The organism is Alteromonas sp. 4NH20-0104 (assembly GCF_057547795.1).
On sequence record NZ_BAAJLP010000010.1, the window covers coordinates 57,672 to 114,564 of the forward strand.

General features: G+C 49.9%; 59 protein-coding genes and 1 pseudogene (2 of these 60 only partly in view). 23 read left to right on the top strand and 37 right to left on the bottom strand.

Translation table 11 applies throughout. From position 1 onward, the window contains the following. Window positions 1-1,446, bottom strand: the 5' portion of a protein-coding gene (locus AC27IB_RS09205; protein WP_487120443.1) for a phosphoethanolamine transferase. The gene continues 237 nt to the left of window position 1, outside the view; only the first 1,446 of its 1,683 coding nucleotides appear in the window; the start codon lies at window positions 1,444-1,446; the stop codon falls past the left edge of the window. A gap of 17 nt (window positions 1,447-1,463) precedes the next feature. Further along, window positions 1,464-3,119, bottom strand: a complete 1,656-nt coding sequence (locus tag AC27IB_RS09210; RefSeq protein WP_487120445.1) for a BamA/TamA family outer membrane protein — start codon at window positions 3,117-3,119, stop codon at window positions 1,464-1,466. Window positions 3,120-3,186: 67 nt separating this feature from the next. Between AC27IB_RS09210 and AC27IB_RS09215 the strand changes: the two genes are divergently transcribed. Then, window positions 3,187-3,498: a hypothetical protein gene (locus tag AC27IB_RS09215; protein WP_487120447.1), complete on the top strand. Its 312-nt coding sequence runs from the start codon at window positions 3,187-3,189 to the stop codon at window positions 3,496-3,498. 137 nt (window positions 3,499-3,635) lie between these two features. Here AC27IB_RS09215 and AC27IB_RS09220 read toward each other — a convergent pair whose 3' ends face one another. The 4 genes from AC27IB_RS09220 to AC27IB_RS09235 form a co-directional block, all read right to left on the bottom strand. Beyond that, window positions 3,636-3,887 carry a hypothetical protein gene (locus AC27IB_RS09220; RefSeq protein WP_296048136.1) on the bottom strand — a complete coding sequence of 84 codons (252 nt, stop codon included), beginning with the start codon at window positions 3,885-3,887 and terminating at the stop codon, window positions 3,636-3,638. Window positions 3,888-4,038: 151 nt separating this feature from the next. Further along, window positions 4,039-4,992 carry a DUF4097 family beta strand repeat-containing protein gene (locus tag AC27IB_RS09225; protein ID WP_296048139.1) on the bottom strand — a complete coding sequence of 318 codons (954 nt, stop codon included), beginning with the start codon at window positions 4,990-4,992 and terminating at the stop codon, window positions 4,039-4,041. Window positions 4,993-5,044: 52 nt separating this feature from the next. Continuing rightward, on the bottom strand, window positions 5,045-5,530 hold the full coding sequence (locus tag AC27IB_RS09230; protein ID WP_296048143.1) for a hypothetical protein: 486 nt from the start codon (window positions 5,528-5,530) through the stop codon (window positions 5,045-5,047). Further along, window positions 5,523-6,098 carry an RNA polymerase sigma factor gene (locus AC27IB_RS09235; RefSeq protein WP_296048145.1) on the bottom strand — a complete coding sequence of 192 codons (576 nt, stop codon included), beginning with the start codon at window positions 6,096-6,098 and terminating at the stop codon, window positions 5,523-5,525. The genes AC27IB_RS09230 and AC27IB_RS09235 overlap by 8 nt, the downstream gene beginning before the upstream one ends. A gap of 192 nt (window positions 6,099-6,290) precedes the next feature. Between AC27IB_RS09235 and AC27IB_RS09240 the strand changes: the two genes are divergently transcribed. The 4 genes from AC27IB_RS09240 to AC27IB_RS09255 all read left to right on the top strand — a co-directional run bounded on the left by AC27IB_RS09240 (window position 6,291) and on the right by AC27IB_RS09255 (window position 8,732). Continuing rightward, entirely contained in the window at window positions 6,291-6,929 is a 639-nt protein-coding gene (locus tag AC27IB_RS09240; protein ID WP_296048149.1) for an MOSC domain-containing protein, read from the top strand. 7 nt (window positions 6,930-6,936) lie between these two features. Then, window positions 6,937-7,341, top strand: coding sequence for a gamma-glutamylcyclotransferase family protein (locus tag AC27IB_RS09245; protein WP_296048150.1), 405 nt, complete (start codon window positions 6,937-6,939; stop codon window positions 7,339-7,341). A gap of 113 nt (window positions 7,342-7,454) precedes the next feature. Beyond that, on the top strand, window positions 7,455-7,994 hold the full coding sequence (locus tag AC27IB_RS09250) for a glycoside hydrolase family 108 protein (protein ID WP_296048152.1): 540 nt from the start codon (window positions 7,455-7,457) through the stop codon (window positions 7,992-7,994). Window positions 7,995-8,006: 12 nt separating this feature from the next. Continuing rightward, window positions 8,007-8,732, top strand: coding sequence for a 3TM-type holin (locus AC27IB_RS09255; protein ID WP_296048156.1), 726 nt, complete (start codon window positions 8,007-8,009; stop codon window positions 8,730-8,732). Between the two features lie 65 nt (window positions 8,733-8,797). Here AC27IB_RS09255 and rplI read toward each other — a convergent pair whose 3' ends face one another. From rplI to rpsF, 3 genes are read right to left on the bottom strand one after another with little or no spacing between them, the layout of a single operon-like run. Continuing rightward, entirely contained in the window at window positions 8,798-9,250 is a 453-nt protein-coding gene (gene rplI / locus AC27IB_RS09260) for a 50S ribosomal protein L9 (protein WP_296048160.1), read from the bottom strand. 27 nt (window positions 9,251-9,277) lie between these two features. Continuing rightward, window positions 9,278-9,505 carry a 30S ribosomal protein S18 gene (gene rpsR, locus AC27IB_RS09265; RefSeq protein ID WP_070178620.1) on the bottom strand — a complete coding sequence of 76 codons (228 nt, stop codon included), beginning with the start codon at window positions 9,503-9,505 and terminating at the stop codon, window positions 9,278-9,280. Between the two features lie 12 nt (window positions 9,506-9,517). Further along, window positions 9,518-9,913: a 30S ribosomal protein S6 gene (gene rpsF, locus AC27IB_RS09270; RefSeq protein WP_296048167.1), complete on the bottom strand. Its 396-nt coding sequence runs from the start codon at window positions 9,911-9,913 to the stop codon at window positions 9,518-9,520. Between the two features lie 201 nt (window positions 9,914-10,114). Here rpsF and AC27IB_RS09275 point away from each other — a divergent pair, with 201 nt between their 5' ends. Beyond that, window positions 10,115-10,834 carry an NAD(P)H-binding protein gene (locus tag AC27IB_RS09275; protein WP_487120453.1) on the top strand — a complete coding sequence of 240 codons (720 nt, stop codon included), beginning with the start codon at window positions 10,115-10,117 and terminating at the stop codon, window positions 10,832-10,834. 5 nt (window positions 10,835-10,839) lie between these two features. Here AC27IB_RS09275 and AC27IB_RS09280 read toward each other — a convergent pair whose 3' ends face one another. The 10 genes from AC27IB_RS09280 to AC27IB_RS09325 form a co-directional block, all read right to left on the bottom strand. Beyond that, window positions 10,840-15,168: a hypothetical protein gene (locus tag AC27IB_RS09280; RefSeq protein ID WP_487120455.1), complete on the bottom strand. Its 4,329-nt coding sequence runs from the start codon at window positions 15,166-15,168 to the stop codon at window positions 10,840-10,842. Window positions 15,169-15,324: 156 nt separating this feature from the next. After that, window positions 15,325-15,972, bottom strand: a complete 648-nt coding sequence (locus tag AC27IB_RS09285) for a LysE family translocator (protein WP_296049686.1) — start codon at window positions 15,970-15,972, stop codon at window positions 15,325-15,327. A 33-nt stretch (window positions 15,973-16,005) separates the two neighbouring features. Beyond that, entirely contained in the window at window positions 16,006-16,881 is an 876-nt protein-coding gene (locus tag AC27IB_RS09290) for a DMT family transporter (protein ID WP_487120457.1), read from the bottom strand. A gap of 74 nt (window positions 16,882-16,955) precedes the next feature. After that, window positions 16,956-17,714, bottom strand: a complete 759-nt coding sequence (locus tag AC27IB_RS09295) for a 3-keto-disaccharide hydrolase (RefSeq protein ID WP_296049695.1) — start codon at window positions 17,712-17,714, stop codon at window positions 16,956-16,958. 42 nt (window positions 17,715-17,756) lie between these two features. Next, the gene (locus AC27IB_RS09300; RefSeq protein ID WP_296049698.1) at window positions 17,757-18,374 is read right to left on the bottom strand and encodes a gluconate 2-dehydrogenase subunit 3 family protein; all 618 of its coding nucleotides are present in this window, start codon (window positions 18,372-18,374) and stop codon (window positions 17,757-17,759) included. Window position 18,375: 1 nt separating this feature from the next. After that, window positions 18,376-20,061, bottom strand: a complete 1,686-nt coding sequence (locus tag AC27IB_RS09305) for a GMC oxidoreductase (protein ID WP_296049701.1) — start codon at window positions 20,059-20,061, stop codon at window positions 18,376-18,378. A gap of 54 nt (window positions 20,062-20,115) precedes the next feature. After that, the gene (locus tag AC27IB_RS09310; protein ID WP_296049704.1) at window positions 20,116-21,036 is read right to left on the bottom strand and encodes a hydroxypyruvate isomerase family protein; all 921 of its coding nucleotides are present in this window, start codon (window positions 21,034-21,036) and stop codon (window positions 20,116-20,118) included. Continuing rightward, complete coding sequence (locus AC27IB_RS09315) at window positions 21,029-22,252, bottom strand: nucleoside permease (RefSeq protein ID WP_487120460.1); 1,224 nt, start codon at window positions 22,250-22,252, stop codon at window positions 21,029-21,031. Before AC27IB_RS09315 ends, AC27IB_RS09310 begins: the two co-directional genes overlap by 8 nt. A gap of 58 nt (window positions 22,253-22,310) precedes the next feature. Continuing rightward, a complete protein-coding gene (locus AC27IB_RS09320) occupies window positions 22,311-23,369 on the bottom strand; it encodes a sugar phosphate isomerase/epimerase family protein (protein WP_279320652.1) in 1,059 nt (352 codons plus the stop codon). 38 nt (window positions 23,370-23,407) lie between these two features. After that, window positions 23,408-24,538, bottom strand: a complete 1,131-nt coding sequence (locus AC27IB_RS09325) for a Gfo/Idh/MocA family protein (RefSeq protein ID WP_487120541.1) — start codon at window positions 24,536-24,538, stop codon at window positions 23,408-23,410. Between the two features lie 305 nt (window positions 24,539-24,843). Between AC27IB_RS09325 and AC27IB_RS09330 the strand changes: the two genes are divergently transcribed. Both AC27IB_RS09330 and AC27IB_RS09335 read left to right on the top strand, forming a co-directional pair. Next, window positions 24,844-25,863, top strand: a complete 1,020-nt coding sequence (locus AC27IB_RS09330; protein ID WP_296049711.1) for a LacI family DNA-binding transcriptional regulator — start codon at window positions 24,844-24,846, stop codon at window positions 25,861-25,863. 26 nt (window positions 25,864-25,889) lie between these two features. Beyond that, the gene (locus tag AC27IB_RS09335; protein WP_296049713.1) at window positions 25,890-26,801 is read left to right on the top strand and encodes a sugar phosphate isomerase/epimerase family protein; all 912 of its coding nucleotides are present in this window, start codon (window positions 25,890-25,892) and stop codon (window positions 26,799-26,801) included. 468 nt (window positions 26,802-27,269) lie between these two features. On the opposite strand, the gene acnA is transcribed toward AC27IB_RS09335, so the two are convergent. Then, on the bottom strand, window positions 27,270-29,981 hold the full coding sequence (acnA, locus tag AC27IB_RS09340; RefSeq protein ID WP_296049718.1) for an aconitate hydratase AcnA: 2,712 nt from the start codon (window positions 29,979-29,981) through the stop codon (window positions 27,270-27,272). Window positions 29,982-30,321: 340 nt separating this feature from the next. Here acnA and AC27IB_RS09345 point away from each other — a divergent pair, with 340 nt between their 5' ends. Then, window positions 30,322-30,780, top strand: coding sequence for a cupin domain-containing protein (locus tag AC27IB_RS09345; protein WP_487120463.1), 459 nt, complete (start codon window positions 30,322-30,324; stop codon window positions 30,778-30,780). A 12-nt stretch (window positions 30,781-30,792) separates the two neighbouring features. On the opposite strand, the gene AC27IB_RS09350 is transcribed toward AC27IB_RS09345, so the two are convergent. Further along, entirely contained in the window at window positions 30,793-31,206 is a 414-nt protein-coding gene (locus AC27IB_RS09350) for an STAS domain-containing protein (protein ID WP_296049722.1), read from the bottom strand. A gap of 143 nt (window positions 31,207-31,349) precedes the next feature. Here AC27IB_RS09350 and AC27IB_RS09355 point away from each other — a divergent pair. Both AC27IB_RS09355 and AC27IB_RS09360 read left to right on the top strand, forming a co-directional pair. Continuing rightward, window positions 31,350-31,529 (top strand): annotated as a pseudogene (locus tag AC27IB_RS09355) (ATP-binding protein); the annotation flags it as partial. A 78-nt stretch (window positions 31,530-31,607) separates the two neighbouring features. After that, the gene (locus AC27IB_RS09360; RefSeq protein ID WP_296049723.1) at window positions 31,608-31,979 is read left to right on the top strand and encodes a response regulator; all 372 of its coding nucleotides are present in this window, start codon (window positions 31,608-31,610) and stop codon (window positions 31,977-31,979) included. Between the two features lie 256 nt (window positions 31,980-32,235). On the opposite strand, the gene AC27IB_RS09365 is transcribed toward AC27IB_RS09360, so the two are convergent. The 4 genes from AC27IB_RS09365 to AC27IB_RS09380 all read right to left on the bottom strand — a co-directional run bounded on the left by AC27IB_RS09365 (window position 32,236) and on the right by AC27IB_RS09380 (window position 35,761). After that, complete coding sequence (locus tag AC27IB_RS09365; protein ID WP_123323908.1) at window positions 32,236-32,427, bottom strand: helix-turn-helix transcriptional regulator; 192 nt, start codon at window positions 32,425-32,427, stop codon at window positions 32,236-32,238. Beyond that, the gene (locus AC27IB_RS09370) at window positions 32,424-32,840 is read right to left on the bottom strand and encodes a hypothetical protein (RefSeq protein ID WP_487120466.1); all 417 of its coding nucleotides are present in this window, start codon (window positions 32,838-32,840) and stop codon (window positions 32,424-32,426) included. The genes AC27IB_RS09365 and AC27IB_RS09370 overlap by 4 nt, the downstream gene beginning before the upstream one ends. Window positions 32,841-32,955: 115 nt before the next feature. Next, a complete protein-coding gene (locus AC27IB_RS09375) occupies window positions 32,956-34,095 on the bottom strand; it encodes an EAL domain-containing protein (protein WP_487120468.1) in 1,140 nt (379 codons plus the stop codon). 106 nt (window positions 34,096-34,201) lie between these two features. Beyond that, a complete protein-coding gene (locus AC27IB_RS09380; RefSeq protein ID WP_487120470.1) occupies window positions 34,202-35,761 on the bottom strand; it encodes a methyl-accepting chemotaxis protein in 1,560 nt (519 codons plus the stop codon). A 266-nt stretch (window positions 35,762-36,027) separates the two neighbouring features. Between AC27IB_RS09380 and AC27IB_RS09385 the strand changes: the two genes are divergently transcribed. Further along, entirely contained in the window at window positions 36,028-37,140 is a 1,113-nt protein-coding gene (locus tag AC27IB_RS09385) for an MBL fold metallo-hydrolase (RefSeq protein WP_487120472.1), read from the top strand. Window positions 37,141-37,329: 189 nt separating this feature from the next. Here AC27IB_RS09385 and AC27IB_RS09390 read toward each other — a convergent pair whose 3' ends face one another. Then, complete coding sequence (locus tag AC27IB_RS09390; protein WP_487120474.1) at window positions 37,330-37,767, bottom strand: anthrone oxygenase family protein; 438 nt, start codon at window positions 37,765-37,767, stop codon at window positions 37,330-37,332. Window positions 37,768-38,055: 288 nt separating this feature from the next. Between AC27IB_RS09390 and AC27IB_RS09395 the strand changes: the two genes are divergently transcribed. The 7 genes from AC27IB_RS09395 (at window position 38,056) to AC27IB_RS09425 (ending at window position 43,896) form a co-directional block, all read left to right on the top strand. After that, complete coding sequence (locus AC27IB_RS09395; RefSeq protein ID WP_487120476.1) at window positions 38,056-39,018, top strand: AraC family transcriptional regulator; 963 nt, start codon at window positions 38,056-38,058, stop codon at window positions 39,016-39,018. Between the two features lie 270 nt (window positions 39,019-39,288). Then, window positions 39,289-39,837: a carboxymuconolactone decarboxylase family protein gene (locus AC27IB_RS09400; protein ID WP_487120478.1), complete on the top strand. Its 549-nt coding sequence runs from the start codon at window positions 39,289-39,291 to the stop codon at window positions 39,835-39,837. Window positions 39,838-39,855: 18 nt separating this feature from the next. Beyond that, window positions 39,856-40,335, top strand: a complete 480-nt coding sequence (locus tag AC27IB_RS09405) for a nuclear transport factor 2 family protein (protein ID WP_487120480.1) — start codon at window positions 39,856-39,858, stop codon at window positions 40,333-40,335. Between the two features lie 205 nt (window positions 40,336-40,540). After that, on the top strand, window positions 40,541-41,386 hold the full coding sequence (locus AC27IB_RS09410; RefSeq protein WP_487120482.1) for a helix-turn-helix domain-containing protein: 846 nt from the start codon (window positions 40,541-40,543) through the stop codon (window positions 41,384-41,386). 25 nt (window positions 41,387-41,411) lie between these two features. Next, window positions 41,412-42,287 (top strand): AraC family transcriptional regulator, encoded by an 876-nt coding sequence (locus tag AC27IB_RS09415; protein WP_487120484.1) that lies wholly within the window; start codon window positions 41,412-41,414, stop codon window positions 42,285-42,287. A 108-nt stretch (window positions 42,288-42,395) separates the two neighbouring features. Then, window positions 42,396-42,875 (top strand): DoxX family protein, encoded by a 480-nt coding sequence (locus AC27IB_RS09420; RefSeq protein WP_487120486.1) that lies wholly within the window; start codon window positions 42,396-42,398, stop codon window positions 42,873-42,875. A gap of 10 nt (window positions 42,876-42,885) precedes the next feature. Then, a complete protein-coding gene (locus tag AC27IB_RS09425) occupies window positions 42,886-43,896 on the top strand; it encodes a hypothetical protein (protein WP_487120488.1) in 1,011 nt (336 codons plus the stop codon). A 130-nt stretch (window positions 43,897-44,026) separates the two neighbouring features. Here AC27IB_RS09425 and AC27IB_RS09430 read toward each other — a convergent pair whose 3' ends face one another. The 9 genes from AC27IB_RS09430 to AC27IB_RS09470 form a co-directional block, all read right to left on the bottom strand. Then, a complete protein-coding gene (locus tag AC27IB_RS09430) occupies window positions 44,027-44,623 on the bottom strand; it encodes a TetR/AcrR family transcriptional regulator (protein WP_487120490.1) in 597 nt (198 codons plus the stop codon). A 62-nt stretch (window positions 44,624-44,685) separates the two neighbouring features. Continuing rightward, window positions 44,686-44,877 (bottom strand): nitrate/nitrite transporter NrtS, encoded by a 192-nt coding sequence (gene nrtS / locus AC27IB_RS09435; protein WP_487120492.1) that lies wholly within the window; start codon window positions 44,875-44,877, stop codon window positions 44,686-44,688. Between the two features lie 17 nt (window positions 44,878-44,894). After that, entirely contained in the window at window positions 44,895-45,386 is a 492-nt protein-coding gene (locus AC27IB_RS09440; protein WP_487120494.1) for a TlpA family protein disulfide reductase, read from the bottom strand. Between the two features lie 80 nt (window positions 45,387-45,466). Continuing rightward, entirely contained in the window at window positions 45,467-46,018 is a 552-nt protein-coding gene (locus AC27IB_RS09445) for an acyloxyacyl hydrolase (protein WP_487120496.1), read from the bottom strand. Between the two features lie 201 nt (window positions 46,019-46,219). Beyond that, entirely contained in the window at window positions 46,220-46,972 is a 753-nt protein-coding gene (locus AC27IB_RS09450; protein ID WP_487120498.1) for an HvfC/BufC family peptide modification chaperone, read from the bottom strand. Next, window positions 46,969-47,868 carry an MbnB/TglH/ChrH family RiPP precursor modification enzyme gene (locus AC27IB_RS09455; RefSeq protein ID WP_487120500.1) on the bottom strand — a complete coding sequence of 300 codons (900 nt, stop codon included), beginning with the start codon at window positions 47,866-47,868 and terminating at the stop codon, window positions 46,969-46,971. The genes AC27IB_RS09450 and AC27IB_RS09455 overlap by 4 nt, the downstream gene beginning before the upstream one ends. A 17-nt stretch (window positions 47,869-47,885) precedes the next feature. Continuing rightward, window positions 47,886-48,176: a BufA1 family periplasmic bufferin-type metallophore gene (locus tag AC27IB_RS09460; RefSeq protein WP_123323891.1), complete on the bottom strand. Its 291-nt coding sequence runs from the start codon at window positions 48,174-48,176 to the stop codon at window positions 47,886-47,888. A 13-nt stretch (window positions 48,177-48,189) separates the two neighbouring features. Continuing rightward, the gene (locus tag AC27IB_RS09465; protein ID WP_487120502.1) at window positions 48,190-48,516 is read right to left on the bottom strand and encodes a thioredoxin family protein; all 327 of its coding nucleotides are present in this window, start codon (window positions 48,514-48,516) and stop codon (window positions 48,190-48,192) included. A 5-nt stretch (window positions 48,517-48,521) separates the two neighbouring features. Then, window positions 48,522-48,998: a YHS domain-containing (seleno)protein gene (locus tag AC27IB_RS09470; protein WP_296049552.1), complete on the bottom strand. Its 477-nt coding sequence runs from the start codon at window positions 48,996-48,998 to the stop codon at window positions 48,522-48,524. Between the two features lie 209 nt (window positions 48,999-49,207). Here AC27IB_RS09470 and AC27IB_RS09475 point away from each other — a divergent pair, with 209 nt between their 5' ends. Then, entirely contained in the window at window positions 49,208-49,381 is a 174-nt protein-coding gene (locus tag AC27IB_RS09475) for a DUF6435 family protein (protein WP_105932932.1), read from the top strand. Between the two features lie 90 nt (window positions 49,382-49,471). Here the strand turns inward: AC27IB_RS09475 and AC27IB_RS09480 are convergent, their stop codons facing one another. Beyond that, window positions 49,472-50,695: a dipeptidase gene (locus AC27IB_RS09480; RefSeq protein ID WP_487120505.1), complete on the bottom strand. Its 1,224-nt coding sequence runs from the start codon at window positions 50,693-50,695 to the stop codon at window positions 49,472-49,474. Beyond that, on the bottom strand, window positions 50,695-53,037 hold the full coding sequence (locus AC27IB_RS09485; protein ID WP_487120507.1) for a TonB-dependent receptor: 2,343 nt from the start codon (window positions 53,035-53,037) through the stop codon (window positions 50,695-50,697). The genes AC27IB_RS09480 and AC27IB_RS09485 overlap by 1 nt, the downstream gene beginning before the upstream one ends. A gap of 375 nt (window positions 53,038-53,412) precedes the next feature. On the opposite strand from AC27IB_RS09485, the gene AC27IB_RS09490 reads away from it, so the two are divergent. The 3 genes from AC27IB_RS09490 to AC27IB_RS09500 all read left to right on the top strand — a co-directional run. Next, window positions 53,413-53,844: a hypothetical protein gene (locus tag AC27IB_RS09490; RefSeq protein WP_296049557.1), complete on the top strand. Its 432-nt coding sequence runs from the start codon at window positions 53,413-53,415 to the stop codon at window positions 53,842-53,844. Between the two features lie 15 nt (window positions 53,845-53,859). Next, window positions 53,860-55,035 (top strand): pyridoxal phosphate-dependent aminotransferase, encoded by a 1,176-nt coding sequence (locus tag AC27IB_RS09495; RefSeq protein WP_487120509.1) that lies wholly within the window; start codon window positions 53,860-53,862, stop codon window positions 55,033-55,035. Between the two features lie 88 nt (window positions 55,036-55,123). Further along, a protein-coding gene (locus AC27IB_RS09500; RefSeq protein ID WP_487120511.1) for a DUF885 domain-containing protein crosses the window boundary here: on the top strand, window positions 55,124-56,893 show its 5' portion. It continues 99 nt past the right edge of the window; 1,770 of the gene's 1,869 nt are visible here — the first part of the coding sequence; it begins with the start codon at window positions 55,124-55,126; its stop codon lies off the right edge, out of view.

Genomic DNA, 56,893 nt, shown 5'->3' on the forward strand with positions numbered 1-56,893 from the left:
TTGTGACTCAGGCGCTATAGCATAAGGGAAGCCATGCAGGTACAGCCCCGACTCGCCAAGCGACTCTCCGTGATCTGAAACGTAAAGCATTTGCGTGTTGTCGATACCGCTGTGCTTTAGCGTCTCAATAATTTCACCCAGCACATAATCGGTATAGGCAATGGTATTGTCGTAAGTATTAATCAGCGCTTCATTGGTGCAATTCTGGATATCACTTTGCTGGCAATCCGGCGTAAAACGTCGAAAATTTTTGGGGTAACGCTGGTAGTAAGTCGGGCCATGGGAACCAATCATGTGCAGCACGAGCAACTTATTGCGGCGGGTTGATTGCGCAATGTATTGTTTCACTGCGGTCACCAGCACACTGTCGAAACAGGTACTTTGCTGACACTCCCCCGCTCCACCATTTGGCTCTATGGTAAAGCTCGGCACCCGCTTACATACCCCTTTGCAGCTGGAATTATTGTCAATCCATGTTACTTCAACGCCGGCTCGCTGAATAATATCCAGCGCGTTATCCTGATGGTCGGCGGTGAAGTGATCATATTCCTCTCGGTTTAATCGTGAAAACATACACGGTACTGACACGGCGGTTGCCGTACCGCAGGAAGTCACCGCAGAAAAATACAGCACGTGTTCACGGTCTAGATTTGGCGTGGTTTCCCGGGGATACCCCTGCAACTGGAAGTGATCGGCTCTGGCCGTTTCACCCACCACCATGACGGTTAACGTGCTGGAGCCTGCTACATAGCTATTAAGTCGCGGTGCCGGATCGAGGATATGAAACGGCGTTGGCTTAGTAAAATAGGTATCGCGAACATACTTATAGGTGGAGTCATACGCCGCAACCGGAGTGATGTATTTAGTGAGCTCTTTATGATTGCGAAAAAACGACGCGTAGTCCTTATAAAACACGGCAGCAATCACAATAACCCCCAGCATGCCTACCGCGTTAACGGATAGCAGGGATACCAGTCGCTGTTTAAAAGTGTCTGAAAATCGCATCCTGCTCATCAATACTACTGGCAATATCACCGCCAACGCAGCATATACCACTACGGTAACATTAAGATAACTCAGAGCTTCCAGGGAGTTCGTCTCAAAAATATTCCTCAACATTTCCTTGTCGAACACAATGCCAAACGAGGCGGTGGCATAACTCACCAGCGCAGCAAACATAAAGTTAATCATTACTGCCAGCCTGACGCCCACCAGTAATGAAAAGAGTGATGTCAGCAGCGTGTAAACAATAATCATAAACAGCGGAACGCTGGCGGCAAAAATGAAACTGTGTGTCGAATCGATATTGACCCCGGCAAAAAACAGACCAAGAAAAGTGCGATTGAACACCAGAACGCTCACCACGCTGGTAAGCAACAACAAGTGAATACCCCGGCACGAAAAGCGGGGAAAACGGGGAATCACAGAGAAAAAACTGCTAAACATAGTAATACACTATCCGACTAAAAAGACTGTTTAACTTGCAGGCGCCATTGCCAGCTATCAACGTTGTCGCCCTTATTAAGCGGTAACGCCATATCCAGATGAATAACGTTGCGGTGACTGGAGCGATTGGAATAAAACCTGGCACCGATACCGGTACTGGCCAGCGTGCTCTGATATTCGTTATCCGCACTACTGTCACCTGACCAGGTTTTACCGGCATCAAAAAATGCCACCATGCCCATATCCAGCACGCGGTAAATATTAATTTTGGGGTAATAGCGTAGTTCTACCGATGTCATTGCCCGGTTATCACCATGCTGATATTGCAGCGGATAACCCCGTACCCCGCTCTCACCACCAAGGGTAACCGGCAGGTCATAAAACGGATGCCGGGTTATCGACACCAACCCTGAGGTATAAAACGCGAACTTGCTGCTCAAGCGGTTGAAGTATTCGCCATGGATACTTGCACTAAAATAATCGTCTTCCAGCACGCCAAGCGTGGCAGATAAATCAGCGCCCAACAGCAACAGACTGCTATCCCACAGGTATCCCCGGGACACGGAGCTATTAAGATGAATACCCATTGAACTGCCCGGGGAATAGGTTTCGTAACCCACTTTTACCTTTGCCGACCACCCCAGGTTGATATCTTCATTCTGGTTAGTCAGATAAATCTCCTGCAGCACCTTAAAATCATTTTGCAGATATTCGTATTCCACCCAGGGATACACAAAACGACGCTCCACCGGAATGGCCTGACTAAACCAGGTCTCAATACCGTCCTCTGGTTCGGCAAATTCATCCAACTGATCGGTAGCGCCGAAAGTCAGCCTATGCAAATCGTCGCCTTCTCGTTCTAAAAGAAATCCGTAAGCCAGATCGTACTGATGACCTTCATGTTCAAACACATTACGGGTGCCGCCATTCTGGAAAATTTCATCCACGCGTTTGAACGACAAATAATTAGCCAGGAAGCGATTTTCGGTAGAGAGCTGATAAAATGGCTTATCAAACTGAAATTGCACAATGCTGCCGTCGTCGTTGTCTTCAACATCCAGCAAGACGTTGCTATGCGGTATAAATGAGATGGGGGCACGCGTAACAAAACGATAGCCAGAGCGTTGTTCATCACTTTTGTATTCAACACTGGCGTGTATGCCGCGGCCAAAGAGATTATCTTCCTTAAATCCCACTTCAAAACGATTTTTGCCGCCTTTACGACCAAAGCTGACAGACGGTAACAACGACCAGTTATCCCAGGTTTCCACCTGAATACGCGCCATGTCATCAATGTTGCAGGTATCTATGTAAGAAACACGCGCATCGCGAATATACATTTCCCGGCGAATGATCCGCTCCGCCTCGGCCAGTTGTTCCGGTGTAATTTCTTCACCTTCTCTGAACGGCAGCCGATCGGCAATCACATCTGATTGGGTGGTAATATGCAGCCTGTTGGCTAAACGATGAATAAAGCCGGTGTCTTCTTTCGACTCGTCAAAAATATCCTGACTGTTAATAACAATTTCACCCACCTTTTGTGGATGTTCGTGAAGACTTTCCGGACTGCAGCCAGTTTGAGCGGTGGATTCTTCTGCGGCAGCATAATGATTAACCAGGCTAACAATAATGCAGGCTGCACACATCCGCTTGTGGTATTTGAAGCTTCGCATAAACCTTACCGCACAATTCGGCAACCAATGTCAGTTGCGCTGAGAATAAGGGTATTTATGCCACGCCTTGCTTAAGACAAGCTTAACGATAAAGCGAATTAGCTTTGGCGCAGCATTACTGGTTGATTGGGTTAATCAACGGCATGCCTGTGGTAGTCAGCAACGCAATCACGAGCCTGGCATGCCCTCAAAGCGTACTTTGATGAAACAACCACTGAGTATTAAAATTGTCGCCGCCAGTTTATTCCTTCCCTGCGTTTACACCATGGCAGGTAGCGAACAGCTTCGAGCCAGGCACTTAAACACCCCCACTGGCGTTCTGCCTACCGGCTCATTAAATGCCATCACCGACCTCACGGTCGTGAAAGTGGGTCATTGAAGCTACTTAAGAGGCTATGTATACCAGTTTACTGATGGCTGAAGAGGTGGCGGGGTTCACGGTAAAGCACCAGCTTTGCCTATTGAGAAACTCAAAAAGTGACAGGGCCGCTAAACCTATACAGGTTTTGTGGGCCTTCATTTCATATGTACTTTACCGCCTATCATCTTATAGGCGGGCACGCCCCGCATGATAGTTTCGCGGGCAAATTCCTGCCCACAGCCGGGGCAGTGGCAAGGGGTAGTGGTGTGATCTTCCACTATCCGCTCTTTAAAGCACTTAACCAAAGCCCCCTTGCCGCCTTTGCGGTATTTATATAATGGCGCTTTACATTGTATACAGGATATCTGGACGGTTTTTACCGGGCCTTTTTTATTCGGTTTTGCCATGAAGTTGTGCAGTGGTTAACAGGACCGGTAGGGTAACAAAGAATGCCGTGGAGATCGCGTGGGACCATTTCTTTCCGTCCTACCGGCCAAAAGAAATCCCGGATGATTTCTGACGAAATCTCCGGGATGAATAAGTGACGCCGTCACTCATTCAGTCACTAACTGTAACCCGGCCGTTTACCGTGGAAACTCTTACCCGGCTGCTACCACTGCCTTCAGTGAAATCAATCCACTGACCGGGACCATATTTCGCCTTGCTTACTTTGACATTATTGATGTTATTAACAATGCTGCCACCGGCGTGAGCTTCCAGTTCAAAGCGGGCTGACACATCACCGCTGAAATTCAATGTAATACTGCCGCCGACGGTGTCGACCTCCACGTCAGCATTATCTGCCAGACTCATCGACACCCGCGCATCACCGTTTACCGAAGTCATCTCCAGATCATCCACTTCTACCAGCTCAAGTGATGAATCGCCATTCACGGTTTCCACGCTCACTTCCCGGCTGTTGCTTTGCAAGTCAATTTTACCGTTAACACTCACCACCTCGAGTGACTCGGCGCTATCATGCTCCACTTCAATATCACCATTAACCGCTTCAACGGTCAGCATGCCGGTAATCCCTTTGAGCTCTATGTCACCATTAACAGATTCAACATTAACCTTACCGCCCAGGTTACGGCCCTCAATATCGCCGTTAACAACTTCAATTGAGGTACCGCCCTGCGGCCCTTCAATCTTCACATTGGCATTAACCGTTTCATAGGCAAAGCGGCTGCCTACCGGTACATATACGGTTAGATTATCCTTAGCTTCGTCTTTATCTTCCCAGCGATAGTGATTATTTTTAACCTCTACATCAATAACCACTGAGTTACCGCGTTTTTCGAAGGTAAACTCCTCCGTCAGTTCACCCAGGGTACCGGTGATTCTGACCTGATTTTTATCCCAGGTTTTAATGTCGGCCTTGCCATACACGTGTTCCATTTCCACAAAGGGCTTGCTGTCGGTATCCAGCACCCGGTCAATTTTTTCCTGCGCAAAAGCATTTGCAGAAAGCAGTACGCCTGCTACTGCTGCGCCCCAACATAGTCTCTGCATAAAAAGCCTCTTTGTAAAATGTCTAGTCGTTAAAGTTTGCATAATTCACCTATTAGATTTGTTGCCATTTGGGCGCGTGCACTCGCTCAATCAGGTCAATCTGTTGTTGATAAACGCTTTGCAGCATTCGCAAAAGCGCCATGTTATTCGGATCGTTTTTCAATGCGGCTTTTATTGCATCGGCCGCAGACTCAAGCTCAGTCAACTGCCCCTGCCAGTTGTCTGTAACCGCTTTTTGCTCACTGAAGGCCACCAGCAACGACGCTTTCTGCGATTCAAACTGCTTACTCATTTGGGCCACTACGGTCGGATTAGTAGAACCTACCGGCGCCTGACTGCTACTCATAAACAGCCAGACCAACACTGCAGGTACAATAAAACCAGCAGCCACCGCCAGCGGCCAGCGCGAACGAGCAGGTTTAGCCCCGGCCTCGTTGGTAATAGCCAGTTCTATGCCTTGCCATAAATCCCGTGATGGCTTTATATCATCGGGCAGCGTGTCGAGTTGTTGCTTTAAATTGTCCGGTTGATTATTCACTGCCTTCTCCCAACCATTCCTCTAATAATGTTCTGGCCCGGTGATACTGGGCTTTGCTGGTACCGGTAGCCATATTCAGCATGCGGCCAATTTCCTCGTGGCGATACCCTTCCACAGCATGTAGGACGAACACCCAACGCGCCCTTTCCGGTAATTTAACGATACATTTATCGAGTTGCGTTAAATCCGTTGCCGGTTCTGCCAGTAACTGTTGCTCGGTTTCCGGCTCCATCGAAAACATGCGTTTTAGCCACCCACGCTGCTTACGCAAGTAACTAATGGTGATATTGGCAGTGACGCTGTGTAACCAGGTGGCAAACTGACTTTTCCCCGAAAAGTTGCCCAGCTTCTGCCACACCTGAACAAACACTTCCTGAGTGGCATCCTCTGCCATCGCCGCATCGCCGGTTAATCGATAACTCAATGCGTACACCTTCCCTACAAAACGGTCGTACAGTTGCCGGTAAGCAACCATATCGCCCTGCTGTGCCGCTTCAATTTGCTGTTGCAGCTGATGTTGGGTAAATGCCGCTTCGGCATTCACTACCTTTCCCTGTTCTACCGTCATACTGAGTGTGTCTGCTTACATTTAATTTGTGTTGTCAAAAGCTTTGTCGCCGGGTGGTGGTCAAAGGTTTAAATGACCTGAGTAAATTTCTCATTATTTTTTTAATCTCCGGTTTGCTTGCTGAAGTTCTGGTGACATTTTCGCTATACTGACCTATGCCCCCTTTTAACCTGCCAGTAGCAAGGAAATACAATGAAAGTAGCCGCTTTATATGCCGGAAAACCTGCACCGCTTGGACCCAGAAAAGCCCTTTCTGCCATCTGTAAACAGCCGGCTTATTTTCTTACCGTTCACCAGGACAGAACCGACGAAGACACCCAGGCCAATAAACGCTTGCATGGTGGCCCGGAAAAAGTGCTTCATCAATACAGTCTCGCAGGTTACGAGCTGATAAAGCAACACTATCCCGCTCTCGCTGAACTTGCCATGGCCGGTACCATTGGTGAAAACATCACGGTTGAGGGGATGACCGATGAGAACGTGATGATTGGTGACGTGTATGCCTTTGGCGAGGTGGTCGTTCAGGTAGCAGCCCCCCGAGCCCCCTGCAATAAAATAAACCACCGTTTCAATACGCCAAATCTCGATCGTTTTACTGGCAATCATGGCATTACCGGCTGGTATTACCGGGTATTAAAAACCGGTATTATTCATACCGGCGACAGCGTTAGCCTTGAAAGCCGTCCATCACAAAGCGTTAGCGTGGGCGACTTAATGCGCGCGGTTTATAATCCTGAGCACTTCGCGAAGGCTGCTCAGTACGTGGACCTGGAAGTGCTCGATGAAGAATGGCGCGGCAAATGTGAAAAAGCCATAACTAAAGCCGGATAACCTACCAATGCGTTTTGCTGGTAAAGAGGCCGTTTTCTGTTACGGCACTTTACTACTGCCGCAATACCAGCAGCGCCTGTTTGGTGCACGACTGCCGTGCGTCCATGCGGTCTTACCAGGTTGGCGCCTGCGTATGGGCTTCGATGGCTATCGGTTTATCCAACCATCACCGCACAAAAGCGTGCACGGCAAGTTAATCAGGTTAACACCTCAGCAGCTGAAAAAAGCCGACGAATGGGAGGATACTCCCTACTACCGGCGAGAACAGGTGGTCTTCCGCAACCGCCACCAAGCCATGACAGTGTGGGTCTATTCCCGCCGCAATGGCAAAGGCCGCCCCTGCCCACCGCACTTGTTAACCACACATTCTAATGCCCGATTGGTACTGCGCAGACATCGGCACCTGTTTTAAAGTCCCGGTTAGCCCACACCAAACTGCACATTAATTAACCATAAAAGTGGCAAATCAGCTGATTTATGTGTTTAATTATTAACCACAACGCAGTATTTAGGGGCGGAGGTAACATGGATGTAGAAACAATGATCGACGAAATTCTGGTAAAGGAAGGCGGTTATGTAAACCATCCCGCCGATCGGGGCGGACCCACCAACTATGGCATAACCCAAAAGACCCTTTCCCGCTACCTCGAGGTGGCAGTGACTGCCGATATGGTGAAAGCCCTGGATGTTGATACCGCAAGGGATATCTATGAACTTAATTATTACCGCATCCCGCGCATCGATAAGTTACCGCCACCACTACAGCCATTTTTATTCGACAGTGCCGTCAATCATGGTCCGCGCCGGGCGATTAAATTTCTGCAGGAAGTTTGTAATGATGCAGGCTACGGTCCGCTGGTTGTAGATGGTCTCATGGGCCCAAAAAGTAAAGCGCAGGCTCACGCGTGTTTGCAGGAGCTTGGCGACTGGATGATTGTTGCGTTAGTGGAAGAGCGGCAAATGTTTTATGCCGACATTGTCACCAACGATGCCAGCCAGAATGTGTTTCTTAAGGGCTGGCTGGCCAGAGCCAGAAGCTTCTTACCCGATTACCGTGTGGCATAAGGCAGACCCCCTATGAGCAAACTTTTTGAAAATCCTATCTCGGCGATTACCGATTCCGTTTCAAAAGGCGTGGAAACGGTAGCCGGCGTTTTTACCACCAATAAAGAAAAAGAGGCACAGCGCTCGGCTGATGAACAGATGGCGTTATTAAAAACCTATCAGGCAGAGTTTAACGCCCGTCAAAACCGGACCTGGGCCGACTCACTTGCCGACGCATTCAACCGCCTTATCCGGCCAATGATAGTGTCGCTGATCCTGTTTATTTTTGTGATTGCTTATATTTCCCCCACTCACCTTGCCGAGATTACGCTGGCACTGAGTTCTATTCCGGATGGTTACTGGACCCTGCTGAGCGTGATCATCGCCTTCTACTTTGGTGGCAGAATGCAGCTTAAAAGTCAGCAGTTTAAATTTAGCGAAACCCAGGCCCAGGCGGTGAAAGCACTCATTGAAACCAAAGCGGAATTCAGAAAGCTGGAGATGAACAACGATGAGCCCGATAAAGTGTTTGGCGATAGCGTGGCCAAACAGTCAGATTTTGATACCTCCCGGGCTAATCAGGTAAACCCCGTGGTCGAGGCCGCACTCATTCATGTTAAGGAAGACGGCGCGGCGGAAGCAGAAAACAACCAAAGCACCGTGGCTTTGAAAGCTAAAATTGCCGAGATGCAGCAGGAAGATGAACAACAGGTAATATCGCGGCGCCGGTTTGGCCCCCGAAAACTGGGACGACGCTAGCAGCGGGGTATTGCAGACATAAAAAAACCGCGCCGGAGCGCGGTTTTCTTTAAATCACTTAGCGCTTACGCCTGAGCGATGATAACTACTTTAGCAGTAGCCATTACGTCAGAGTGTAATTGCAGGTCGATGTCGTACTCGCCAGTTTCACGCAGGGTACCGGTAGGCAGTTTAACTTCTGCTTTCGCTACTTCTACGCCGGCTGCAGTAATCGCATCAGCGATATCCTGAGTACCAACAGAACCGAACAGTTTGCCTTCTTCACCCGCTGGTGCAGCAATAGTTACTTCGCCCAGCTCAGTAACTTTGTCGGCACGCGCTTGTGCAGCAGCCAGCTGTTCAGCGATTTTCGCTTCCAGCTCTGCGCGGCGCGCTTCAAATTTTTCAACGTTTGCTTTCGTTGCAGGAACCGCTTTACCTTGTGGGAAAAGGAAGTTACGTGCAAAACCAGCTTTAACAGTGACAGTGTCACCCAGACCGCCTAAGTTGGCGATTTTATCCAGTAGAATGATTTCCATCGATGCTACCCCTTATTCTTCGCCAAATTACTTATGAGAGTCAGTGTACGGAAGCAGTGCAAGAAAACGTGCACGCTTAATAGCACTAGACAGTTGGCGCTGGTATTTAGCGCTGGTGCCGGTAATACGGCTAGGTACAATTTTACCGCTTTCAGTTACGTAGTTCTTTAACGTAGCGATATCTTTGTAATCAATTTCAACAACACCTTCTGCAGAGAAACGGCAGAATTTACGACGTCTGAAAAAACGAGCCATGATTAATTCTCCTTATTCTTCGCTTGATGCAGCTGCAGGTTTTTCTGCACGCTCACCACGTGGGGCAGAATCTTCACGACGCTCGCGACGCTCTTCCTTCATCATAGGAGAAGCTTCAGTTACCGCACCTTTGGTACGCATAACCATGTTACGCAGGATAACATCGTTGAAACGGAAAGCAGTTTCCAGTTCAGCAACAGCTTCAGCAGTAGCTTCAGCGTTGATAAGAACATAATGTGCTTTGTGCAGTTTTTCGATTGGGTAAGCCAGTTGACGACGGCCCCAATCTTCCAAGCGATGGATTTGTCCGCCATCTGCTTTCAGGATTGTGGTATAACGCTCGATCATACCAGGAACTTGTTCACTCTGATCAGGGTGAACCATAAAAACGATTTCGTAATGACGCATTTAAACGCTCCTTACGGTTGTAGCCTCGCGCAGTACAGCCTTCTGCATGGAGACAAGGAACTTAATTTGGGTGGCTGTAAGGGCGCGCATTATATAGAGCTTCTCATCACTGCACAAGCTTTATTCAACGACTATCTTTGCCTTGAACAATTCTCTGTCAGAATTGCCTGTTAATCCTAATTCACACTCAGGCGGTAGAAATTGCTCAGGACTATCCCCACTACTTATTCTGTGGCATTAATTTCCAACCAAGGAGGTATTATTAGTCGCGTATTTTTTATTGGTGCAACCGGTGGTGTTGGCCATCGACTTCTTCCCCAGCTAGTCGAACAGGGGCATCAGGTAACGGCGTTACACCGAAAGCCTGAACAGGCCGATTCGCTCAGGCAACAAGGCGCCACTCCCATTGAAGGCGATATGATGACGCTTTCCAGGGACGACTACATAGCGCTTCTGAAGGATCAGGAAATCATAGTCTTCTCAGCGGGCGCAGCGGGCAGCGGCAAAGACCGCACCAGCAAAATCGACGGCGACACCCCGGCATTGTTAGCTGAACTTGTTGAAGAGCTGGGCATTCAGCGTTTCTACCTGGTCTCAGCATTCCCTGAAGCCGGCCGCACTAAAGGTTTGGGAGAAGGCTTTGAGCATTACATGCAGGTGAAAAAAGCAGCCGATGCCCGCCTGGTAAAATCATCGCTGGATTGGATAATCCTGCGCCCGGGCACGCTGCTCGATGAAGAGGCTGATGATAAAGTGAGTCTCGACTATTCGCTCACCTATGGCTCAGTTAAACGCGGTAATGTGGCAAATACACTGGCAGCGCTTATTGCCAAACCCACTATACGCCGCCAGATCATCGAGCTTACCGACGGCGATGAACACCTGAACGACGCAGTTCAACGTCTGCTCACCACATCCTGACCGATTCATTCAATATCAGAAGTTACTCCGCCTTTAAGCAATGAGAGGTTCTTGAGTAATAATGGTATAAGGCCTAATGCGGCAGTTGCCACGCTTAACAACGTATTCAGGGAGCTGCCGCTGGAATAAACAAAGATCACCAGCAGTACCAGCAACAGTGCAAAGACAGGAATACGCAATACGCTCCAGGCGCCGCTGTTGGCGTTGTCTAACCAGTAACCTATTACTGCTTCATTTTCAGCACTTAAAATAAATTGCCTGAAGCTATCATTAATGATGCTCCAGCCCTTATCCCTAAACAGATATCCCCGTCTTACCAGACGCTCAATAATAACCGCATTGGCAGGATTAATACTGGCACCGTTAGCCAGCTTCCATAAAATAAGCTTCTCCTGGCGAGTACACTCCTCCCATTTTCGTCGGTACAGGGCGCCGGCATGTTCAAGCATAAATTCAACGACCTGTTCCGGCTCCCAAAAATCTACCCGCTGATTACTCAGTGTCTGGCTGCAGTCATCGCCGGCAATGATTCTGAAACGCTCCGTTTGCTGGTCCAGACAATCTTTCAGGGGGTTGATTTCAGGCCATGCCTGGCATTCAAACTCAACCAGTAAGTTCACATCGAAAGGATTACTCAGGCGCCGTTTTTGCACCGGTGACCACGCGTAGCGTTTTGTCAGTTCAGAGAAAAGTTTACTCCAGCCAGCCTTTTCATCGCTTAACAACGCTTTTTCAGTTTCCTCATTGTCATAGGCTGAGGGATTTAGTAACCGGTACAACGGAGCCGTTTCGGCCACAATCACCAAGGTTACGCCGCGCTGATTATGCAAAGTGTAGAGAAAGCCCAGTGATTGCTTACGTAATGTCTCATCGCCACTCACTTGTTCAACCGCCGAAATTGCCACAACAAGTGGCTGACGCATTGCAGAATTAACGGCTTGTTCGACTTCCGCCAAAAAATAGTGGCCATTATCGCTACCGCTAAGGCACTCCGGTAAGCGGAATACGCGCCTTTGAAAGAGCGCATCAGTTTGTTGGTTCAGTGCTTTTTCTGCCTGCAAACGGGTGGCGTTGAGTACCAGATAAGACGGCGTTTGTGAACCCTCCTGGCCGGCAGTGATCGAAGGAAACGTTTCGGCAAACTTCGCCTGAGCCGAACAGCCGGGCAATATCCTGAACTGGTCCTGCAAGTGCTCTCCCATCAGGCGCTGCACGAGCAATTGTCTGGCCGCCAGATAAATGCCAAATGGCACCGCCAAAAACATAATCAGCGCAATTAACGGCCCACTGCCTTCTCGCACCGCGGCAAGCATAAGCAGATCGGCCCGGTAGCCCAAATCGGTCCCATGCAACGCTGCCGTTACACTAGAAAGATCCTGTTTGGCGGCAAAGGTTAAATGACTGACAAACTCGGTTTGACTGGGCGTAATACTGAACATCTGGTTAAAAAAGCTATCCGGCCTGGAGGGCATATCGTCAGGATCGCGGTTTATCAGCACCCATTTATTACAAAACAGCTCGCAATCAGCCACAGAAGACGTTTGTATTAGGTCAGGATAAAAACTACTGGTGAGTTCCGCCAGACGATATCCTGCCGCCATTGAACACGGAAACACAGAAGCCGATGGCGAACACGGCCTGGCATTAAGGAAACTTAAATAGTCCTCGTAGCCAAACTGATGAGTCAGCATACTTTGTTTAATATGACTAGCTTCAAAACTCGCCTGGCGCTGCAGCAAATAATCATGGGCGGTATAAGCAACTAACGACGCGGGAACCACCGCGGCTAAATACAGCAAGCCACTCAGGTACCACAGATAACCTGTTGTATAGCGGCGCTTCTCGACCGATCGGCTATCGCGACGGCGACAACGGATGAGGTCCTGCGGCTTACCCCACACCCGAAAGGCTTCCACTGCGGCGGCAATTAAAACCAGTCCAGCTAAGGCAAATACCTGATTAACCGGTATTAGCTCTCGCTGAACACCAGACTGATTAAGCATATCAACAATAAACAGTAATGCCGTGATGGCAACAAAGCCAGTTATCGGGCGTTTCCATAAAGCATAATGTGTGGTGTTCACCCGAAACATACGGGTTAAAAATATCGCCACCAATGTGCAACTACCAGCCCACATAACCATGCGGCTGGTAAAGGGCAGAATAACCCCGGTCTGGTACTGAATACCCAGCCCGGTAGCAAACAGAATCAGCGCATAGGTTTTATAGCGCTTGATATGCTTTTCATCAAAATAGGCCAACTCCTGCCAGAAGCGCTGAACAATGCCGTAACGCAACACTATAAATGCCGGAATAACAACCAGCAGAAATAAGAAGACCGCCAGAAACACCAGGATCATATTATTGGTTTGCAGCGCCTCGGGGTTAAAAAAAACGGCCAGTCGCCAGGGAATACTATTAACCGTGGCGGCTTCAGTACCGGTTGCTGTCATTGCGCCAATCAGAACCGTGTGAGGACTACCCTTATAATCGAGCTGCATTAACGTGGGTGAGCGTATTTGATTATGTTCGGCCGCCACCAGCAGTTCCGGATTACGGTTCGTCTCAGTGAAAAAGTTTTCAATCAGGCTCAGCGAATCATCACTGTGAAACAACACGTTGCCGTCTTCGTCTATCACTGCAAACCCAAAATTATTAGGCATCACCCGGTCAACCAGACTACCCAACCGGGTGCCGGCAATAATTAACTTTGGCTCAGCATTGGCACTTTGCTGGAGCGGCTTTTGGAAGCCTTTTTTCTGATAGCTCGAAAAAGTCTGGGCCAGCCGGAACTGACTGTACGCTTCCACACTGTATGGCGCCGGTTCATCATCAAATTTACCTGCTGCAAACGGGATCGACAACATGGCATTTTTACGGCCGTCTTCAATGTTAAACACCCGCTGGATGAAAAACCGCGACATCCTGCCATCGTCTGAGTGAGACAACTGCCAGAACTGACCAGCCAGACCGGCTTTCACATAGTTTCGCCTAGCCAGGTTGATGGTTTGCTCGAAGACCAGATGCTCCGAGCTATACAGCACAGGATAGTCGGTACTCACCGTGCCATTTGCATCGATTACCGCCACCGTTTCTACAATTCGCTTGTGTGCCAGAGCGCCTGGTGAGGGATGACTCTCAGCAGTCAAGGGGCCCTCACAAATTTGATTGTCATACACACCAGACTCGCCATTGGCGGGGCGATGACGTGTACACTTGTCATCGGTAGCCTGTTCCACAATGTCTAGCACAGTGCTCACTTCTTCCACAAAGTCATGACTGATTTCGCGATGCATCAAATGCAGTTGCCGGGCTTTTACCTCCGCAAAATAATTAAAAAACAACTCCTGAATTAACCCTATAGTGACAATACCAATGGCTATCGTCATACCGAGTATTATCTGGCTTTTGTCGCCCCTGGCGATGGCATGGGTAGTACTGATATAGCGCAGTTTAATAAGGGGAGTGATGGCGATTAAAAATAGCAGGCCTAAAATCAGCCACATGAGCAGCGTGGGAGACAACTTTAGTTTCTGTTGATTGATCGCGCTTTTTTCTATCACCCCAACCAGATACAGCTCCTGCCCTGCCACCGTTAAGGCGGTTTCCATTACCGGGTGCACGTACACTCTGAAGTCGATATCGCTCACCTGGGTATCTATAAAATTCGTCCCTTCAATCACCATATTAGCCGGGGTTGCCTCAGCTGTAGCTGACTGTGTGGATGGGTGTAAATGGGTAATGCGTTTGATCAGCAGTTCGGTTTCGTCACTTAACTGCGATGCATGATTAACCACTGATAGCACATTGCCATTTCCATCAACCAGAGCGACTGTCTGAAAGCGTGCGACCCGCTGGCCTAAAGAATCACTGACTTTACCCGACAAATGAAGTTTAAAATAAGCGCTCTTAGTGTTCGGGGCCTCACAGGCTTTGTAACTAATAAAATTGGCCTGGTCGAATGGCTCAAACGACAGTGCATAGGAGGATGACGGCGGTGCGGAAACCGTGACTTTTTCTTCCACCTGAATGGCGGCCAGGTCGTCTGAAACAGAGAGTTTTTCGATGGCTGTTTTCAACACATCCTGGTTAACATCACACTGTTGCTGGTCATTGTCATCGGCAAGGATATACTGAGACGTGACTTTAACCTTGTCGAAACTACGGTGGAGCGTGCCTTCTATTTGTTTGAGTTCGCGAAACAGCAACGTGTTGAGGGTATCCTCGTTACTATCCATTTTGAAATAATAAATGACGCCGGAAATGATAGTGCCGAGCGCCAGCACCAGCGCGATAAACAGTAGCTTGGAAAGGTTGCGTTTGAATGGCGTCATAAGCGTCCGGCTTATATAACGTTACACCCAATCGCTAGCGAACAGCAGTAACCATCAAACGTTATAATTTAGTTATGTTGATTGTACATTATTTAGCCAGAGCATAGCGCCGGCGGCGTTTATGATCAACCAAAACGATTCGATTAGCCAGCGTTATCAGGCACTGGCCAGTCCCAGTTTCACGGCAAAGTACACAAACAGGCCGCCCGCCGCCTTATTTAACCAGAAGCTTAAGCGGCCAACGCCCGACAGACGCTTACGGAGCCACACCGTTCCAATAACCAGGAGCAAACACCAGGACGTCCCGGTCAGCGTAAATATGCCGCCCAGAGCCAGAAACATACCGGTTTTATCGGCCACCTCTGCAGGAATAAACTGTGGTACGAAAGCCAGAAAAAAAAGCGCCACCTTGGGGTTTAACACATTGGTTAAAAAACCACCGGCAAATATTCGCTGCAAACTGGCGGTACGAGGTAACTCCAGGTTTTGTTCTGCCTCAGCGCCGTCTTGCTGTGGTCGTTTTGCCATTAGCATAGAAAAGCCAAGGTATAACAGGTAAGCGCACCCCGCCACCTTAATCACCGTAAATGCCCAGGCCGAAGTGGCCAGCAAAGCACTAAGCCCCAGCGCTGCTGCCACAATATGCACGCTGACACCCGACATGATCCCCAGCAAGGCCACCACCCCGGCGCGAGCGCCCTGAGTAGCGCTGCGAGCAATGATGTATAACGAATCCGGCCCGGGCAGAATGTTTAGTAACAGGCAGGCGAAGATAAACGGGATAACATTGATAACGTCAAACATGATGTACTCTGGCCTAACAGTAATAAGAATATGCTACTCCAGCCACACCAACATGGCAATCCCGGCAACCGCCAGCGCAGACCAGACCGAAACATTACGGCTTAGTCTGTCGCCAAGCATCCAGCCAATGCCCAGAGAAAGTAACACACTGGCTGCCAGCAGGGTTTGGGCAATGGCCGCTTTGGTATAACTGAACGCCAGCATTTGTAAGGTCAGCGCCATAAAGGTGCCGATAAACACTGCGAGTGTAAACAGTCGCCAGGTTATGCCCTTATCAGTGGTTGTAGGCAACCAGCGCTGTCTGGTAAACACCATCAGCAAACAAATAATCAGCAGGCCGCCCAGCAGCCGGATAAGACTGGCGTTAAAGGCATCAATCTCAAAGGAAGTCAGCACATCGCGACTAATGACAGCCCCGACGGCCTGGCAAAGCGCTGCCAGCGCAGCATAAACATAACCGGTTGGCGAAAATAAGGTTAACGCCGCGCGCTTGTGGGTTTTCACAATTACGTCCACGCAGATGATCACCAGCGCCACCGCCAGCCACTGCTGCCAGCTCAGCCATTCGTCAATCCATGCCATGGCCAGTAACGCGGTTAATACCGGTGCCAGTGTTTCTGCAATCAGGATAGATTGAGCGTCACCGATTTTATTAAGCGCCTGAAAGAAAAAAGTATCGCCCAGGCCAATACCAATAACGCCGCTTAGCAACAACCAGCCCCAAACTGCACCCGATGCTTCTACGGGAGGTAAAAACACCACCGACACAGCCAGAAGCAATCCGGCAGACAGCATCCCTTTCCAAAAATTGAGCGCCAGGGGGGTAAACGACTTTCCCAGCATCTGAAATAACCGGGCAGACACCGCCCAGCAGAGCGCCGCAGCCAACGCGGCGAATTCGCCAATCATAATCAGTTCCAATAAATTACCGCAAAAAAATACCCGGCAGAGCCGGGTATTTTATTTAATGCTAGTTTGACAGCTTAGAGTTCGCGCAGCCATATGTTCCTGAAACTCACCAGGTTATCGTGATCCTGTAACTGGATAGGCGCACAACCATGGGCTTTATATTTGGGAGCGCCAATCCATTCAGTCGTGCCCTGAATTTCCACATGGTTTTGTACTACTACACCATTATGAATAACCGTGACATAGCCGGGCGACTGAAGCGCTTCACCGTCGAACTTTGGTGCGGTAAAGATTATGTCGTACTCCTGCCATTCACCTGGTGGACGGGTGGCATTGGCCAGTGGAATGGTTTGCTTGTAGACCGATGCAGCCTGTCCGTTCGGATAGGTTTTATTCTGGTAAGAATCGAGCACCTGAATTTCATAGCGTTCCTGGAAAAAAACACCGCTGTTATTGCGTAACTGTCCTTCCATCCCCGCTTCAGGTTTTGGCGCTCGCCATTCTACGTGTAATTGCACATCACAGAACGACTGCTTGGTTCGGATGTTCCCCTGACCAGGCTTCACGGTGACGGTATCGCCGCCAAGGGTCCAGGCAGCCTCGCCGCCTTTCACTGACTCCCAGGCTGACAGGTCGGTACCGTCAAATAATACCACGGCATCCGATGGGGCCTTACCCACCGGCGTCTCAACCACTTCCGGTACGGGCTCCCAAACTTCCGTCTTCTGTGCCTGTTGCCACGGCTCCAGTTTTTCTTCCTGGGCAGCACAGGCAGCCAACGCTGGCGATAACAGCGCCAGACCAGCAACGGTTGCTATACTTTTCTTACGCATAAGTTGTGTCCTCTTGTTTGGCAAAATATCGACGGCCTTCAATTAGGTCGCCCAGGCTCTGTCACCTTTTTCGTATGGCATATCGCCATCGTATTTGCCCGGAATCCCCACATAACGCAGCACCTTGGTGGCACCTACTTCAGATGTAAAGAAAGTAAACAGGGTGAGCTGCTTAAACATAGTGAAGTAGTGCGGTAACGGATCGGTATCGTCCGCATCTCGACTGTTAGCACGCTGATTTACCGCGCCCCACAAATTACGCTCGGCATTATATTCTTTGGCCTGAGCGTCGAGGTCGTTTAATAATTCAAAACGCTGCGCATTGCTCAGGGTCAGGAACGGCATATCAAAACGCTCATCACTGACCAGGTTCAATTTACGCAGGCCGTCTTTGAACGCCTGTTGCTGAACCGGCGTATAGCAGTCTGCTACCAGCACCGCCATCATTTGTGCACACTGGGCATCTTTGGCGCCCGGGGTGTCAGTTCGTGGCATAATGGTTTCCGCCACTTCGCTCATCAGGCTGATATCATCTTTACTCAGGCCCACTTTTGCCGGGTCGGTGGCAGGCACTTTTAACCCCCAGGCCATCGCATTACCGCCAACAAAGGCAGCACCGGTAGAGGCCGCAATCATTTTAAGAAGGTCGCGTCTGTCCATCTTAGATGTTCCCCTTTTTCAATTCTTCAACAGCAAAGTTAGCAGCCCTGGCGGTTAATGCCATGTAAGTCAACGATGGGTTAACACAGGACGCCGAAGTCATCGCAGCACCGTCGGTGACAAATACGTTGGGCGCATCCCACACCTGATTGTGAGCGTTCAGCACTGAAGACTTAGGATCGCGGCCCATGCGCGCACCACCCATTTCGTGAATCCCCATACCCGGCGCATAATCTGCGTCGTAGCCCTGAACATTCTTGAGGCCCATTTTTTCAAACATCTCCACCGCGTCATTCATCATGTCTTTACGCATGGCATATTCGTTTTCTTTGATCTCAACGTCCATTTCCAGCACGGGTAAGCCCCACTTGTCTTTTTGTGCTTTGTTGAGGTAAACCTTATTGTCGTGGTTTGGCAACATTTCACCAAAGGCCGTCATACCAATCGACCAGCCACCCGGCTCGCTCAGGGTATTTTTCAGATCGGCGCCAATGCCCATTTCAGCCACGTTGCGGTTCCAGCCCTGACGGCTGGCAGCGCCCTGATAACCAAAGCCACGCAGATAATCACGTTTATCATCGCCCCAGTTCCGGAAACGCGGAATATAGAAACCAGACGGCCGACGTCCGTAATAATACTTATCGTCAAAACCTTCAATATCGGCCGACGCCCCTACGCGGAAGTGGTGATCCATAATGTTATGGCCCAGCTCACCGCTGCTGCTGCCCAGACCGCCGTCCCATACATCGGTGGCTGAGTTCATCAGCATCCACACCGAGTTCAGCGCTGACGCATTGAGGAACACAATCTTACTCTTGAATTCATAAGTCTGGTTATTCTCAGAGTCGAGAATTTCAACGCCCGTTGCACGCTTTTTGTCTTTGTCGTAGAGCACACGGGTCACGATAGAGAACGGACGTACAGTGAGGTTGCCGGTAGCCATCGCCACTGGTAGCGTTGATGACTGCGTAGAGAAATAGCCACCAAACGGACAACCCAGCCAGCACTTATTGCGGTACTGACAGTTTACCCGGTTCTGCTCAGGCTTGGGTTCAGTCATGTTGGCACTGCGGCCATTAATAATATGACGGGTACCTTTAAACGCTTTCTGCAATCGTTTGGCGAGATCTTTTTCTACTACGTTTAATGGAATTGGCGGCTGGTACTGGCCATCTGGCAACACATCCAAACCATCCCGGCTTCCACTGATACCCGCAAAACGCTCAACATAATCGTACCAAGACGCCATATCGCTGTAGCGAATCGGCCAGTCAACCCCAACGCCTTCTTTGGCATTGGCCATAAAATCAGCTTCGTTAAGACGATAACTCTGACGACCCCACAGCAGTGAGCGTCCGCCCACGTGATAGCCGCGATACCAGTCAAAGCGTTTCTTTTCGACATAAGGAGATGTCTGGTGACTTTCCCACATTCCATAGGTGGACTCATTGAGTGGGTAATCGCGCTTAATAACCGGCTCAAGCTCTTTCATTTCCTGCGTAGCCAGATCACGGTGCGGGTAATTCCACGCCTCATTGTGGGCGTTCACATAGTCTTTAATATGTTCAATATTACGACCGCGCTCCAGCATCAGAACCTTAAGCCCTTTTTCAGCCAGCTCTTTCGCTGCCCAACCGCCGCTGATACCTGAACCAACTACGATTGCATCATAGACATTATCTGCCATTACTTCTCCCCTTAAATCGTGTAGTGTCTCTAACCGCTCTTATGTGTTGCCCAATCACACATCACAAATCAGAATAGCTTCGCGCAGCGATTCAATCTGACCCTGAATGGTTTTTGGGGTTGGTATAAATTCCTGAGCCACATATCCGCTAAAGCCTGTCGCATTAATTGCTTTGATAATCGCCGGATAAAAAAGCTCCTGAGTATCGTTTATTTCATGCCTGCCGGGTACGCCGGCAGTGTGATAGTGACCAAAGTACTCGTGGTTATCCTGAATCGTGCGGATAATGTCACCTTCACTAATTTGCATATGATAAATATCATAAAGCAGCTTAAAATTAGCTGAACCGAGCTGCTGGCAGAGGGCAATCCCCCAGGCCGAATTATCGGCAAAGTAATCCGGGTGATCTACCTTGCTGTTAAACAGCTCCATTTGCAGGATAACGCCACGCTTTTCTGCGTGTCCGATAACGCGTTTAAGACCGTTTACGGCATGCTTCAGGCCCTCTTCAGGACTTACGCCGCGTTTGTTACCACTAAAGCAAATCAGGTTACGGTAGCCGGCATCAGCGACTAAATCGATATGCTTCAAGTAGCGCTCTGTCAGCTCGTCATGGAACTTCGGATCGGCCCAACCGTCTTCGAGGTTGAGTTCGGCACCGTTACACATAGAGCTGTCGATGCCGTACTTTTTGAGCGTTGTCCAATCCGCAGGCCCAATCAGGTCGATGGCACTAAAGCCAATGGCTTTCGCCGCAATACACAGCTCTTCAATAGTTAATTCGCCGTAAGTCCAGCGGGCCACGGAATGATGAATATTCCCTTTCAGCTTTAACCCTGCAATGTCTTCTGGCAAAGTCGCCAGCGCGGACGAACTGAGACTGGCGCCGGTTACCCCGAGCACCAGCTTTTTAAGCAGGTCGCGACGCGCGATGAGCGCGTCCGACAAAGCAGAATTCATTGGCTTATCAGGCATCAGCCTTAACCTCTTCCTTTTTGAAGATTAACAGGAACAGCACCAGCACTACTGCCGCGAACGCCGCAGGGAACAGCCAGATTTGTTGCCACGCGTGGCCTGCGTCTCCGGCATAGTTATCGGTAATTTGACCGGCTACCCAGAATCCCACCAGCATCCCTACACCGTAGGTTGCCAGGGTAATGAGCCCCTGAGCGGCACTTTTTACTTTGTCGCCGGCTTTGGCATTAGTGTAGATTTGGCCTGACACAAAGAAGAAGTCATAACAGATACCGTGCAGGGCAATACCAATAATCAGCATGAACAATCCAGACTCTGCATCGCCAAAGGCAAAAAATGCATAACGTAATACCCAGGCAGCCATGCCCAGTAACAACGTCATTTTGATGCCAAAGCGGTTGAGGAATACCGGCAGCGCCAGCATAAACAGGACTTCTGACACCTGGCCCAGCGTCATTTTTCCGGTGGCATTCTCAACTCCAATCTCAGTCAGGAACGGATTCGCATTCTGATAGTAGAAAGCCAGTGGGATACAAATAAGCACACTTGAGGCAAAGAACACAAAGAAGTTACGATCTTTAAGCATTGCCAGCGCGTCGAGGCCCAGTAACTGACCCAGGCTGGACGCTTCTGAACCTTTAGCAGCCGGTGGTGTGGCTGGCAGCGTAAAGCTGTAAATACCCAGTGCCAGCGAGGCAATTGCACACAGCATAAAGGTGTTACGCAGCATGCCGTCAGCAATACCTTGCTGCGAATCCCACGAGAACACGTAGCTGATAACCAGACCAGCAACAATCCAGCCGATGGTGCCCCACACCCGAATTTTACCAAACTCTTTAGACGGGTCTGACATTTGCCCGAACGATACCGAGTTAACCAGTGCCAGCGTTGGCATGTATGCAATCATGTAACCCAGTACATAAGGGTAAAACCCGGCAAAGTCGGTAGACATATACATCATGTACATTAGTGCAGCGCCCGCCAGGTGCAGAATGCCCAGAATACGCTCGGCATTAAAGAACCGGTCAGCAATCAGACCAATGATGAACGGTGCAATGATCGCGCCCCATGACTGGGTTGAGAACGCCATACCGATTTCACTGCCCGACGCACCGAGCGTGCCGCCGAGAAAGGTTCCCAGCGTTACAAACCAACCACCCCAGATAAAAAACTGGAGAAACATCATAATACTCAGACGTATTGTTATTGTGTTCATAGGCTCCTCGCCAAATGTCTGTACTGACCGTACTTTTTGTACCAGTTACGTGTTGTTATTAATCTTTTAAACCCAGGATCCGGCGGTTACGTTCTTCGCTCGCCTCAGCGCCGGCAAAATCATCAAACGCATGCTTGGTGGGTTCAATGATATGGCTGGCAATAAACGGCGCGCCCTCGGCGGCGCCCTGCGCGGAGTCTTTCAGGCAGCATTCCCATTCCAGCACTGCCCAGCCATCAAACCCGTACTGGGTCAGCTTGCTGAAGATAGATTTGAAATCAACCTGGCCATCGCCCAGTGAACGGAAACGTCCGGGACGTTCCTTCCAGTCCTCATAGCCGCCGTACACGCCGGAACGACCGGTAGGGTTAAACTCAGCATCCTTAACGTGGAACATTTTGATGCGATCGTGATAACGGTCGATAAAGTCCAGGTAATCCAGTTGCTGCAGCACAAAGTGGCTGGGGTCAAACAGAATGTTGGCACGCGGATGGTTATCCACGGCTTTCAGGAAACGCTCAAAGGTTGCGCCGTCGTGCAGGTCTTCACCCGGGTGAATTTCGTAGCACACATCCACACCCGCTTCGTCAAATGCATCCAGAATTGGCTTCCAGCGTTTAGCCAGTTCAGCAAAGCCTTGCTCTACCAGACCGGCCGGGCGCTGTGGCCATGGATAAACAAGGTGCCACAGCAACGCACCGGAAAAGGTTGCATGAGCTTTCAGTCCCAACCGTTCGCTTGCCTTAGCGGCAAACTTTAATTGCTCAATCGCCCATTCCGTGCGTTCCTGCGGTTTACCATGGAGGTGTTTGGGTGCAAAGTTATCAAACAGCTCATCGTAAGCCGGATGCACCGCCACCAGTTGACCTTGCAGATGCGTTGAAAGTTCGGTGATTTCAATGCCAGCATCGCGACAAATGCCCATCACTTCATCACAGTAGTCCTGACTTTTAGCCGCCAGTTCTAAATTAAAAATATCGTCGTTGCCGGTCGGCATCTGAATGCCTTTATAGCCATTCTCAGCCGCCCACTTAACAATGGTATCCAGTTTATTAAATGGCGCTTTATCACTGACAAACTGGGCTAAAAAGATAGCCGGGCCTTTAATCGCAGACATAGTTTACTCTCCTGCTTAATACGTTAATTAGGTGCGTGTTATTCAGCGTCGAAAAAATCGGTCCACTTGGCATCACTGGCCGTACTCGCCAGCATGGTTTCGATGAACGCGTTACCGCGTAAACCGTCTTCCAGACCTGGCACACCATCGGCTTTACCGGTTTGACCACTACGTACCGCTTTAGCAAACAAGGTATACAGATTCCCCATGGCTTCCAGGTATCCTTCCGGATGACCACCAGGAATACGACAGCGTTCGTTAGCTTCTTCACAAAGGCCAGGCATTCCGCCACCTGCGCGCAGGGTCACCATCGGACCGCTCAGCGAGCGCACAAGCAGTGAATTGGGATTCATCTGCATCCATTCCAGGCCGCCTTTTTCACCGTAAACACGGATTTTCAGGCCGTTTTCTTCACCTGCACACACCTGGCTTGCCATCAGCACACCAGATGCGCCGTTTTCAAAGCGCAGCAGTGCCGCACCATCATCATCCAGACGGCGTCCTTCCACGTGAGTATGCATGTCGGCGCACAGTTTGGTTACCTTGTCGCCAGACACAAATTCAGCCATGTTCAGCGCATGGGTACCAATATCGCCCATACAGCCACTGCCGCCGGATTTGCTCGGATCGGTACGCCAGCCAGCCTGTTTGTTATCCTGTAGTTCGATACCTTCGCTTAACCAGCCCTGCGGATACTCCACAAAGACTTTGCGGATTTTCCCCAGCTCACCGTTAGCCACCATATGCCGCGCCTGCCATACCATGGGGTAACCAATATAGGTATGCGCCAGACCAAGTAATACCGGCTTTTCCTGTAACACTGACTTGAGTGTTTTGGCTTCGTCCAGGGAAATCGCCAGTGGCTTTTCGCAGAACACATGAATGCCTGCCTCGAGTGCAGCCTTGGTAACTTCCACGTGTAAGTGGTTAGGCGTCACGACTGCCAGTACCTGCACGCGCTGTTCTTCTGGCAGCTTCGACTCTTGTTCAATAAGCGCCTGCCAGCTGTCATAAGCACGGTCCGCCGAAATACTCAGCGATTCAGCTGTTTCAAGGTTATTTTCCGGGTTGCGACTAAACGCGCCACACACCAGTTCGTAATGTCCATCCAGCCCGGCTGCATGACGGTGCACCGCGCCAATAAAGGCACCCTGGCCGCCGCCGACCATGCCTAAACGAATTTTCTCAGTTTTTGCCACGTTCAAACCTCGATTTGCAGTTTTCGTCCAAAACGCACTTGTGTACTTTTTGTTAATGATGTAAAAATGTAACGGATTACATCGGAGTATAACAAGATTATTCACCAGATCTAGTCCAAATTTATGACAAATATGTTAATAAAATGGAGTGGTTTTTGGTTAATGCGCGGAAAACACGCATTTTTAGCTACCTGAAAACAGAAACTTTGTTAACATAAAAAAACAATAAATGTTATCGGTTACATTATTCACTGTGGTTATGTGGGGGCGATTAGTTGTCGAATATAAGAGAAGTTGCTGACCTAGCAGGCGTTTCGGTGGCCACGGTGTCACGAACGTTACAGCAACCAGAATTGGTATCGCCAAAAACCCGGGCCAAAGTGACCCGCGCCATTGAGCAGCTTAACTATAAACCCAATCTGATGGCGGTGAAGTTTCGCTCTGGCAAAACCCACAATATTGTAGTTCTGGTGCCTACCGTGGCTAACGTGTTTTTCGCCAGGGTGATCCGTGGCATGCAGGAAGCCGCTGCTGCTGAGGGGTATTCTTTACTGCTGGTTAATACCATGGGTGATAGTGCTACCGAACAAAATTACGCCCGGATGATCCATACATCACAAGCTGATGGCGTGGTACAACTTCGGGCCTTTAACCCCTTCAGTGATAATGACGCAGATGATCAGGGCTTATTGCCTATGGTTAACGCCTGTGAAATTCTCGATACGCCACAGTGCCCCACAGTCTCACTGGACAACCGTCTGGCCGCCGCCGCAATGACCGAACACCTGGTTGAACTCGGCCATCAGCATATCGCTATGATCAAAGGCCCGGCGTCCAGCCCGTTAACCCGTGAGCGGATGCTGGGCTTTAAAGATGCCTTACAGGCAGCCGGACTCAAATACTGCGAAGAGCTGATGTTCGACGGCGACTTTACGCTGCAATCCGGGTACGATGCAGCCGACCGCATCCTTAGCCAGTCACACCCGGTAAGCGCCATTTTTTGCGAAAACGATGAAATGGCGCTGGGCGCTATCAGTCGCCTGAAAGCCGCTGGTTTACGCATTGCTGAAGACATTTCAGTGTCCGGCTTCGACAATATCGCCTTTGCAAAATTCAGCGATCCACCATTAACCACTATCGCTCAGCCGGCAGAGGAATTTGGTGAGACCGCCATTAACCTGCTCATTGATGTTTTAAAGGGCAAAGCCAAACGTGCAGTAAAAGTCATTCTGCCGTACCAGTTAATTATCCGAAACAGCACAGGGCCAGCCCCGGCGCAACCGGTAAGGCTGTGAATATGCCAATAAAAGGGAGAAAACCTATGTCGCAACACCGTAAAAACAGCCCAATCATTACCACCGCCTCTGCCAGCAAGCTGAGTCGTCGCCGTTTTATGCAAATGTCGGCCACCGGCGTTGGTGCACTCTTTGGTGCCGCAGCCTGTGGGGGAGCATCCACGGTGACCACTGCCGCCAAAGTCAATCGCGTTGGCCTGCAACTGTACACGCTGCGCAGCATGATGGAAAAAAGCGTAACTGACACCTTAAAACTGGTTGCCAGCGTAGGCTACAAAGAGCTGGAGTTTGCCGGTTTCTACGACAACGACCCTAAAGACGTTAAAGCGTTAATGGACGAACTGGGTTTAACCGCGCCGTCCTCTCACGTATTACTTAAATTTATGTCTACCGACGCTGACGTTGAAAAACAGATCGAAATCGCTAAAACCATGGGCCACAAATACGTGGTAGTGCCGTATATCTTCCCTGAAGATCGCAGCACAGATATAGCCGGTTATCAGCGACTCGCTGAACGCCTCAACAAACTCGGCGAAACCTTTAAAGCCAATGGTATTCAGCTGGCCTACCACAACCATGATTTCGAATTCGAAAACATGAATGGTCAGGTCCCTTATGATGTTCTGCTCGATGAATGTGATGCCGACCTGCTTGCCATGGAGCTGGACTTATACTGGACCGTAAAAGCCGGCCTGAACCCGGTAGACTATTTTAAACGCAATCCGGGCCGCTTCAAATTATGGCATGTGAAAGACATGGACGCCCAGGGCGAATTTGCTGACGTGGGTAAAGGCACCATCAACTTTGACGACATTTTTGCTAACGGCGAACTCTCGGGCATTGAACATAAATTTGTTGAGCGCGACAAAACCGATGATATGGTCGAAACCATCAAGCAAGGTTACCTCACTGTCAGTCGCCTGAACGGTAAGTACTAAACTTTACAACAAATGTAAATAATCCACCTTCTGAAGAAGGTGGCTTTGCGCTAACCCCCTAAAAGGGGGGCTCTATTTAAATCGAAGAAAGAACAAAAATTGTGCCCTTCTTCAGTGTTGTCATTGTCACTGGCATACATAACAAACTGGAAGAATCATCATGGATGAGGATTCAGTCGATGCGACACATGGATGTGCCGTCATTGACGGTCTAGTTTGTTCTGCCAAGGGACGATGACGTTTTTCACTGATAAGGGCTGCGGGGAGTCCAGAGTGGTTCACGGTCACCGGGTCGCACAACACCCTCTGGTCGCGGTCGGCGACTCCGACAACAATCTATATACATCATTATTTGCTGACTAATATATATGGGCCAAGCCCTACCACGAATGATAACTACCTACTGAAGTAGGTGGTTTAGGAGTGAAAACCAAAAAGGGGCCTCGGCCCCTTTTTGGTGCCTGCCGATCAGGCTTTAAGATACTCACGGATCACGTAATGAAGGATCCCGCCATGTTCGTAATAGGTAAACTCATTGGCGGTATCAATCCGTACGGTTAAATCAACCGTTAACGTGCTGCCATCAACCTTTTTAATTGTCATCTGGGTCGTTTTCTGACCACGCTCCACCGGTTCAATAGAGAATTGCTCATTCCCCTCGATACCCAGCGATTCAGCGCTGTCTCCCTCGCTGAACTGTAGCGGTAGAATTCCCATACCAATCAGGTTAGAGCGGTGAATTCGCTCAAAGCTCTCGGCAATCACGGCTTTCACGCCCATAAGTGATGGTCCCTTGGCTGCCCAGTCACGACTGGATCCCGTGCCGTATTCCTTACCGCCAATCACAATGGCCGGAACTTTCTCTTCCTTGTAGCGCATGGCTGCATGGTAAATCGACATGGCATCACCACTTGGGAAGTGCGTGGTGGCACTACCGCTGGTACCTGGCGCTAACTGGTTTTTCAGGCGTACGTTGGCAAAGGTACCGCGCATCATTACTTCATGGTTACCCCGGCGTGAGCCATAGGAGTTAAAGTGCTCCGGCGTTACCCCCAGCTCCTGTAAGTATTCGCCAGCCGGACTCTCCGGTGCAATGGCACCCGCCGGAGATATGTGGTCGGTAGTGATTGAATCACCTACTTTCACCAGGCAACGGGCACTGTTGATAGCACCAATAGGGTCCGGCGTGGTCGACATAGTTTCGAAAAATGGCGGATGTTCGATATAGGTAGAGTCCGGCCAGTCATAAACCGAAGTATCCGAGACTTCCAGTTCATTCCACACACCACTGCCTTTAAACACATCGGCATATTTGGCTTTAAACAGCTCGCCGGACACATTGTCTTTAATGTATTGCTGAATCTCTTCCTGTGTGGGCCACAGGTCCTTAAGGTATACGTCACTGCCCTGCGCGTCTTTACCCAAAGGACTATTAGCAATATCCATTTTCATGTTACCTGCCAGTGCATAAGCAACCACCAGTGGTGGCGAGGCAAGATAATTGGCGGCCACATCCGGATGGATACGCCCCTCAAAGTTGCGGTTACCGGAAAGTACTGAGGTCACCGACAGTTTGGCTTTGCGAATAGCGGTTTCGATCGCATCAGGTAATGGCCCTGAGTTACCGATACAGGTAGTACAACCATAGCCAACCAGATTAAAGCCCAGCTGTTCCAGATAAGGCATCAGGCCCGCGTCTTCCAGATACTGAGTAACCACCTGCGAACCAGGTGCCAGTGAGGTTTTCACCCACGGTTTACGGGTAAGACCAAGTTCGGCAGCCTTTTTAGCCACCAGACCGGCGGCAATTAACACGGAAGGGTTGGATGTATTGGTACAACTGGTAATGGCAGCAATCACTACTGCGCCATCTTCCAGATTAAACGCTTCATCCTTGAGTTTCACATATGAAGCGTGATCTTCGTCTACGACTGGCGCGTCGCCACCTTCGGCAACAAAATCAGCTTCCTCGGTGACATCAGCAACGTCTATTTGTTGCGCCAGCCAGTCGTTGTAGGCGGCAGCCGCATTATCAAGAGCAATTCGATCCTGAGGACGTTTTGGCCCGGCAACTGACGGCACTATTTCGCCCAGATCCAGTTCAAGGGTTTCATGATACTCAGCATCTTTGCTGTTATCGTCGTGCCACAGACTGGTTTGCCGCGCGTAATGCTCAACCAACTCAATTTGCTGCTCGTCACGACCCGTCAGGCGCAAGTAATCAAGAGCCACGTCATCAAGTGGGAAAATGCCACAGGTTGCACCGTATTCCGGCGCCATATTAGCGATGGTTGCCCGATCAGCGGTAGTCAGCGAGCTGAGTCCCGGGCCATAGAATTCTACAAACTTGCCGACCACTCCGTGCTTACGTAGTTGCTCGGTAATAGTCAGCACCATATCGGTAGCCGTTACACCGGCCGGCAATTCACCGGTTAACCGGAAGCCCACCACCCGAGGTAATAGCATGGTCACCGGCTGGCCTAACATTGCGGCTTCCGCTTCTATTCCTCCAACGCCCCAGCCGAGGACGCCAAGGCCATTAATCATGGTGGTGTGCGAATCGGTTCCCACCAGCGTATCGGGATAGACCAGGGTTTCATCCCCTTGCTCTTTGGCGAATACGCAACGCGCCAGGTACTCAAGGTTAACCTGATGCACAATCCCGCGGCCCGGTGGCACCACCTTAAAATTATCGAAGGACGATTGTCCCCATTTTAAAAACTGATAACGCTCCTTGTTACGCTCTACCTCGATGGCGGTATTTTTACTAAGCGCGTCTTCTTCAGCGAAATGATCCACCATGACCGAGTGGTCGATTACCAGCTCAACCGGGTTAAGCGGGTTTATAGCCTGAGCGTCACCGCCAAGGCGATTGATAGCGTCACGCATGGCAGCCAAATCGACAATGGCCGGTACACCGGTAAAGTCCTGCAAAATCACCCGCGCGGGCACGAAGGAAATCTCGTGATCGCTGGCATCGCTGGTGTCCCACCGGGCGATGGTTTCAATATCGGCATCACTGACAAAGTCAGTGTGCTCATGTCTTAGCAGGTTTTCGAGTAAAATTTTAATGCAAAAAGGCAGTCTGGCCAGGTCGTACTGATTGGAAAGCTTGTCAAAACTGATCGCAGAATATGTGTGATCGTTCACCTTGAGCGGCGAATAGGTTTGATATTTCATTTTTTACGCTTCCTTTTTAATTGCTGTGTTTACTAACCTCTAACCGTTCATGCATTTTCCCAACCATAAAAAAACCTGTTTATTTTCATAAAATTACAACTATTACGGGACCACTTCTGAACGACCTTATGAAATATATACGTACCCGGGTGTGTAATAAGTTCAGAGCTATATTTTATGCTATATTCCATTGCAATTAATTAACAATTATTTAATAAAAGAGATGCACATTCTGTTTCCCTTATGTATGCTTTACCCTTAAACATGCCGCTACGGCTTGTATTTAAGACTTTTCTGCCAGAAACGGGATTTTTGGTCACAGTCTCCAGTGGAGTAATAAATGCACCCTATCGTTAATAAACTCGGTCTGGAACCTCATCCGGAGGGCGGCTATTATCGTCAGATTTATCGCTCTGCAGCAGAAGTCAGTTCGCCCAAGCACGGACTGCCGCGCCCCGCAGTTACCCATATTTATTTTCTGTTATTGAAAGGGCAGGTCAGCCGTTTCCATAAAGTATTGCATGATGAAATATGGAATCACTATGACGGTGCTCCGCTGACCCTGTATCAGCTACATCAGCAACAATTACATGAAAAACGCATCGGCGGTCAGGATGATGATCTGGCCACTGTGGTACCAGGCGGTCATTACCAGGCTGCCGTCTCTACCGGAGACTACTCTTTGGTTGGTTGTTCGGTGGCTCCCGGGTTCGACTTTGCCGATTTCAGCTTTATTGATGAGCCATGTTTACGGCAATGGATAGAACTGGCACACCCGCATCTCAGTAAATTTATCTAGCCGAGCCAGCCGCTAGTTAATCATGAACATCTGATGCAAATTCGCCGTTTTGAGTAAACGCAGAGCATGAGCGTCGGCGCCTATAATTTGTATCACGGTATGATTTTGAACCAGTTGTTTTTGCAACCCCACCAGCGCGCCAAGACCGGATGAATCAAGAAACTCAACCTGAGAAAAATCAATTTTCAGGGTCGTATTTTGCAGTAAGCCCAGGGATAATTTCTGTATAGCAGAAAAGACAGACAACGCGTTAAGGCCAGTCCATACCGGCGGTAATATTAGCGTGTCCGGGGCAACTATCTTACCGGTAAAACAAAATCGGCAAGACGATGATGCTTTAGTAACGTCGGCATGACGCAAATAGCAGCCCCCACAGTGTTGAGCGCTATTAATTTCTCGCTGCGGATTGTCAGTTATTTTGTCCATAGTGCTCACATTGCCTTCCATTTCACCCACTAAAACAACTCATCATTAACCCATTACATAACTTTCCTTATTTCTTAAAAGGTAGTCAAAATTAGAAAATCTGCGCAAAGTTTTCTATTCTTGTAGCGGAGCCTGTTGATTGGATTGATCATTTTTATTGGCACTACAGGGACTTTAAGCCTGGCTCTTTATCAAACGTAACCACCACCCGGCAATATGGAGGATCTGGCCTTGGCCTAAGTATTGTTCAACAGCTCATTACCTTGATGGGAGGAGACATACAGGTAGAAAGCCAACCAGAAGCGGGCAGCTGCTTTACGGTAATACTCCCCCGCTCAGCTTGTTCAGTTGGGCTATCAGATGCACCGAAAACCGAAGGTTCAGTGACACAGGCGCCGGATTTGAGCCGCTTAAAAGTCCTTATTGCTGAAGACAATGAAATTAACCAGCTGGTCGTGGATGCGTTTATGCAGGAATGCCATACGCAGGCGATGTTTGTGGATAACGGGGCCAAATTAGTGGATGCCGTAAAAACCGCCCATTTTGACCTCGTTTTGTGCGACATCAGGATGCCGGTAATGGGCGGCATAGAAGCTTGCGCAAAAATACGCGAGTTCAACACCGCCGTCCCCATTCTGGCCTTTACTGCCAATGTCATGCAGGACGATGTGCGCGCCTACCGCGAAGCCGGCTTTACCGATGTCATCAGCAAGCCGGTGGAACGTCAGAAGCTGTTTGAGCAACTGGCCGCGTACTCGCAACCGGGCACCTGAAGTGAAACCCGACTAAGGAGCGAGTGACAGGCGCACTACATAGCATCACTAACACCTTGCTGAACGTTTGTCATTAAGCAGACGGGCCAGGATTGGATAGGTACCGATTAGGCTCATAAACACCGCTGTTGAGTTCTCATCGCCTCTCATAAGCCAACTACTCAACAACATTACGGCAGCAAATATCAGTGCGATAGTTATATGATTTTTTGTATTACAGGTTAGGTTGTACATAATTTTCTCCGCTTGCTAAGGGTTACTCGTCCTGAAATATTTCTTCGATGGTTAAGCCAAATAATCGTGATGCTTTAAACGCAAGCGGCAGACTCGGGTCAAATTTGCCTTTCTCGATAGCGTTGATCGTTTGTCGCGATACATCCAGACGCTCGGCTAAATCTGCCTGGGTCCAGTCACGTTCTGCTCTGAGTACTTTTAATCGATTTTTCATTGATACTTCTTCACTCCCTTAACCATGGCAACCAGATAGGTCAGCGCAATGAACACGGCAAGGTGTGAAATTTCCGCATGGAACGGCAATACTCCAGTCTGACTCAGCGCTGAATAAGCAAACCCTCCTACCAAACCGGCACCTAACGCCAGGGCCATGGCTTCCAACTGAACCTTCTGCTCCAGCTCATCCAGCCCGGCAAGCAGTTTTTTGTTGGCCATCATCATTGCGATACCCGCAATAATATTGAGCCCGACCATTGCGGTGGTCACCAGAGCTGATCCCCCCCATAAGTAGCGGTGGCCAAAATACACCAGAGCTAACGACAACAGCCATACCAGTGTATAACCGGCCAGTCGGCGGTGATTAAGCTGATTGCGCTGCCGGCGGCTAAGTTCCTGAGAGTCACTCATATCAATTAAACCTTCCATAAAGTAAAACAAACTTTACTTAATGTAGTTTAAAAAAAGACAAATGTAAACAACACTTGTCTTTTATTGTTCAAATGCACTCCGCGCTCAGTACGAGCTATGAGAGTTGATGTGCTTTCTTTGCCTCTTCAATAGGCCGGGTTGACTGATAAATCGCCTCACGCTCTTCGCTGCTGATGCGGTCACTGTAGCGTTTTGGTTTAGCGAAGTAATACCCTTGCAGGTAGTCTGCTCCCAGCTCGGTGAGCATTTCCGCCTCAGCCTCAGTTTCTATCCCTTCAGCGATTACTTCGGTGCGATTTTTACGGGCTATCTGAATCAGGTGCTTAACAATGTTTTGTTTATAAGCGTTTTCGTCGATGCCGCTGATTAGCTCCATATCAATTTTCACGTAGTCTGGTCTCAACTGCTCCAGCAGATTTAAACCAGACCAGCCTGAGCCAATATCATCGAGCGCCACACCAAATCCTGAGCTGCGGTAAAACGACAGGATCCCCTTTAAGTGGTTCATGTCATTTGCGCGGTGGGTTTCTACAATTTCAAACACCACATCAGCGGGCTTTAGGCCAAGCTCGCTGATGGCAGACGCGGTGGCACGCAAGCAATACGCCGGATCGTAAATACTTGAGGGGTTAAAATTAATGAACACCTTGCCCTTCAGTCTGGCCCGTGAGAAATACTCAACCGCAGAACGTCTGGCAGTAAGATCCAGCGCAAATAACAGGTTACTTTGCTCGGCCAGCGAGAACGCAAAGCCAGGCGGTATTAAGGAATCGTTAGCATCAAAGATACGGAACAGTGACTCATGGGCAAAGATCGACGGGTCTGCCACATTGCTGCCGGCCCTGACAATAGGTTGAAACCAGCTTTCATAAGTATGCTTGTCCATGGCTTCGGTCAGCCATTGGGCCTGATAGCGGCGGGTAAGCACCTCAGCCGTCGTCATTCTGCTTATCTCTTCAATGGAAAGCTGTGACGGCTGGGCAGAAGTGGTTACCTTGGTACCGCCAAATTCAGGCCCATCGAGGCAACCATTGAGCTGATTGAGAAAGTTCCCCGTCTGGCCTTGCTCAACCAGCACCCGCAAACACTTATGCTCTACGCTTTCCAGCGGATACTTCGCATACTCAGCCATTTTAGTGACTTTATCGATGGCTTCGCTGGTGGGTAAAAACAACCAAAAGTACGTATTGGAATAAAAATACTCGTCAATCGACTCACACTCTGCACACCACATAAACTGCCTCATTATTTGATTGTGGTATGAGTACCGCAAAAACGCCGCTACGGTTCACTTCGGAAGCGGGTTTTCCAAGCCCAAAAGCACTGCCGGATAATTCTGCCTAAACAAACTGCCGTATTAACGCGCTTTGTTCTTCAACTTTATCCATCAGTGAGGCATTCAGCGCCTTGGCTTGCGAACTCACTTCACCACTTTGTGATGCCAGCGCCATGATATTGTTGATACTGCCAGTTACTTCGGTGGCAACTGCCGACTGTTGTTCAATGGCCGCGGCGATACTGCGGTTGAGGTCGGCCAGGCGACTCACCTCATTTTGAATCGTCATCAGGCTCGAACCGCAGCTTTCAGCCAGCCCCACACAATCCAGGGAAGAGTTAAGAGCCTGCTGCATTCCATGACGAGCACTGCCTGAATGGGAAGAAAGAGATTCGAGCACCTGTTTAATGGAATCTGTAGCCTTCTGCGTTCGGGTTGCCAGTTCTCTGACTTCAGTGGCCACCACTACAAAACCATTACCTGACTCACCACTATGCGCGGCCTCGATGGCAGCATTGACTGCCAGTAGGTTGGTTTGCACGGCAATCCCCTCGATGACTTGCAGGGCCTGACTGATATCCGCCACACTTTTGCTCATGCCAGCAACCTGTTGATCGGCAAGCTGCAGGTGGCGATTAAGGCTCTGAATGTTTTGAATCGTTGCCTCGACATTGCCTTTGCCAAAAAAGGTGCTGGCCTCAGACTCATTCGCCACTTCGGCGGCTCCGTTAACGTTACCCGATATTTCACCAATGGTCTGCGACAGTTGCTCCATTGCCGCAACAACCTGGCTGACTTCACCGATCTGACGCTGTAAATGCAAACTGACTTCATCACTACACTGCAGGCTGCTGGCAGAATTTTCACAAACGTTAAGTGACGCATCATTCACCCGGCCAACTACCGCTTTTAACTGTGCCTGCTGCATTTCAAGCGCCAGATTTATGGCCGCCAGACTATCCCGGTGACCCGAGTAAAGAAAGCTCATCAGAGGGTTATCAAAAATCCGGCGGGACTTTTCAGTCAGTGTCTGCAGGCGGGCGGACCAGCGCATAAAAACGCTAAACATTGCCACCGCCAGCAGACCCACAACCAAATTCACATAGACAGAAAGCTCGCTATAAAAGGCAGACAAAAAGCTTAATCCGGCCAGTAATATCAGCCCCCATTTGAATGTAGGAAGCGCATCGGCGTGATGCGACAACTGCGGCTTATCCTTATGATTGCTCAGTTGCTGATAAGTCTGTTCGGCTCTTTTTATCACCTCCGGATCCGGCTTGGTGCGCACCGACTGATATTCGCAAATGTTGCCAGAGCTATCTCGAATGGGGGTAACAAAGGCATTAACCCAGTAGTAATCGCCATTACGACAGCGGTTTTTAACTGGCCCCATCCACGACTGACCAGCCCGGATGGTTTGCCACATGTTGGCAAAAGCTTGCGCCGGCATGTCCGGATGGCGCACCAGATTATGGGGCTGACCATACATGTCCTCTTTACTGAATCCGGCGATACGACAAAAGTCACTGTTCGCATAGGTTATCCGGCTATCCATGTCCGTTGTGGAAAGCAACACATCGGTGTCACTTAATGGAACTTCCGCAGGGTGGGATTTACTGTGCATGGGATTATCTTTGACCTCTCACAACTACCCGCTTATCTCACCACAAAGGGGCCCCAGAGCACTCTTATCCCTTTGGCTATGAATGAAATAACTTAGATTTGGATCAACAATTCACAACGCTTATTTAAACCTTCGGCAATTGCCGGAATAGGAGTATCAGGCAAGAGATAAGGCTTTTTGTGGCTGTCTGGGGCAGCAATGGTCTGTGATAATGACCCGGTATCATGGCAATACCAGACCCGGCAGCAGCAAAGAGACGACTCAAAATGAAAAGCGTTATAACAGTATTACTGATTATCGCGGCCACACTAATTCTGGGTGGTTGTGTGGTCCTCAACCTCGCCCGGTTTGGCGCGGCGCCGGACGCACAACAGCAGAAGGCCTATACGGAGTCAGCTAACTACAATGCCGGGGAACAAGCTTTTCATAATCAGGTAACCACTCCGGTACTCAAAGAAGGCGTCAGTACCTGGTCAGTGATGTGGGGAAACCTTACCTCCCCGGCCGATAATCTGGCACCGCAAAGCGCGGTACCGGTAAACAAAGTAGACTTTAAAAACCTGCCCCACGAAGAAAACCTGATCGTCTGGCTAGGCCACTCAGGCTTCTATCTGCAACTTAACGGCCAGCGTATTCTGGTAGATCCGGTCTTCAGCGACTACGCTTCCCCATTCTCGTTTATGGTTAAAGCGTTTAAGGGAACAACCATCTTTACGGTCGACGATTTACCAGAGATTGATGTGCTGCTGATCTCCCATGACCACTATGACCACCTCGACTACAACACCGCCTTAGCGCTGAAAAACAAGGTAAAAAAGGTGTTTGTTCCGCTGGGTATCGGCGCCCACTTTTCTCACTGGGACTACACACCAGAGCAGCTGCGCGAAGCAGACTGGTATGACAGCCTCGAGTTAGGCAATGACGTACAAATTCACCTGGTACCGGCCAGACACTATTCAGGACGCAGCCTGACCCGCAATCAGACCTTGTGGGGCGGGTTTGTTATTACCAGCCCGCAATCGCGTCTCTTGCTGGGCGGGGATTCAGGTTACGGCCCGCACTTTAAAGCCATTGGCGAGCGCTTTGGCGGCTTCGATCTGGTGGCGCTTGATACCGGGCAATATGATCCGCGCTGGCCCTATATTCACATGACCGCCAGTGAGTCCAAGCAGGCAGCGATAGATGTTAAAGCCAGGGCACTGCTGCCCATTCACATTGGTCGTTTCGCGCTGGCACGCCATCCGTGGAAAGAACCCTTCGAAGAAATTCGGGCACTCAGCGAAAATGCGCCCTATCAGCTACATACGCCGCTGATTGGCCAGCCCATAAACCTGGCATCGCCGCCTGCCAGCAAGCCATGGTGGCAGAGCGTTGACTAACACTTAAGTCTCTCAGCCGAGCAGCGCGGTAGGGGCATAATCCGTGAGACTCCTGAACCAAAACAAAGCCCAGAACAAAGTCTGTTGCACCAGCATCAATATCCAGTAAACAAGATCAGCCATGCGCGGCTCCTTTACTGGTTTTAGTTGAAAATGATCTAACGTTAGCCATTCTTCCTCCTGTTCGGATTATGCAGCGGTGACGAATAACAAGGCACTCAGCGCTGCACTTACCGTTCGTATGTGATTAAACCATTGCCAGTGACTAAGATAACGCTGCCAGATTTCGTGGATTTCATTCTCTCTGGCCTGTTCCAGCTGGTTGTTTAATGGCACATTGAACAATGCGGTCACGCCGAGCATTCCGGCTAGGTAAATAGCGCCTGCGAACATGGTCATTTCTGACTGACCACCCACCAGCAAAATCAGACACAACAGACTGGACATCCAGAACAGCGGCATAAACAAAGATTGCAAAATATCCCGGTTAACTTGCTGCATTACCCTGGCACCCTGCTCATCACCAAGGTGGTGTAGAGAAGGCATGACTACCACGGAAAAAGCAAAGTAAACCCCTGCCATCAGGGCACAGAGTAAGGCGGCGAGCATGTTCAGATAAAAAGTCACAAGCCGGCTCCTTCTTCAATATGTAAAAGCTGGCTGGCAACCGGTTTTACCCAAGCCTCCAGGTCCCGAAATACGTTTTAAGGGATTAGTTAACTGTGTCATCTGAGCTCCTGCTACGGCTTTACCATTTATGCAGTGCTTATAGTATGAACAGAGCCCTTAAGCGGACATAGCCAGGGGTCCACAATACCTTACCGTTCGTCCAGCAATGGCCAAATTAGACTTAAGCTACCCATCAATCGTATAATTAACAGGCAGATTGCAAGGACCCAGCAGAGACTCGCCCCCATGACTGACCCGATAAACTCACCGGACTTCCCGGCCAATAATGACCCTTTTGGTCCGTTCATCGAGCAATTGAAACCGCAGAACAGTCTTTACTGTTTTTCAACCCTTGCCGCCCCCTGGGGGTTAGCCTTACCCGCCATGCCGGGACGCCTGATGCTGCATGTGGTAATGAGTGGCAACTGTCTGATCATCACCGAAACATCACAAATAGCCCTCTCTGCCGGGGCACTGGTGTTAATCCCCCATGGCAAGGGGCACAGCCTCAAATCTGCTGCTCACGTCAGGGATGTGCCGTTTTTTGATTCCGGAGTAAAGCAGCTTTCGCCCAACCTTGAGGTACTGGATATTCCGGGTTCGGGTGAAACCACAAAACTGATTTGCGGTGTGGTGTCTTTTGATCCACTGATTGGCCATTACCTGCTTGATCAGTTACCCGAAGTCATTTGCCTGACAGCTGATGATTATCAGGATCAGGCCTGGCTGACATCCACCCTGGAATTAATCAAACGCGAGGCCACAGACCTAGCCGCGGGCAGTGAAACCATTATTACCCGGCTCGCCGAAATCATGTTAATTCAATTACTCAGGTACTGGCTGACCAACGATCCGCTGGCAAATGAAGGCTGGTTTGCGGCTATGCGTGATAGCCGAATCGGCGCCGCGCTAAAAGCCATTCATCAGCAGCCGGAAGAAAAATGGACGGTAGAAAGTCTCGCCGCCATTGCCTGCATGTCCCGCTCTGCTTTTGCGGCAAGATTTACCGAACTGGTGGGTACCAGTGCCAAAAACTATCTCACCGAATGGCGCTTAACCCTGGCCTATTACCAGCTCAAAAGCGTTAAAGTCCCGCTTATCGAACTCGCCCTGAACTGTGGGTACGAGTCTGAAGCCGCCTTCTCGCGAGCGTTCAAGCGGGTCATAGGCCTGTCTCCGAGCCAGGTAGAACGAAGCACTGCTTGGTAAATCCGAGCCGCTCCAGCATTACACAAACCGTTAGACAAAAACGTATACCTCGCCCTCTTAAAGCCCAGAACACAGACTTACAGCTAAAAAATCAATAGTAGACAGAAAAGTATATTTTTAGAAAAAACAACCGCTTCTCAATTTTGAGCGATATTTCTTACTCCTGCCCATTGCAAAAAGTAGACAGATCTGTGTATTTTAATAACACCACTTGAACGGTCGCTCAAAAGCACCTCAGGTTTATTCACAGTTCCTATTTGGAGAAATGTTATGTCAGTGTCAGGTTTACATGTACCCGCTTCTATCGATGATGCTCCGGCTGCTTCGCAAATCCCGTTACAGGGCGTGCTTAAGCAACTCGGCAGTGTACCTAATCTATTTCGTATGATTGCCAACAGTCCGGCCGCTCTCAATGGCTACCTTGAAATGTCTCAGTCACTGGGCAAAGGCGTATTACCTGCCTCAGTACGCGAAGCTATTGCTCTGGTGGTAGCACAGCTGAACGAGTGTAATTACTGTTTGTCTGCCCACGCTTTTCTGGCGGCTAATCTGGTCAGGGTGGAAGACAGTGAAATTACCGCTAACCGCCTGGGCCAGTCACGGGACCGCCAGACTCAGGCCATACTTCAGTTCGCCACGGAAGTAGTTGAACGTCGTGGAAAAGTGAGTAATGAAAGCCTGGCGAAAGTGCGTGAAGCCGGGCTGAACGACGCCGAAATTGTTGAGATCATTCAGCATGTGGCACTCAATATTTTCACCAACTATCTCAACAATGCGGGCCGCGCAGACGTTGATTTTCCGCTGGTTCACCCAGTTTAACGTGTCGGGGAGCGCAACATGAACAACATAGAGCAGCCTCGTCTGCCACTGCCACCTTTCACGCTGGCAACGGCAACTGAAAAAGTACGCCTGGCGGAAGACGGCTGGAATAGCCGGGCCCCTGAAAAAGTCGCCCAGGCATACAGTATCGATACCACCTGGCGTAATCGCGCAGAGTTTATCCACGGCCGTGACCAGGCCGCTCAGTTCCTGGCCCGCAAATGGGATAAAGAACTTGAATACCGGCTTATCAAAGAACTCTGGGCTTTTACCGAAAATCGCATTGCGGTGCGTTATGCCTACGAATGGCGTGATGATTCGGCGAATTGGTTCCGCTCTTACGGCAATGAAAACTGGGAGTTCAACAACCAGGGCTTGATGGTTAATCGCCACGCCTCATTGAATGATCTGCCGATCACGTCGCAAGAGCGCTTATTTAAATGGCCACTGGGGCGACGTCCCGATGACCATCCGGGGTTGTCTCACCTGGGCCTCTAGCCCCTTTTGCGGGGCACTTTGGCCCCGCTTTTTTTAATTTTAAGGTGGTGTAGCAAGCGTAGACGACCCAGTCATTAACCGACCAGGGGCCGAATTGCTACACAGATCTGTTTACTCTTAGGTAACGGCTGTCGCGCTCTGATTTAAATAAAATCACAGCGTTGAGTTATCTCATCACCAGCAAACCGGTAAAGAGAGATATCACATGGACAATTTAAGCGGCATTCTTAATCAACATACCTTTTCAACCGCGATCAATCACAGCGGTCAGCTAAGTGGCGTGAAGCACTTTGGTCAACAGGGCCAGTTGCACCTGCTGGAGTCTGGCAAAGTCAGACTGATCCGCTCGGGCCAACGGGAAATTCTGATGGACCGTCCGTCAGTCGTGTTGCTGCCCAAAGGTGTCCCGCACCATCTGGAATCCATGGGCGACAAACCAGCCAGACTTATCAGTGCCAGCGTCACCTTTACGATTAGCAGCTCGTCATTGCTGATAAATGCATTACCAGACATCGTGTACTTACAGGTTTCACCGGACTGTTCGCTGTCCTGCACCGTGCAATGGTTGTTTAATGAAGTGTTTGAACAACGTTTTGGTAAGGACATCATGATCAACAAGCTCGGTGAAATCTTCATGTTGCAGGTACTTCGCCATGCCACCGAACAAGGCAGTTTGCACCAGGGAGCCATTGCCGCGCTTAACCACCCGCAGATGCGTAAGGTCATCGAAGTCATTCATGATGAGCCCGGCCATCACTGGACCCTTAATGAACTTGCAAGTATTGCTGCGATGTCCCGGTCTAAGTTTGCTGAAAGTTTTAAAACCCTGGTGGGGCAAACACCCAACGACTATATCACCGACCTGCGGCTGGCCGTTGCTCAACAATTGTTGAAACACAACAAGCCGGTCAATTTTGTCGCCGGTGAAGTGGGCTACGAGCACGGCTCGGCGCTGGTCAGGATTTTTAAGAAAAAGCTGGGGGTATCGCCACGCCAGTGGTTGCAACAAAGTCGCGGAAATCAGGCGTCAACAGCGGGGGCCATGGTTTAGCCGCCTGTCGATTCAGAGGATAAAGATGGACAACATAGCAAATATCGTTAGACGGATTTCGTTAAAAGCCGAAGTATTTTTCAGTGGCAAATTATGCGGGATCCAGTCGTTCAGCAACGATGAGAAAGGCCACCTGCACCTGCTTAAATCCGGCTGCTTAACCATCGTTATGAAAGATGGCACTAAACGGGTCATCGACGAACCCTCTGTGATTTTTATACCGGGCCCGGTTGAACATCGAATTCTGGCAGAACAGTCGGCCGGTGCCGAAATGGTTTGTGCCACTATCAGCATGGAATCAGCGCATCAAAAGCTGCTGCTGGAGGCTTTTCCACCGCTAATTACCCTGGCGCTGGATACCGAGCAATACATCGGGCAAACGGCGCAATGGCTGTTTGATGAAGCCTTTAGTCGTTCGGTAACACGTGGTGTGATGATCGACAAGCTTAGTGAAATATTTTTACTCCAGGTACTACGTTATATTCTGGAAAACGATTTAGCTAGAGGCGGGGTACTGGCAGCACTGAGTCATCCCATGATGGCAAAGGTGATAAGTACCATGCACAACCAGCCCGAGGTTAACTGGACAGTGGATTCACTGGCTGACATTGCGGCGATGTCGCGCTCCCGGTTTGCTGCCACATTTAAAAGTGTGGTGGGCCTGACGCCTAATGATTACTTAACCGATATTCGCATTGCTCTGGCACAGGAAATGTTGCAGGACAACAAGCCGGTTAACCTGGTGGCCAACCTGGTAGGTTATGAGCACGGCTCCGCGCTGGCCAGGCTGTTTCGCAAGAAACTCGGCATCTCGCCCAAGCAATGGTTAAAACAGCCTGCATCCGGTCACAATGAACCGCTTAAAACAGCACATCAGCTCGCCACGGATAAAAACGAATAGATACAAAGCGCAGACGATTGGTCGCTTTTACACGTCCCCGATCCCTTAAAGTTTACTCAATGGCAACAGGCCAGAACTTATTGAATAGTTTAACGAAGGAAGACCATTGTGAAACCATTAACCCTGATGTTTGGCCGCTTGAGTGCCATTTCAACTCACCTGTTTACCCCGTTACAGTCGACACTTTCCGTAGCCGGTCGACTCTATGTGTCCTGGGTGTTTTTTGCCTCCGGACTGACCAAAACCAATGACTGGGAAACCACCCTGTTTTTGTTTGAATACGAGTATCACGTGCCATTGCTCCCTTTTGCCCTGGCAGCTTGTCTGGCAACCATTGCCGAGTTGCTGCTACCAGTGTTAATAAGCCTTGGGATCGTCAGTCGGTTAAGTGCGCTGGGACTGGGGATCGTTAACGTGGTTGCCGTGATAAGCCTGGAAGAGATTGCTCCTGCCGCCTTGTATGGCCATGTTATCTGGGGACTCATTTTACTGCACATCACGGTTTGGGGCGCAGGTAAGCTTTCGTTGGATAACTTAATTATTCGTTACAATCGCCGCCCATTAACGGCTGAGCCAACCACTGTATGAGCCCATTGCCGTGACCTCGCTCAACATCACAAGCGGTGAAACCGCACTGCCCGGCGCTCCGTCTGTCACCTTAGACAGCGGAGACCGCTGTATCCCGCAGCATTACCTGGCCTATACGCATAGTCGCCAGACCGTCGAACAGGTTATCCGTGATTGTCAGTTTGACGATGATTACCTGATCATGGCCGGCGAGGATCAGCAGGGATTATTCATTCAGATTGGGGTTATCGGCTTCGATACTTACCGGCCGCGCCACAAACAAACAAAACGTAAACTGGTCTATGGCCGGCGTTGGCGAATCGAACCCCATTTTCCAACTTCTGAACTCATCCAAACCATTTTTCTGGCCGTCAAAAAAGCCCGCGAGCATGAAGTCAGGGAGCGATTTAAACTCACTATCAACGGGCAGCAGAGTGCCCCATTCAGTACCCACCAGGATTTACCTTTATTTGTCCGTCAGGCGGATGCCTTACGTCACCGGCAAAATGGCCAGGCGCTGAGTCAGTTTCGTAAGGAAGCCGTCGTCTTGTGCAGGCAATTGCGTTTTGACCATGCCGCGCTATCCATACTTAATATCGAACAACGCTATAACGGCCAATTACTGGTGGATATAGCGCTACGCCCGACAGCGTTTGCCGAGCTAGCGGAAACACAGATCACTACCGATACGCTGCTGCTTAAGTCGCCCTCAACCAATGAACTGCTGTTTGCCCTGATGGATTTATTGATTAAACGCAGCAATGACCAGGTAGCCGAACACTTTACTTACCAGAGCATTGCCCGCTTTAGCCAGGCTTATAGTGCTGTGAGTCTGGCTAACCTTTCGCTGCAAACCCGACAACGCAACACAGAAGCCAAACACAGTGAATTCTATCACCGGCTAGCTGCCCATAATGAATGTATCGACCGCAACCGTGCACCGCTGGTTGTTGGTCGTAAACTTCACGCCGACGTTGAGGCACGCCTGAGCAGACACTGCGATATAGAGGGATTTATGCCGGCGCCAGCCAATGATAATTAGTCGCGATTTATCGCGCTTATAATGCCGGGCAGATTGGGCAAAATCCATTGTTCGGTAGCATCACCGAAGGCCTCTTGCCGGCCATTTACCCGGTATTGATAAATTACTTCACCCTAAGCGGCGACTGATATTAATGCGCCGGCTGAGTATGCAGGGTGAGTAATGACACGGCAACTTGTTTGGCTACCTGAGCCGCATTGCGGTTACTTGTTGTATGGGCATTAACAATTGCGCCATCGGTTAGCACGGCTAACTGTACGGCCAGGTCATGGGGGTCGGCCAGGGTTAATCCTGACATCAGCTCTTCAATGTACTGGATCACCAGGCGCTTATGCATGGCACAAATGACATGTACAGGATGATCCTGGCGAGGATATTCGGCCGACGCATTAATAAACATACAGCCGGAAAACTGCTTTGAGGTGGTCCATTCTTCGATGGCATCAAAATAAGCCAGCACCCGGGCGAATGCCGGTTCGCCAGTTTGCCTGGACTCAAACTTCTTAACCCCGGCTTTCAGCATGGCCATAAATTCCTGATCGCGACGCTGCAAGGTAGCAATAACCAGCTCATCCTTGGATTTAAAATGATTATACAGCGTGCGTTTAGCTACACCGGCGTGTTCAAGCACCGTATCGATACCCGTGCCTTTAATGCCCTCTCGATAAAACAGCTGTTGCGCGGTTTCAACCAAATGCTCGCGTTTGCTTTTACGACCCTGCGTCATATTGCCACCTCAGTAAGTACACAGATCAGTATACATCAATTCCGGACAAACAAAAGGCCTTGCTAGCCTCTGCTAGCAACGCTTAAGCGGCCATACAAATATACCGAAAAAGGCACACAATAACTCAGGATGGCTTTGGTTAAATTAAACTCCATCTGTCCCATCACCGCTTCGTACTGATTAATCAGAAGCAGCACGCTACCCACTACGGCCGCCGTTTTTAGCGCTCCGGTTAATTCACTTCGTGATGGCATTTTGCGCGGCGTGACCATTAGTTTGTCAGCGCTTGTTCAATACCGTCAGGATAACGGTGACCGCGATAGAGTATTTGCCCGCTCTGCGACACAATGACGAACACTGGTGTACCAAATACATGGTAAGCCTGACTGATCTGACTTTCGTGATCAAAGGCCACCGGGAAGTGGATATCGTAATCGCGCAGGTACTGCTGCGCGTTAGCAACGGAATCATTAATTCCCACATTCACTGCCAGTGCGTTGATCTGCTCAGAAAACTGCTCATGCAGTTTTACCACCCTGGGGGTGGCCTTTTTACAATACGGACACCAGGTTGCCCAAAAGTACAGCAAGGTGGGTTTATCTGCGCGCTGCGCCGGAAAATCAAAAGATTCACCATTCAATCCGCTAAAATGAAAAGACGGCGCCTGCTGCACTGCCGGCCTCTGCTCCTGAGCTACTGCTGGCCAGTTAACGGCAAGCAGTAACAGAATAATGCCAATTACACGGCTTGTTGTGTTTTGCATGATAACTCTACTTCTTTTACTCATGATGATGGTTTATAAGACCGTGAAGACCCCGACTTTCTTTCTGTCAGGCCTTGTAGCTAAAGCCGCATAGCAAATGACAAGCTAATAAAATCCAGCCCCGGGTTAGGCTTTTTTACGCCGCCATTGGAATAATGAAAATAGCGCAGCGCGAGCCGGTATTTATGATCCTCACCAAACTCGTAGCCGAGCCCTAAGCGGTCTTCAAACTGGTAATGGGTACTGACATTTTTTCCGGCAAAAGTGGTGTCATCGAGCAGCGACAAACCGATACCAAACTCACCATAAAAGCGCCCCTGAGGCCGATGAAAGAAGGTTTTATGCAGCACCGGCGACAAGGCCACGATAAAGTTAGTGTCATGCTGGCGTTCAACGCCGTATTCCCAGAAATTGACGCTGGTTTCCACATACCAGTACAGATCATCGCTGAAGTCAGTCAGCGCCTGGTGGTAATACTGATAAGCCACTTTAATGCCCTCCACATCACCTTCCCCGCGCAGATAATCCACCGCCAGTGAAGTCGCCTGGGCATAAGAAGACATGCATAGTGTGAGTAGTAAGGCTGCGAGATAGCGGCCATATCGTCGAAATATTAGCTCTAATTGGGTCACGTCAGACTCCGTTAATCCGGTTTAATAAGTGCCGGCAAGTGTAGAGCGAGGGTGGCAGTTAAAATTGCCCGTCCGTATGGAAAATTTATCCATTTGTCAGGCGAAGAAGAATGAGTGTGTGGCAGGCAAAAAAAGGCGGTGTAGTAGCACACCGCCAAAGGCAGGAGACAAGGATTGTCCCCGACAGGATTCATACAGGTATCAGCTCAGGCCAGTTACCCACTCATTGGTAAGTGCCGCTGTGAGCCATTGAGCAAAATCGAATGTGGGGTAAACATCCAGAAGTGTGCCCAGTGTCATGCCCTGCTTCACGCCCTCAAGCCACTGATACTCTTCGGCATTAATTACCATCACCTGAGTAGTGGCGGCACCCTGTGAAATAACATAACAGCCACTTTCTTCGGTTTGCATAATTGCCTCCAGTTCAGCCAGACCCGGGGCACGCCCAGGCGGTTGAGAACGATGTAGTTGCCACAGGCCAAACAATGGAAAGGCACTGCTAATAAGGGTTAAAGAGGGTTGCAGGCGAATACGGATAGTATCCGGCTCGCACTGAGTCAGACGATTCAGGGTATCGGCTTGCAGTGCCATACACTGGCTTCGTGCAGCCCGATGAAAAGCCCATTCAAACGCCGCTATATCGGCAAGATAAGGATGCTCTTCGTGCAGTTCACTGCTGCGCAACAGTTCAGGTAATGTACGCCCCCAGTCAGCCCAGTCCCCACTGCATGGCTTCTCCGATGATAATAATCGACGGGCCAGAACATACACAGCCTCCTCACTGAGCATCGCCGCAAGCACCGGAAAAGCAATACTCAGGCTACGCACGGCTGTCATTTGCAGGTTTTGCTGATAGACCTGCAGCCCCGAGCCAGGCGCACTGGAAGAAAACGTCATTATGCTGGTTAACAAACTGCCCTGATAATCAGCAACGGCAGGTAACTGGTCGCTCATCCGGATACCTCTAATGCAACCATGTCCATCCGCCAGCGGGCCTGATGAGCCTCTTCGAGTAACTCCTGCCAAACAGGCAGATTATTATCCCATTCAATCAGCGTGGCGGCATGAGGAAACCGTTCGTGCGCTTCATGAAACAGTGCCCAGCAGTCGTCGGAAACCGGTTGCCCATGGTCATCCACAATCAGCATTCCCGGCCCGACCGCAGAACTGCCGGCCAGATGTAGCTCCCTGACGGCTGACGGCGGCAGCTGTGCCAGCCATTCGCAAGCCAGAGTAAGTGGATTGCCGTTGGAAAAATTCCGGTAATTCACCAGAATATTGTTTAAATCCACCAGCAAGCCGCATTGGGTTCTCTCGGCGACCCGGGCCAGAAATTCCGCTTCACTGAAATCGCCAGCGTCAAACGGCAGGTAAGTGACGATATTCTCTACCAGCAGTTGTCTGCCCAGCGCCTGCTGTACGGTATCTATATTGGTACACAGGATATCCAGCGTGGCTTTATCAAATTTAAGTGGCAGAAGGTCGCCACTATGTACCGGCTCCTGCCCTACTTCGCCCCAGGTAAAACAAGCGTGATCGGAAACCAGTACCGGGTCCACCCGGTTTACCAGTTGGACAAACTTCTTAAGGTATTGACGATTTATGCCGCTGGTAGAGCCTAATCCCATCGCAGTGCCATGAATGCTTACCGCGTAATGTTCGGTAATTTGATCCAGTAACCGACTTGCCGCACCGCCTTCGGCAAAGAAGTTTTCGGCATGGATTTCAACAAAATCAAGCGCAGGTGATGGCTGCGATAAAGCCGCCGAATAATGCTCGTGACGTAAACCAACCCCCACCGGAGTAGAGCTGATTGGAGCCTGACTAAGTGGTTTTAAAGCCGCCATCATTGTTCCTCCGCTATCGATTAACCGTTACGGCGCTTTTCAGCTTCGTAACGCTTTTTCGCTTCAGCTTTAAGCATGCCGCCGAGATCTTCACAGCTGCCTTTAGCTACCAGTTTCCATTCCCCAGGGTCTTTGTCCATGGTCGACTGGCCAGCACAGCTATGGGTGCCTGCCAGGTTACCGCAGTCGTTCTGACCGGCGGCAGCGATGCCATAACACTTCTCTTTGCCAGCCGCCTGGGCTGGTGCCGCAACCACGGAAGTTAAAGCCATCGCCAGGGCTGCCGCTGCAATCGTACGTTTGTTAGTCATAGTCATTACCTCTTTAAGCAACTAAGTTAATATGTGAATCAATCCACTGAGTAAGCTCAGCGTAGCTACCCGACCCCACTTTGGTATCGAGCCGTTTTTCGTGATCGAGCAGAATAAGGGTTGGTACTGCCCTTACACCGAGACGGTGCGCCAACTCAAAGTCCTCCTCGGCATCCACCTTCACTACTCTGACGGTGCCAGCGTAGCTTTGCTCAATCATGTTAATGACCGGTGCAATTTGTTTGCAGGGTCCACACCATTCGGCGCTGAACCACAACATAACGAGCGGCTCCGGGTATTGATGCCCATTCGCCCCGATGGCCTGATTACCAGCATTCATACCAACTACTCCTCGGCGTTGGCGTCGGCCACTGATAACGTTTCAATACCATCCCACACCCGGTATGCGGTTTTCAGGTTAGCCGGTACATCTTCCAGCCACTTTTTCTGGACAGCCTTGTTGAGGTTGAGGTACAGCTTGTCGTCTTCGATGTAGAAAGCATCAGGGTCGACATCCAGCTTTTTATTGAGGGCCACCCCCATTGCGCAGTAACCGCCAAACTGCGGAGCATATTTGGCCGCATTGGCTTTAAACATGTCGCGGTTTTTAGCACTGCTGAAGCGATAAATAGCCCCTTCGTAAGTCGCGGTATACTTAGCTGCACCTTCCACCGCCTTATGCTGAGTAAAGTAGGCCACCGGGTCGTAGCCGTGAATGGCCACATCGTTTTGTGCAATGTTTACCGCTGACGCAAAGCTCAGGCTGCTAAACAGAATAGAGCCAGCTAAGCTAGCCATTTTTACAAATCGTGAAATTTTCATAGTCGTTTCCTTAAACCAAAAGTTAAACAGGCAGAGAGCAAAGCGGTTTATGTGTTGCTTGCTGTCTGTGGATATAAGGTAAGAAAATTCACCAGGCAGAAGGAAACAGATGCGCCACAAATTGGCGCTATTCGTCCAGGCCGGTATTTTTTAGTTGATCCCAAAAGGCCTGAGACTCGTTAACAGGGAAAACCCAACAGGCAAATACAATGTTTGGATTATTCAAAAAAGACCCGACCGCAAAACTTCGAAAGCAGCACTCGGCCCTGCTCGAGAAGGCAATGCATGCGCAGCGCAATGGCGATATAAAGACCTATTCAATGCTCACTGCTGATGCAGAAGCATTGTGGCAAAAGATAGAGGAAACTGAGAAATCGCAATAAACCGCTTTATGCGGCCAGGCGGCAAAAACTAAAAAGGGCACACCGAAGTGTGCCCGCATTGCTGTTTTTACGGAGAACAAGCAATAAAAACTATTCCTTGAGGGATTGTGCGTAGTCTTTCGCCTGTTGTAACAGGCGCAGCACGTTATTCCCCCAGATATCAGCTAAATCTTCTTCGGTATAGCCCTCGGCCAGTAAGCGCTCGGTAATTTTAGGCAGCGCGGCCACATCCATCATGGTTTCGACACCACCACCGCCATCCCAGTCGGCGCCTACACCAGTATGCTTTGGTCCGGCGACTTCAAGAATATGAAGGAAATGCTCCATATAATCCTCAAAGGTCGCTCTGACCGCAGGGTGTTCCATATCGATCTGTTTGCGTTTTGCTTTAAGCGCTGCAATTTGGGCTTCGCTCATTTGGGCAATGTTACCCATTTGCCGGAATAACTCGCCGTAGGCTTTACCACGCTCCGGATCCTGAGGCAGTTCCTTAAGGTAAGAGCTATAGGCATTTACATGAATAACGCCACCGCTTTTCACCAGCTTCTTAAGCAGGCTGTCATCAACATTACGCGGGTGGTCATAAATTGTTTTGGTGCCGGAATGCGACAGGATCACCGGTGTTTTGGATAACTCAATCATGTCTTCCAACAGATCATCGTGGGCATGGGAGCCATCCAGAATAATGCCCAGCTCATTGGCCTTTTTCACCAGCTCTTTACCCAGCGGCGACAGGCCACCGTACTGCTGACCATCGGGATCGGTAGAGCTGTCACCAAACTGGTTATTTTTAAAGTGGACTGGCCCCACCATGCGCAGACCCATTTTATAAAAGGTGTCCAGCAAACTCAGGTCTTCACCCAGCGGGTACGCATTTTCCATGCTGACATAGACAATCTTTTTGCCTTGCTCAGCAATCGCTTTAGCGTCTTCCGGTTCGGTGGCCAGCGCAAAGGTATCCGGGTTGGCCGCCACCATCTTATGAATGGCCATAGCCCGCAGTAACGCGGTATCACGGGACGACTTAAATCCTGCTTCGGTTACCGGGCCCTGGGGCGTATAGATCACCCAAAAACCGCCATCCAGACCGCCGCTGTCCATGCGAGGTACATCCACCTGCGAGAAATCATCGTCAAAAGTGTGTGCGTGCATGATGTCAAAACCCGGTTGCACGAGTAGCGCAGGCGTATCGAGGTGCGTGTCCATTACCACCAGCGAATCATGCAGTTTAGCCGCATCGGCCGCGGCGAGAGCCGGGCTGCATGAAGCAGCCACAGCTAACGCGCACAATGTTTGTTTAATTTTTATCTTCATTAAAAGTCTACCGTCAGGGTTGCCTGGAAGGTACGCGGGCTAAGCGGGCGACCAAAGGTCGAACCGGTAAAGCCAAAAGACATCACTTCTTTGTCGAACACGTTGTCGATGTTGAAGCGAAGACGCATATTTTCAGGCATGCCAAAGTTGTTAGGACCGCCGATATCTACATAGGCCTGTGCTACCAGGTAACTGTCCAGTTCAATAGATTCGGAGAAGTCGGTGTAACGCTTACCGGTATATTTAGCCGAGAAGTTGGCTACCAGCCATTCTGTCGGCTCGTAGGTAACGCCACCAGTCATCAACCATTCCGGGCTGTCTGGTAACTGACTGCCAGCAGGGTTACTGCCAAATCCATCCACCAGCTCAGCTTTTTTGTAAGATAAGTTGGCATTGAAATAGAGCTCGCGATCAAAGACTTCTGGCTGGAACACACCGCTCAGTTCAACCCCGTAGGCCTTGGAGGCGCCCGCATTCACGTAGAATGCTTCTGGCTGACCGGTGGCCGGATTCATTACACTGCTGGCAATTAAGCGGTTGTCGAAGCGGGTATAAAATAAAGCAATCGCACCGTTATAAGTTTCCCGGTTGGTTCTGAAACCGAACTCATAATTATCCGCCTCTTCCCCTTTAGGATCCGGGGCATCAAAGCCAACGGCGTTATCGAAGATATCGTCAGTACCGGCAGGTAATGCATAGTTTTGTGCGAATGAGGCGAAGATCTGATCGGTATCATTCAACCGGTAAACCGCGCCCACCATGGGTAAGAAGTTGTCGCTGTATTCAGCTTCAACCGACTGTGGACCATAACCCGGCTGACTGTCAATTTCGTAATCCGCGTAATCACGGTAGCCATCCAGTGAGTAATCGATAGACAGTGACTTAAAGCCCACTTCCAGCATCAGATTGTCATCCATCATGCTGAAGTTGTCTTTTACATATAGCTGGGTGGTATCGCGCACTGCGGTGTAATTACGGCGGTAATAGGCCACTTCATCCATAATGACGTTGCCGTCTGCGCTACCACCGGTTTTATTCAAACGTGCCTGGGTCCGATTGTAAGTATCGTCTTCAATCCAGCCACCAAATTCAATTTTATGGTCGCCCATAAACCAGGTTAGCCCGGCCACAATCCCTTCGCGCTCGCCGCCCACAGTTGAAAGGCCATATTGCACACCACGAGGATGCACCACATCAAGACCAGCCGCTGCCTGTCGGGTGTAAATGCCCAGCGTATTGGTGTAACTGTCTGGTGAGACGCCGTAACCGTCTTTATCTTCATAATAAGCGGTTACATCCAGCTTAACATCTTCGCTGAAATAGGTCCCAAAACCTAATGAATAGAGCTTATCATCGCGAATATTGATACGATCTTCATAATAACTGGTACAGTTTGAACCAGTGAATACCGGCGTAAAGTCATCGTCATCGATGCTGCCGTCACCATTGTAGTCATAGACGCTGCCTGCTGAGCTGATACACCCTTCCGGGATACTGTCGGCATAGCTGTAGTAATAGTTGCTGGCAAAGGTAGAGGCCGGCGCAGACGGTGAATCATAATCGAAGAAATCGTTCGCTACATAGGTAGCCTGGATATAGCTGTCACCGAACTCGTACAACGCTTTGGCTTCAATGTGCTCGCGGTCGATGGTACCCGGGCCACGCCACAGGTCACTGTCGGTTTTAGAACGACTCACGTAGGCTCTGAAGCCATCGATATCGCCGGTTTCCAGTTTTACGAACGTGCGTTGCAGGTCGAAATCACCCACGGTGACCGCAACCATCCCGCCCATTTCTTCAGACGGGCGAATAGTACTGTATGATGCAATCGGTCCAAGTGAAGCATAGGTAGGGGCAGACACATCGCCAGCACCCGGTGACGCCACTACGGCGCCAAGGTTTTCGTTGTCAACATAACGGAAAATCGGGCTGCCGCCAAAGGCGTCTGAACGCCCCATGGGAATGCCATCCAGCACGAAGCCCATCTGGCTTAACTGGAAAGCCCGAACTTGTACCGAGTTACCGAATTCATATAAGCCAAGCGCACCGTCGGTCTGAACGTTAAAGCCCGGCAGGTTTTCCAGCATTTTAAGGCCCGAAATACCCGATGGAGCAGAAAGTAACTCATCGCGGGTAACGGCCAGGGTATTGGTTGCTTCATCAGTCCCGATCGCAATATCAGTTTGCGAAATCCGGCGACCTACCACGACGATCTTTTCTTCTTTCTGCGCATCGCTCTCGTCTGCGGTCTGAGCAGAGACCGGCGTGCCGGCCAGTAATGGACCGATCAAACCAGCAAGTAGGGTAAGTGAAAAGGTTTTGCCTGTAATTTTATGTGCCATATCGTTATTTTCTCAGTCTTGTTTCAGGGAGTTTGAATTAGAGACCGTGTTGTTATGCTACGCCCTTCCATAAGCGGTATTCACTCAACTACTTCAAACCCTGTACCAATTCACTGATTCGACTCTTATTTTGGGATAAATAACCCGTAGCAACCGACAGTTTGCATAAAAGATATCGTATACAGTATCTTTAATACAATTGCTTAACAAACTATTCCTGTGTAATAAATCCAGCTGCACACTTTTTGTGATGAAAAGCTGACCAATTGCACCACTTTAGACAAAAGTATAAGACGATATAATCCATTATCTATCACTAAAAATTCACGTATAGTGATTACTATCTCTTGTTGGCGGAACCTTTAGGGAGTCAAAATGAAAAGCGCAAACCGAATGTCCACCGGCCTTAAGGTGTTTGCCTGGTTGATGGTTTTATGGAACGGCATCGGCGTAGCCGCCTTCTTTAGCCAGGTTATGATGACGCCGGAAATGATTGCTCAGCTTCCTGAGGACCAGCAGGCCATCTACCGCAACATTCCGTTATGGTCTTATAGCGCTTATGGTCTGGCGGTTTTTGGCGGCTTAATTGGTTCACTTCTGTTAGCCCTGGGCAAAAAACTTGCCTTTCCGGTATTGGTTATCTCCCTCGCCGGCGTTATTGTGCAGCAGTATTATAATTTTGTTGTCATCGATGCCATCAGCATTATGGGCTGGGGCATTGTAGTCATGCCGGTTATCGTTACCAGCATCGCGTTATTACTGGTTTTAATCAGTCAGCGAGGTGCGCGCGCCGGCTGGTTACACTAAACATTAGAGAGTTTCATGCAGTATTCTGACCGCGCCAGCGCCATTGCGCCTTTCTATGCAATGGCTTTTGGTGAAAAGGCCACGGCGCTCGAAGCCGCCGGGCATTCTGTTATTCGTTTAAACATCGGTGAGCCGGACTTTGGCGCGCCGCCCGCTGTCCAGCAAGCAATACAACAGGCTGTTGCAGACAATCAATTACCTTACACCGGAGCGCTCGGTGATATTCGCCTGCGTCAGGCCATTGCAGGCTTTTACCGCTCCCAGCATGATTTGGCTATAGATCCGCAACGAATTGTCGTCACTGCCGGCGCCTCCGCGGCGCTGCTATTGGTTTGTGCCGCACTGGTGAACCCCGGAGATGAGGTCATGGTGGGCGATCCCTCCTACCCTTGTAATCGTCAGTTTGTCACCACTTTTGGCGGCAAGGTCAATTTGGTGCCAACCACCGCCGCCGATCGTTTTCAGCTAAGTCCGGCCCTGGTTGAGCAACACTGGCAGGCGGCAACCCGGGCACTGATGATTGCAACGCCTTCAAACCCCACCGGTACAGCGGTATCGGCTGGCGATCTGGCACACATGTGTGAGTTTGCCAGGGCCCGCGGCGCATGGCGAATTATCGACGAGATTTACCTGAATTTAAGTGATAGCAATGATGGGCCGCCGCAAACCGCCCTGTCTTTCGACAATGACGCCATTGTTATTAATAGTTTTTCAAAATACTTCGGCATGACCGGCTGGCGATTAGGCTGGATGGTAATACCTGAAAATATGGTAGCGGTTATTGAACGACTGGCGCAGAACTTATATATCTGCCCATCGACACCGGCACAACTTGCCGCGCTGGCCTGTTTTACGCCGCAGACCCTGGCCCTTTGCGAGCAAAGACGGACATCTTTATTGCCCCGTCGCAAAATAGTCCTGAACGGTCTGGCCGACGCAGGCCTCACCGTGCCCGTCACTCCCGACGGCGCGTTTTATGTTTACATTGACGTGAGCCAAACCGGCATGACGGCAATGGAATTCTGTGACCGGTTACTCAGCGAAGCCCATGTTGCCATGACCCCCGGTAACGATTTTGGCGTGGTCGGTGGCGATCAGTATGTGAGGTTGTCTTATGCAACGTCAGAGGCGCAACTGCATGAAGGTCTGGCCAGAATTAAAGCGTTTACGCACAAATTGAAACAATGCTGATCCACGTTAGGGATTGAATTACGCTCGCCATCAGGGTTTACTGGACAGGAAATCAATAATAACTGACCACTACCCAGGGGCCTGCACCATGAAACGACTCTTTTTACTCAGTGCGGTCGCGCTTGCGCTGACCGCCTGTTCCGAAGCACCGCAAACCAGTACCGCTTCACAACCAGCCACCGCCGCCGAAAACGCCCAGCTTAGCGAATCAGAACGTTTGAATGCCTGGTTTGAAGAGAAATATGAGCAACAACTCCAGTTTTCTCCTTTGATGATGACTCGTCTTGGCCGTAAAGATCTCTACGACCAGATTGATGACATGTCGGAACAGGGCCAGGATAAACGGCTGAAGTGGATGGCCGCCACTGTAGACGAACTGCAAGCCAACTTTGATTACAACCAGTTGGATGAAGACACCAAAATATCCTACGACATCTGGATGTTTCAGCTTGAACAAGCCAAAAAGCAGGCAGAATTCCGCCGCCGTAATTATGTGCTAACCCAAATGAATGGCATGCAATCCATGCTGCCGACGCTGTTGATCAATTATCATAAAGTGGCCGAATCCTCCGATATGGCAGCCTATATATCGAGGCTGGAAGGCGTCGGCCGGGCGGTTGAGCAATTAACCAGCCGGGTTGCCATCAATGCAGACGAGGGCGTTAAAGCGCCGTACTTTGCTTACGAAGGCGTTATCAAACAAAGCAAAGCAATTATCTCAGGCAAGCCTTTTGATGCGGACAGCGACCAGGATTCCTCATTGCTGACGGACGTAAAAACCAAGGTGGCTGCGCTTGAGGAAAGCGGCGAGATTACAGCCGAACAGGCAGCGACCTTTATTGAGGAAGCCGAGACCGCACTGCTCGATAAAGTCATGCCAGCCTATGGCAAGCTGATTAGCTGGTTTGAAAATGACCTGCCGAACATTTCCCGCGAAGCAACAGGCGCATCTGCGCTGCCGCAGGGCGAAGCTTATTACAACTCTGCGCTGGCATTACGTACCACAACCGATTTAACCGCCGATGAAATTCATCAGATTGGTTTGAACGAAGTAGACCGCATTCTGGCTGAGATGGAAAAAATTAAGCAGGCAGAAGGCTTCGACGGCACCTTAAAAGCGTTCTTTGCCTACATTAAATCAGACAACACCGACGAGCGCTTTTACTATCCGAATACCGACGAAGGTCGTCAGGCCTACCTCGATGGCGCAACCGCTTTTCTGGATAACATTGGCGAGAAATTACCGGAATTCTTCGGCATTTTACCCAAAGCTGATTTAGTCGTAAAACGGGTAGAGCCCTATCGTGAACAGGCCGGTGCACCGCAGCATTACTTTGCCGGCTCGCCGGATGGCAGCACGCCGGGTGTGTATTACGCCCACTTAATTGACATGAGCACCATGCCTAAAAATGAAATGGAAGCGATTGCCTACCATGAAGGTAACCCCGGGCATCATATGCAAATTTCTATCGCTCAGGAGCTTGAGGGGGTGCCTAAATTCAGAACCACTTCCTTTTTCAACAGTTATGTTGAAGGCTGGGCGTTGTATGCAGAGCTGGTTGCTAAGGAAATGGGAGGCTACCAGAACCCAATGTCAGATTTCGGCCGTCTGGTGTCTGAAATGTGGCGCGCCATCCGTCTGGTGGTGGATACCGGGATCCACGCAAAAGGCTGGACAGAAGAACAGGCAAACCAGTTTTTCCGCGATAATTCACCGATTTCCGATGGCGCCATAAAAGCCGAAGTGCAACGTTATTTTGTGTGGCCTGGTCAGGCAACTTCGTACAAAATCGGCATGCTGAAAATTCTCGAACTGCGTGAGAAAGCCGAGACCGAACTGGGCGATAAGTTTGATATT

What these genes read in the sequence shown, in the direction of transcription:
- AC27IB_RS09210 (WP_487120445.1), bottom strand. Translation starts at nt 3,119, where the DNA reads ATGCGAAGCTTCAAATACCACAAGCGGATGTGTGCAGCCTGCATTATT.
- AC27IB_RS09220 (WP_296048136.1), bottom strand. Translation starts at nt 3,887, where the DNA reads ATGGCAAAACCGAATAAAAAAGGCCCGGTAAAAACCGTCCAGATATCC.
- AC27IB_RS09225 (WP_296048139.1), bottom strand. Translation starts at nt 4,992, where the DNA reads ATGCAGAGACTATGTTGGGGCGCAGCAGTAGCAGGCGTACTGCTTTCT.
- AC27IB_RS09235 (WP_296048145.1), bottom strand. Translation starts at nt 6,098, where the DNA reads ATGACGGTAGAACAGGGAAAGGTAGTGAATGCCGAAGCGGCATTTACC.
- AC27IB_RS09240 (WP_296048149.1), top strand. Translation starts at nt 6,291, where the DNA reads ATGAAAGTAGCCGCTTTATATGCCGGAAAACCTGCACCGCTTGGACCC.
- AC27IB_RS09245 (WP_296048150.1), top strand. Translation starts at nt 6,937, where the DNA reads ATGCGTTTTGCTGGTAAAGAGGCCGTTTTCTGTTACGGCACTTTACTA.
- AC27IB_RS09250 (WP_296048152.1), top strand. Translation starts at nt 7,455, where the DNA reads ATGGATGTAGAAACAATGATCGACGAAATTCTGGTAAAGGAAGGCGGT.
- AC27IB_RS09255 (WP_296048156.1), top strand. Translation starts at nt 8,007, where the DNA reads ATGAGCAAACTTTTTGAAAATCCTATCTCGGCGATTACCGATTCCGTT.
- rplI (WP_296048160.1), bottom strand. Translation starts at nt 9,250, where the DNA reads ATGGAAATCATTCTACTGGATAAAATCGCCAACTTAGGCGGTCTGGGT.
- rpsR (WP_070178620.1), bottom strand. Translation starts at nt 9,505, where the DNA reads ATGGCTCGTTTTTTCAGACGTCGTAAATTCTGCCGTTTCTCTGCAGAA.
- rpsF (WP_296048167.1), bottom strand. Translation starts at nt 9,913, where the DNA reads ATGCGTCATTACGAAATCGTTTTTATGGTTCACCCTGATCAGAGTGAA.
- AC27IB_RS09280 (WP_487120455.1), bottom strand. Translation starts at nt 15,168, where the DNA reads ATGACGCCATTCAAACGCAACCTTTCCAAGCTACTGTTTATCGCGCTG.
- AC27IB_RS09285 (WP_296049686.1), bottom strand. Translation starts at nt 15,972, where the DNA reads ATGTTTGACGTTATCAATGTTATCCCGTTTATCTTCGCCTGCCTGTTA.
- AC27IB_RS09290 (WP_487120457.1), bottom strand. Translation starts at nt 16,881, where the DNA reads ATGATTGGCGAATTCGCCGCGTTGGCTGCGGCGCTCTGCTGGGCGGTG.
- AC27IB_RS09295 (WP_296049695.1), bottom strand. Translation starts at nt 17,714, where the DNA reads ATGCGTAAGAAAAGTATAGCAACCGTTGCTGGTCTGGCGCTGTTATCG.
- AC27IB_RS09300 (WP_296049698.1), bottom strand. Translation starts at nt 18,374, where the DNA reads ATGGACAGACGCGACCTTCTTAAAATGATTGCGGCCTCTACCGGTGCT.
- AC27IB_RS09305 (WP_296049701.1), bottom strand. Translation starts at nt 20,061, where the DNA reads ATGGCAGATAATGTCTATGATGCAATCGTAGTTGGTTCAGGTATCAGC.
- AC27IB_RS09310 (WP_296049704.1), bottom strand. Translation starts at nt 21,036, where the DNA reads ATGCCTGATAAGCCAATGAATTCTGCTTTGTCGGACGCGCTCATCGCG.
- AC27IB_RS09315 (WP_487120460.1), bottom strand. Translation starts at nt 22,252, where the DNA reads ATGAACACAATAACAATACGTCTGAGTATTATGATGTTTCTCCAGTTT.
- AC27IB_RS09320 (WP_279320652.1), bottom strand. Translation starts at nt 23,369, where the DNA reads ATGTCTGCGATTAAAGGCCCGGCTATCTTTTTAGCCCAGTTTGTCAGT.
- AC27IB_RS09325 (WP_487120541.1), bottom strand. Translation starts at nt 24,538, where the DNA reads ATGGTCGGCGGCGGCCAGGGTGCCTTTATTGGCGCGGTGCACCGTCAT.
- AC27IB_RS09335 (WP_296049713.1), top strand. Translation starts at nt 25,890, where the DNA reads ATGTCGCAACACCGTAAAAACAGCCCAATCATTACCACCGCCTCTGCC.
- acnA (WP_296049718.1), bottom strand. Translation starts at nt 29,981, where the DNA reads ATGAAATATCAAACCTATTCGCCGCTCAAGGTGAACGATCACACATAT.
- AC27IB_RS09345 (WP_487120463.1), top strand. Translation starts at nt 30,322, where the DNA reads ATGCACCCTATCGTTAATAAACTCGGTCTGGAACCTCATCCGGAGGGC.
- AC27IB_RS09350 (WP_296049722.1), bottom strand. Translation starts at nt 31,206, where the DNA reads ATGGACAAAATAACTGACAATCCGCAGCGAGAAATTAATAGCGCTCAA.
- AC27IB_RS09365 (WP_123323908.1), bottom strand. Translation starts at nt 32,427, where the DNA reads ATGAAAAATCGATTAAAAGTACTCAGAGCAGAACGTGACTGGACCCAG.
- AC27IB_RS09370 (WP_487120466.1), bottom strand. Translation starts at nt 32,840, where the DNA reads ATGAGTGACTCTCAGGAACTTAGCCGCCGGCAGCGCAATCAGCTTAAT.
- AC27IB_RS09375 (WP_487120468.1), bottom strand. Translation starts at nt 34,095, where the DNA reads ATGTGGTGTGCAGAGTGTGAGTCGATTGACGAGTATTTTTATTCCAAT.
- AC27IB_RS09380 (WP_487120470.1), bottom strand. Translation starts at nt 35,761, where the DNA reads ATGCACAGTAAATCCCACCCTGCGGAAGTTCCATTAAGTGACACCGAT.
- AC27IB_RS09385 (WP_487120472.1), top strand. Translation starts at nt 36,028, where the DNA reads ATGAAAAGCGTTATAACAGTATTACTGATTATCGCGGCCACACTAATT.
- AC27IB_RS09395 (WP_487120476.1), top strand. Translation starts at nt 38,056, where the DNA reads ATGACTGACCCGATAAACTCACCGGACTTCCCGGCCAATAATGACCCT.
- AC27IB_RS09400 (WP_487120478.1), top strand. Translation starts at nt 39,289, where the DNA reads ATGTCAGTGTCAGGTTTACATGTACCCGCTTCTATCGATGATGCTCCG.
- AC27IB_RS09405 (WP_487120480.1), top strand. Translation starts at nt 39,856, where the DNA reads ATGAACAACATAGAGCAGCCTCGTCTGCCACTGCCACCTTTCACGCTG.
- AC27IB_RS09410 (WP_487120482.1), top strand. Translation starts at nt 40,541, where the DNA reads ATGGACAATTTAAGCGGCATTCTTAATCAACATACCTTTTCAACCGCG.
- AC27IB_RS09415 (WP_487120484.1), top strand. Translation starts at nt 41,412, where the DNA reads ATGGACAACATAGCAAATATCGTTAGACGGATTTCGTTAAAAGCCGAA.
- AC27IB_RS09430 (WP_487120490.1), bottom strand. Translation starts at nt 44,623, where the DNA reads ATGACGCAGGGTCGTAAAAGCAAACGCGAGCATTTGGTTGAAACCGCG.
- nrtS (WP_487120492.1), bottom strand. Translation starts at nt 44,877, where the DNA reads ATGCCATCACGAAGTGAATTAACCGGAGCGCTAAAAACGGCGGCCGTA.
- AC27IB_RS09440 (WP_487120494.1), bottom strand. Translation starts at nt 45,386, where the DNA reads ATGCAAAACACAACAAGCCGTGTAATTGGCATTATTCTGTTACTGCTT.
- AC27IB_RS09450 (WP_487120498.1), bottom strand. Translation starts at nt 46,972, where the DNA reads ATGAGCGACCAGTTACCTGCCGTTGCTGATTATCAGGGCAGTTTGTTA.
- AC27IB_RS09455 (WP_487120500.1), bottom strand. Translation starts at nt 47,868, where the DNA reads ATGATGGCGGCTTTAAAACCACTTAGTCAGGCTCCAATCAGCTCTACT.
- AC27IB_RS09460 (WP_123323891.1), bottom strand. Translation starts at nt 48,176, where the DNA reads ATGACTAACAAACGTACGATTGCAGCGGCAGCCCTGGCGATGGCTTTA.
- AC27IB_RS09465 (WP_487120502.1), bottom strand. Translation starts at nt 48,516, where the DNA reads ATGAATGCTGGTAATCAGGCCATCGGGGCGAATGGGCATCAATACCCG.
- AC27IB_RS09470 (WP_296049552.1), bottom strand. Translation starts at nt 48,998, where the DNA reads ATGAAAATTTCACGATTTGTAAAAATGGCTAGCTTAGCTGGCTCTATT.
- AC27IB_RS09475 (WP_105932932.1), top strand. Translation starts at nt 49,208, where the DNA reads ATGTTTGGATTATTCAAAAAAGACCCGACCGCAAAACTTCGAAAGCAG.
- AC27IB_RS09480 (WP_487120505.1), bottom strand. Translation starts at nt 50,695, where the DNA reads ATGAAGATAAAAATTAAACAAACATTGTGCGCGTTAGCTGTGGCTGCT.
- AC27IB_RS09485 (WP_487120507.1), bottom strand. Translation starts at nt 53,037, where the DNA reads ATGGCACATAAAATTACAGGCAAAACCTTTTCACTTACCCTACTTGCT.
- AC27IB_RS09490 (WP_296049557.1), top strand. Translation starts at nt 53,413, where the DNA reads ATGAAAAGCGCAAACCGAATGTCCACCGGCCTTAAGGTGTTTGCCTGG.
- AC27IB_RS09495 (WP_487120509.1), top strand. Translation starts at nt 53,860, where the DNA reads ATGCAGTATTCTGACCGCGCCAGCGCCATTGCGCCTTTCTATGCAATG.